The sequence below is a fragment of the Sorangium sp. So ce185 genome (assembly GCF_051526825.1).
GTDB classification, from domain to species: Bacteria; Myxococcota_A; Polyangia; order Polyangiales; family Polyangiaceae; genus Sorangium; species Sorangium cellulosum_D.
This window is the reverse complement of sequence record NZ_CP150316.1, coordinates 3,848,530-3,906,200: the sequence shown is the minus strand read 5'-3', so window position 1 is coordinate 3,906,200 and position 57,671 is coordinate 3,848,530. Positions and strand designations below refer to the sequence as shown.

Annotated in this window: 39 protein-coding genes (2 of these 39 only partly in view); 17 read left to right on the top strand and 22 right to left on the bottom strand. The window is 73.2% G+C overall.

Annotated features, from left to right (window positions below; all coding sequences use genetic code 11):
• From dnaK to WMF26_RS14500, 5 genes are all read right to left on the bottom strand, one after another.
• Positions 1–320: the beginning of a molecular chaperone DnaK gene (gene dnaK, locus WMF26_RS14520; protein ID WP_012235052.1), read on the bottom strand. 1,510 nt of this gene lie to the left of the window's left edge; the window shows 320 of its 1,830 coding nt (coding positions 1–320); its start codon is at positions 318–320; its stop codon lies beyond the left edge, outside the window.
• A gap of 168 nt (positions 321–488) precedes the next feature.
• A complete protein-coding gene (locus WMF26_RS14515) occupies positions 489–2,255 on the bottom strand; it encodes a J domain-containing protein (protein WP_438000817.1) in 1,767 nt (588 codons plus the stop codon).
• 83 nt (positions 2,256–2,338) lie between these two features.
• Entirely contained in the window at positions 2,339–2,941 is a 603-nt protein-coding gene (locus WMF26_RS14510; protein ID WP_438000816.1) for a hypothetical protein, read from the bottom strand.
• Positions 2,941–3,837, bottom strand: coding sequence for a hypothetical protein (locus WMF26_RS14505; RefSeq protein ID WP_438000815.1), 897 nt, complete (start codon positions 3,835–3,837; stop codon positions 2,941–2,943). Before WMF26_RS14505 ends, WMF26_RS14510 begins: the two co-directional genes overlap by 1 nt.
• On the bottom strand, positions 3,834–4,508 hold the full coding sequence (locus WMF26_RS14500; RefSeq protein WP_438000814.1) for an RNA polymerase sigma factor: 675 nt from the start codon (positions 4,506–4,508) through the stop codon (positions 3,834–3,836). Before WMF26_RS14500 ends, WMF26_RS14505 begins: the two co-directional genes overlap by 4 nt.
• Before the next feature lie 336 nt (positions 4,509–4,844).
• Here WMF26_RS14500 and WMF26_RS14495 point away from each other — a divergent pair, with 336 nt between their 5' ends.
• From WMF26_RS14495 to WMF26_RS14485, 3 genes are all read left to right on the top strand, one after another.
• On the top strand, positions 4,845–5,849 hold the full coding sequence (locus WMF26_RS14495; RefSeq protein ID WP_438000813.1) for a rhomboid family intramembrane serine protease: 1,005 nt from the start codon (positions 4,845–4,847) through the stop codon (positions 5,847–5,849).
• A 93-nt stretch (positions 5,850–5,942) separates the two neighbouring features.
• Positions 5,943–6,647 carry a PA14 domain-containing protein gene (locus tag WMF26_RS14490; protein WP_438000812.1) on the top strand — a complete coding sequence of 235 codons (705 nt, stop codon included), beginning with the start codon at positions 5,943–5,945 and terminating at the stop codon, positions 6,645–6,647.
• Between the two features lie 111 nt (positions 6,648–6,758).
• Positions 6,759–8,060 carry a GTP-binding protein gene (locus tag WMF26_RS14485; RefSeq protein WP_438000811.1) on the top strand — a complete coding sequence of 434 codons (1,302 nt, stop codon included), beginning with the start codon at positions 6,759–6,761 and terminating at the stop codon, positions 8,058–8,060.
• A 33-nt stretch (positions 8,061–8,093) separates the two neighbouring features.
• Here WMF26_RS14485 and rodA read toward each other — a convergent pair whose 3' ends face one another.
• The 8 genes from rodA to WMF26_RS14445 form a co-directional block, all read right to left on the bottom strand.
• Positions 8,094–9,230 carry a rod shape-determining protein RodA gene (rodA, locus tag WMF26_RS14480; RefSeq protein ID WP_061627670.1) on the bottom strand — a complete coding sequence of 379 codons (1,137 nt, stop codon included), beginning with the start codon at positions 9,228–9,230 and terminating at the stop codon, positions 8,094–8,096.
• The gene (mrdA, locus tag WMF26_RS14475) at positions 9,227–11,182 is read right to left on the bottom strand and encodes a penicillin-binding protein 2 (RefSeq protein WP_437337621.1); all 1,956 of its coding nucleotides are present in this window, start codon (positions 11,180–11,182) and stop codon (positions 9,227–9,229) included. The genes rodA and mrdA overlap by 4 nt, the downstream gene beginning before the upstream one ends.
• Positions 11,179–11,703, bottom strand: coding sequence for a hypothetical protein (locus WMF26_RS14470; protein ID WP_020734874.1), 525 nt, complete (start codon positions 11,701–11,703; stop codon positions 11,179–11,181). Before WMF26_RS14470 ends, mrdA begins: the two co-directional genes overlap by 4 nt.
• A gap of 4 nt (positions 11,704–11,707) precedes the next feature.
• The gene (mreC, locus tag WMF26_RS14465) at positions 11,708–12,565 is read right to left on the bottom strand and encodes a rod shape-determining protein MreC (RefSeq protein ID WP_148313566.1); all 858 of its coding nucleotides are present in this window, start codon (positions 12,563–12,565) and stop codon (positions 11,708–11,710) included.
• A gap of 140 nt (positions 12,566–12,705) precedes the next feature.
• Positions 12,706–13,740, bottom strand: a complete 1,035-nt coding sequence (locus WMF26_RS14460; RefSeq protein WP_020734872.1) for a rod shape-determining protein — start codon at positions 13,738–13,740, stop codon at positions 12,706–12,708.
• A gap of 119 nt (positions 13,741–13,859) precedes the next feature.
• A complete protein-coding gene (gene rpmG, locus WMF26_RS14455; protein WP_012235039.1) occupies positions 13,860–14,021 on the bottom strand; it encodes a 50S ribosomal protein L33 in 162 nt (53 codons plus the stop codon).
• A gap of 193 nt (positions 14,022–14,214) precedes the next feature.
• The gene (locus WMF26_RS14450; protein ID WP_438000810.1) at positions 14,215–15,141 is read right to left on the bottom strand and encodes an RNA recognition motif domain-containing protein; all 927 of its coding nucleotides are present in this window, start codon (positions 15,139–15,141) and stop codon (positions 14,215–14,217) included.
• A 532-nt stretch (positions 15,142–15,673) separates the two neighbouring features.
• Positions 15,674–16,642 carry a prolipoprotein diacylglyceryl transferase gene (locus tag WMF26_RS14445; RefSeq protein WP_438000809.1) on the bottom strand — a complete coding sequence of 323 codons (969 nt, stop codon included), beginning with the start codon at positions 16,640–16,642 and terminating at the stop codon, positions 15,674–15,676.
• Positions 16,643–16,958: 316 nt separating this feature from the next.
• On the opposite strand from WMF26_RS14445, the gene WMF26_RS14440 reads away from it, so the two are divergent.
• The 5 genes from WMF26_RS14440 (at position 16,959) to carB (ending at position 25,422) form a co-directional block, all read left to right on the top strand.
• On the top strand, positions 16,959–17,507 hold the full coding sequence (locus WMF26_RS14440) for a MogA/MoaB family molybdenum cofactor biosynthesis protein (protein WP_437337618.1): 549 nt from the start codon (positions 16,959–16,961) through the stop codon (positions 17,505–17,507).
• Positions 17,504–18,721 (top strand): molybdopterin molybdotransferase MoeA, encoded by a 1,218-nt coding sequence (locus WMF26_RS14435; protein ID WP_438000808.1) that lies wholly within the window; start codon positions 17,504–17,506, stop codon positions 18,719–18,721. Before WMF26_RS14440 ends, WMF26_RS14435 begins: the two co-directional genes overlap by 4 nt.
• Positions 18,722–18,906: 185 nt before the next feature.
• On the top strand, positions 18,907–20,625 hold the full coding sequence (locus WMF26_RS14430) for a carbamoyltransferase family protein (protein ID WP_437946772.1): 1,719 nt from the start codon (positions 18,907–18,909) through the stop codon (positions 20,623–20,625).
• Between the two features lie 354 nt (positions 20,626–20,979).
• Positions 20,980–22,146: a glutamine-hydrolyzing carbamoyl-phosphate synthase small subunit gene (carA, locus tag WMF26_RS14425; protein WP_437946771.1), complete on the top strand. Its 1,167-nt coding sequence runs from the start codon at positions 20,980–20,982 to the stop codon at positions 22,144–22,146.
• Between the two features lie 3 nt (positions 22,147–22,149).
• Positions 22,150–25,422 carry a carbamoyl-phosphate synthase (glutamine-hydrolyzing) large subunit gene (gene carB / locus WMF26_RS14420; RefSeq protein ID WP_438000807.1) on the top strand — a complete coding sequence of 1,091 codons (3,273 nt, stop codon included), beginning with the start codon at positions 22,150–22,152 and terminating at the stop codon, positions 25,420–25,422.
• Between the two features lie 144 nt (positions 25,423–25,566).
• On the opposite strand, the gene WMF26_RS14415 is transcribed toward carB, so the two are convergent.
• The 5 genes from WMF26_RS14415 to WMF26_RS14395 form a co-directional block, all read right to left on the bottom strand.
• On the bottom strand, positions 25,567–26,697 hold the full coding sequence (locus tag WMF26_RS14415) for a collagen-like protein (protein ID WP_438000806.1): 1,131 nt from the start codon (positions 26,695–26,697) through the stop codon (positions 25,567–25,569).
• Entirely contained in the window at positions 26,694–26,912 is a 219-nt protein-coding gene (locus WMF26_RS14410) for a hypothetical protein (RefSeq protein WP_438000805.1), read from the bottom strand. Before WMF26_RS14410 ends, WMF26_RS14415 begins: the two co-directional genes overlap by 4 nt.
• Positions 26,913–27,571: 659 nt before the next feature.
• A complete protein-coding gene (locus WMF26_RS14405; RefSeq protein ID WP_438000804.1) occupies positions 27,572–28,183 on the bottom strand; it encodes an HMA2 domain-containing protein in 612 nt (203 codons plus the stop codon).
• Entirely contained in the window at positions 28,180–28,464 is a 285-nt protein-coding gene (locus WMF26_RS14400) for a hypothetical protein (protein WP_437337611.1), read from the bottom strand. The genes WMF26_RS14405 and WMF26_RS14400 overlap by 4 nt, the downstream gene beginning before the upstream one ends.
• Complete coding sequence (locus WMF26_RS14395; RefSeq protein ID WP_438000803.1) at positions 28,461–31,694, bottom strand: cation-translocating P-type ATPase; 3,234 nt, start codon at positions 31,692–31,694, stop codon at positions 28,461–28,463. Before WMF26_RS14395 ends, WMF26_RS14400 begins: the two co-directional genes overlap by 4 nt.
• 265 nt (positions 31,695–31,959) lie before the next feature.
• Here WMF26_RS14395 and WMF26_RS14390 point away from each other — a divergent pair, with 265 nt between their 5' ends.
• Positions 31,960–32,724: a glucose 1-dehydrogenase gene (locus tag WMF26_RS14390; protein WP_437946765.1), complete on the top strand. Its 765-nt coding sequence runs from the start codon at positions 31,960–31,962 to the stop codon at positions 32,722–32,724.
• Positions 32,725–32,757: 33 nt separating this feature from the next.
• Here the strand turns inward: WMF26_RS14390 and WMF26_RS14385 are convergent, their stop codons facing one another.
• The 4 genes from WMF26_RS14385 to treY all read right to left on the bottom strand — a co-directional run bounded on the left by WMF26_RS14385 (position 32,758) and on the right by treY (position 42,044).
• Positions 32,758–35,853 carry a hybrid sensor histidine kinase/response regulator gene (locus tag WMF26_RS14385; protein ID WP_438000802.1) on the bottom strand — a complete coding sequence of 1,032 codons (3,096 nt, stop codon included), beginning with the start codon at positions 35,851–35,853 and terminating at the stop codon, positions 32,758–32,760.
• 359 nt (positions 35,854–36,212) lie between these two features.
• Positions 36,213–37,010: a tRNA (N6-threonylcarbamoyladenosine(37)-N6)-methyltransferase TrmO gene (gene tsaA / locus WMF26_RS14380; protein ID WP_061626095.1), complete on the bottom strand. Its 798-nt coding sequence runs from the start codon at positions 37,008–37,010 to the stop codon at positions 36,213–36,215.
• The gene (gene treZ, locus WMF26_RS14375) at positions 37,007–38,836 is read right to left on the bottom strand and encodes a malto-oligosyltrehalose trehalohydrolase (protein WP_438000801.1); all 1,830 of its coding nucleotides are present in this window, start codon (positions 38,834–38,836) and stop codon (positions 37,007–37,009) included. Before treZ ends, tsaA begins: the two co-directional genes overlap by 4 nt.
• Position 38,837: 1 nt before the next feature.
• On the bottom strand, positions 38,838–42,044 hold the full coding sequence (gene treY / locus WMF26_RS14370; RefSeq protein ID WP_438000800.1) for a malto-oligosyltrehalose synthase: 3,207 nt from the start codon (positions 42,042–42,044) through the stop codon (positions 38,838–38,840).
• Positions 42,045–42,475: 431 nt separating this feature from the next.
• Between treY and WMF26_RS14365 the strand changes: the two genes are divergently transcribed.
• From WMF26_RS14365 to WMF26_RS14330, 8 genes are all read left to right on the top strand, one after another.
• Positions 42,476–44,020: a RecQ family ATP-dependent DNA helicase gene (locus WMF26_RS14365; RefSeq protein WP_438000799.1), complete on the top strand. Its 1,545-nt coding sequence runs from the start codon at positions 42,476–42,478 to the stop codon at positions 44,018–44,020.
• Between the two features lie 380 nt (positions 44,021–44,400).
• Positions 44,401–45,462 carry a sigma 54-interacting transcriptional regulator gene (locus tag WMF26_RS14360; RefSeq protein WP_438000798.1) on the top strand — a complete coding sequence of 354 codons (1,062 nt, stop codon included), beginning with the start codon at positions 44,401–44,403 and terminating at the stop codon, positions 45,460–45,462.
• A 128-nt stretch (positions 45,463–45,590) separates the two neighbouring features.
• Positions 45,591–47,564: a carbamoyltransferase C-terminal domain-containing protein gene (locus WMF26_RS14355; protein ID WP_438000797.1), complete on the top strand. Its 1,974-nt coding sequence runs from the start codon at positions 45,591–45,593 to the stop codon at positions 47,562–47,564.
• Positions 47,565–47,639: 75 nt separating this feature from the next.
• Positions 47,640–48,902 carry an acyl-CoA dehydrogenase family protein gene (locus tag WMF26_RS14350; protein WP_438000796.1) on the top strand — a complete coding sequence of 421 codons (1,263 nt, stop codon included), beginning with the start codon at positions 47,640–47,642 and terminating at the stop codon, positions 48,900–48,902.
• Positions 48,896–50,899, top strand: a complete 2,004-nt coding sequence (locus tag WMF26_RS14345; RefSeq protein WP_438000795.1) for a carbamoyltransferase family protein — start codon at positions 48,896–48,898, stop codon at positions 50,897–50,899. Before WMF26_RS14350 ends, WMF26_RS14345 begins: the two co-directional genes overlap by 7 nt.
• Before the next feature lie 43 nt (positions 50,900–50,942).
• Entirely contained in the window at positions 50,943–51,908 is a 966-nt protein-coding gene (gene sbnA / locus WMF26_RS14340; protein WP_437946756.1) for a 2,3-diaminopropionate biosynthesis protein SbnA, read from the top strand.
• A 15-nt stretch (positions 51,909–51,923) separates the two neighbouring features.
• Positions 51,924–52,913 carry a 2,3-diaminopropionate biosynthesis protein SbnB gene (gene sbnB, locus WMF26_RS14335; protein WP_438000794.1) on the top strand — a complete coding sequence of 330 codons (990 nt, stop codon included), beginning with the start codon at positions 51,924–51,926 and terminating at the stop codon, positions 52,911–52,913.
• Between the two features lie 61 nt (positions 52,914–52,974).
• Positions 52,975–57,671, top strand: the beginning of a protein-coding gene (locus WMF26_RS14330; RefSeq protein WP_438000793.1) for an amino acid adenylation domain-containing protein. Its footprint extends 7,795 nt past the window's final position; only the first 4,697 of its 12,492 coding nucleotides appear in the window; it begins with the start codon at positions 52,975–52,977; its stop codon lies beyond the right edge, outside the window.

Sequence of the window (57,671 nt, the reverse complement as noted above, 5' to 3'; positions counted from 1 at the left end):
TCGCGCAGCTGGATGCGGACGTCGCCGTGCGGGCCCTCGACGATCTTGTACGAGGCTGTCAGGATCGCGTTCTTCACCTGCGGGGACGACCACTTCCGGCCGATCAGCCGCTTCGCGGCGTAGACCGTGTTCTCGGCGTTGGTGATCGCCTGCCGCTTCGCGATGTGCCCGCAGAGCCGCTTGCCGGCCTCGGTGATCGCGACCATGGACGGCGTCGTCTTGTACCCACCGCGATTCGGGATGACGGTCGGGACGCCCTCCTCGACGATGGCAACGCACGAGTTCGTGGTGCCAAGGTCAATGCCGATGACACGCTCCATCGATGCCGCTGCTCCTCTTGTGATCTTCGGCTTGTGATCTTCGGCCCGAACGGCCGCCGAGGTCACGATGCTAGACCGTTTCGCGGAGCCGAGCGGGCCAATCGTGCGCGGCCCGCTTCGGAAAGGCGCCGCCGCCGGCCCGACCCAGCCCGGCGGCGCCCGGCGGCGCTAGACTTGCTTCCCGTACCTCTTGGCCTGGTCGCGCGTCTGGGCGATGAGGCCCCGCAGCCTGGCGTCGTTCCCCGCGAGCTCGGCAGCCCGGTCGAACTCGCCGTTCGCGCTCTTCGCGAGCCCGGCGGCCGCGTACGAGAGCGCGAGCGTCAGCCGGTATTCCACCGACGAGGGCACGAGCTCCACCGCCCGCCGCGCGAACTCCACCGCCCGCCGCGTGTTCTCCCCGGCCTGGAGCGTCGCATAGGCGACCCGCTCGTGCGCGCTGGCGTCGTCGGGGCGACCGTTGCACACCTTCGCATAGCTCAGCGCCGCCTCGACCCAGCGCCCGTTCTGTGCCTCGTACTGGGCCTGCTTGAGGTAACCGTCGGCCAGCGTCACCGCCGCGAGGCGCTGGACGTCGGCCGACGCCTTCTGGAGCGCGGCGTCCTCTGGCGCGAGCGACGCGGCGATCCGGTACGCGTTGGCCGCGCTCGCGTAGTCGTTCCGCTCGAGCGCGGCCCGGGCCGCCTCGGAGTACCGCGCGATCTGGTTGCGGACGGCCTCGTTCCGGGCGGAATCGTAGCGCGCCTTGAGCGCATCGACGGCCCGCATCGACTCGGGCGAGCGGACGCCGCCCGGGGGCCTCGACACCGCCCCCGCGGCAGGCGCCGTGGCCACCGCCGCGGCGGGCGCCGAGGCCGCCGCCGCAGACGCCGCGGCGGGCGCGCCCGCCGGACCGCGCCGCAGGCCCCCGGTGAGCTTGCGCGCGAACATCTCGCGCCGATCCTTCGCGCTGGGCGCGGGCGCGACGGGCGTGGTCGCCGCCGCGCTCCGCGCCGGCGCGCCCCCGGGGTCCGGCGCGATCGCCGCCGCGCTCCGCGCCGGCGCGCCCGCGCGGTCCGGCGCGATCGCCTCGGGGGACGGCTGCGCCGGCGCCGCTGCCCGGGCGAACGCCGCGGCGGGGGCCTGCTCCGCGGGGGTGCGCTCGGAGGAGTAACGCCCGGGCGATCCGACCAGGTCGCGCGGTTCGGCGAACGCGGCGCGCACCGAGGCGTCGACGGCGGTGGTGATCGTGGCGATGTCGCGGGGCGTCTGCTCGATCAGCGCCGCCATCGCCCGGTTCTTGTGGGTCTGCTCGAGGTACGCGTCGTACTCGGCGCGCCGCTGCTTCGACGTCAGCGTGTCGTGCGCCAGCGTGATGCGCGTGAAGATGGCCTCGATCTTCTGCTTGTACGAGCCGAGCTGCTTGCGGAAGTAGGTGTCCGGATGGAACTCCGGCGCGAGCTGGTAATAGGCGCTCTTGATCTGCTTCTTGTCCGCCTGATCCGCGACGCCGAGCAGCGCGTAATGGCTGAGATCCTCGAGCCGATAGTAGAGGTCGAGGATCCGCCGCTTCCGCTCCGGGGCGAGCTCGACCGGCTCGTCGAGCTCGGCAGGATCGTAGAGCGGCGGGGAGTCCGCCTGCTGGAGCGCGTCGCGGCCGAGCGGGAACGGCTCGCCTCCGGACGCCATCGGCCGCTCCGTGTCCACCCCGCGCCGCGCACCGTCGGCCGCGCCCCGCTGCGGAGGCGGGCCCGACTCGCCGTCCAGGAGGATCGCGCCGAAATCGCGCAGGCGGCGCAGCGCATCGACGGTGTCGCCGTGCGACATGCCCGTGATCAGGGACAGATCCCGATCGGTCAGGACGCCGTCGATCCGCGACAGGAGGAACGCGTCCGCGGGTTTCAGCGGGAGCGATTTGACATCGTACCCGGGTTTCGGCCTTGGTACACGGAGCGTCATCGCGTCGGGCAGCGGCCCCCTCCGGTCGAGTCTAACGAGGAACGCTCGCCCGTCGCAATTGGAGACCACGGCGGTCGCGCGCTTCAGCGCGGGTTTTCCTGGGCGCCCTTCAGGGCCTCGGTGATAACGTGATCCTGGATCGAGATCGCCCGCTCCAGCAGGCCGACCGCCCGCGCGCGGGCCTGCGCCGCCGCCTCGCGCTCCCCCTTCTCGTCGAGCGCCTTCGCGCGGCGCTCCTCGACCACGCCCGCGACCTCGTAGAGGTGGCCCTCGTAATGAGAGGGCGCCGGCGCCAGCTTGAGGCCCGCGTCGACGTCGCGCGCCGCGCCGTCGAAGTCGCCGGCCTCGCTCCGGAGCTCCGCCAGCCGGGCGTAGGTGTCCGCGGTCACCTCGGCGACCTCCGGCGGCGCGCCGGGCGGCCGCGGCGCGGCGATGATCCCCTCGAGGGCGCGGATCGCGGCGGCGCGATCGCCCGCGCCGAGCGACACGTCGGCGGCGTGGTGCGCCGCGCGCGCCCTGGAGAGGAAGGCGAGGAGCGTGGGATCGACGATCTGCGCCGGGGCGCACGCGCACGCCGGATCGCCCGGGGCCGCGCCGGCACGCGCCGGGTCGTCGTCTCGGGCGCACCCGAGGTGCGCCGCCGTGAGGAGCCCCAGGCAGGCGGCGGCAAGGCGCGCGCTCCGCATCAGCGCACCCCCCACGCCGCATAGCGGTTCTGGCGCAGATCCGACGCGCGCGCGGCGGCGATGCGATCGATCCGCTCGGTCTGGCCGCCCTCCCTCGGGAACGGCGCGGCCGGATCGAAGAGCGCGGCGGTCGATCGCGCCTCGATGAGCGGGAGCCGAGGCGCGGCCGCCCCGACCGGCGCGGCCGCCGCCCCGGGCGCGCGCGCCACCGAGGCGCGCTCTTCCCGGAGCTGGCCGAAGATCAGCGCCGCGGCGGCAGCCGCCGCGGCGAGGGTCGAGAGCGCCGCCATCGTGACCGGCGCGATGCGCCGGGCGCGAGGCGCGGGCGCGGGCGCGGCGCGGAGGGCTGCCTCGACGAGCACGCGGTTCCGGAGCTCCGCGAGGGGCGCCGGGCGCCACGCGGCCCGGAGCGCGACGGCGAGCTCCGCGAGCTCGTCTTGCTCGCCGGGCGAGGCGAGCTCGCGGGAGCTGCCGCCCCGCTCGATGCCGGCGCCGCCGGCGGCGCCTGGATCGAGCGCCTCGCGCAGGCGCTCCGCGGCGCGCAGCTCGGCCTTGGTCGGCGGCGCGCCCTCGTCGCCGAGCGCGCGCGCGAGCAGCGCCTCGTGGTCCGCCCGGTCGAGCCCGACGGGCCGGGCCGCGGCCCGGAGGGCCGCCGCGAGCGGGACCTCGCCGCGATCGAGCGCCTCCGCGAGATCGCGCGCGGCGCGCAGCTCGTCCTCGGACGCGGGCGCGAGCGGCTCCGCCTCGGGCGCGAGCGGCTCCGCCTCGGGCGCGCGCGGCGCCGCCTCGGGCGCGACGAGCGCGAGCCGACGGCCGCGATCCGGGCCGCCGCGGCGCTCGGCGGGCCCGTCTCCGCTCGGCGGGGGGCGCGGATCCGAGGGCAGCCGCGGCTTCATCGCACCCCTTCCTTGAGCTCCGCGCGCGGCGCGGCAACCCCCGCGGCGAGCGCCTTCTTCAGCGCGGTCATGGCGCGGTGCAGGACGACGTCGAACGTCGCCACGCTGACGCCGAGCGCGAGGGCCACCTCGTCGCGGGGCCGCTCCTCGAGCACCCGGAGCCGGATCGCCTCGGCGTAGCGCGGGTTGAGGCGCCCGAGCGCGTCCTCGACCCGCGCCCGCGCGTCGGCGAGGTCGCGCTTCTCGCAGAGCTCGACCTCGCCGCGGGCGGTGAGATCCGTCTCGGCGGCGTCGATCTCGCGCTGCAGATCCTCCGGCTCGAAGAGCGCCTCGCGGCGGCGCGCGCGGAGCATGTCGAGCGCGATGCGCAGCGCGATCACGCGGAGCCACGGGTAGATGCCGCAGCTCTGCCACTGGAACTGGGAGAACCGCTCGACCACGCGCGCGTACGTCTCGGCCAGAGCGTCCTGCGCGGCCGCGTCGGAGCCGAGGCGGGGCAGCAGCACCGCGCGGTAGAGCGAGGGGCCGTACTTGCGGAGCAGCTGGCCGAGCGCGGCGCGATCGCCCTGCGCCGCGCGCTCGCACTGCAGGCGCTCCGCCTCGAGATCGGGCCTCGCTGCTGCCGCCGCGGTCACGACGGCGACGATACCCGGACGTGGAGCGGTCCGCACCGGTGTCCACCTTGCGCCCGCGGCGGGACGGAGCGCCCCCCGCCCGAGGAGGAGCGCGGGCGCGCCGCCGGGCCGGCTCCCCGCGCCGCCGCGCGGGCGCCACGCGGCGGCGGGGGCCGAGCGCGGGAGGGGTGCCGCATTCACACCTCGACAACGGCCCAAAGGCGTGGACCTTACGGCCCGAAGACTCCACATTGTGCCGGCCTCGGCACGGCGCGCCCGACCGTGCCGGCCTCGGCGCGGAGCGTCCGCCGTGAAAGGAGCCCTCGTGACCCTCGATACAACGTTCAGGTCTCGCGCACGCCTCCGGGTCGGGCGGCGGGTCGGGACCGGCCTGTGACGGCGGGGCCGTCCGGCGAGCGGCGGCGCTCGCTCCACTGCGCGCGCTGCGGCGCCCTCAACGGCAGCGACTTCAGCCGCTGCATCCGCTGCGGCGCGCCGCTGCTCGCGCCCGCCGTCCACGCCCCGCCGGCGCGGGGGCTCCTCGACGGGCGGGGCCTGCTGGCGACCAAGATCCTCGGCGCGCTCACGTCGTTCGTGTTCGTCGGGCAGCTCGTCGCCGCGCATTCCCGGGATCTCGGCCTGCTCTCGGCGTGGGACAGGTCGAACTACGTCCGCTTCGGCGCGCTCCTCATCGAGCCCGGCGCCCCGTTCGAGCCGTTCCGCCTGCTCTCCGCGGTGTTCGTCCACATGGGCGTCCTCCACTTCGGCATGAACATGATGACGCTCGTCATGCTCGCCCGCGCCGCGGAGCCCGCCGTCGGCTCGGCGCGGTTCGCGATCGCCTACGTGCTCACGGGCCTGGTCGGCTTCGCCGCGAGCGCAGCCTGGAACGTCTTCGTGCAGCCCGAGGTCGTGTGCACGGCGGGCGCGAGCGGCGCGGTGTTCGGCGTGATGGGGCTCCTGCTCGGCTGGCTGCTCCGCCGCCGCGACCCGCGCTGGAAGGACCTCGCGCTCCAGGCCGTGTTCTACATCGTCCTCTTCGGCTTCGTCGTGAACGCGTCGAACACGGGCATCCGCATCAACAACGCGGCGCACATCGGGGGCCTGGTCAGCGGCGCGCTGCTCGGGCTGAGCTACGCGGGCCCGGCGCGGCGGAGGCTCGAGGGCGTGATGAACGCCGGCGCGCTCGCCGGCGTGCTCGCCTGCCTCGCCGCGCTCGGGCTCGCCCAGCGCTCGCCGCTCTGGCGCGCCGCGGCGTCGATCGACGGGCTCTCGCGGCTCGAGGCGCCAGGGCGCGAGGAGCGCGACGCGCCCGGGGGGCCGCCGCGGGGAGCGCTCCGGGCCCCGCGACCGCAGCCCGCGGGGTCGCCCGCGCCGGGCGCCCCTGACGACGCGTGACGCTGATTGCCGCGCCCTGCCCGAACGTCTAAGCGCCATCGTCGCATTCACGTGGGGGCGGGCGCGACCGTCCGTTCCCTCTCAGGAGACGTCATGGTCCGAACCTCATCGCGCATCGCCTCGTGCGTGCTCGCCGCGTCCCTCCTCTGCGGCTGCCATGTCACCATCCAGAGCGGCAGCAAGCCGGCAGAGACGTCGCCGCCGCCCCCCCCTCCCCCCGCCAAGACGGCCTCCCGGTCGCGCAAGCCGGCCAAGCCCGATCCGGAGCCGGCGCGCCGCAAGACCGCGAAGTGGCGCCTGCCCACGCAGGGCGCCCCGCGCATCACCGCCCCGATCGCGTTCGGCAACGGCGAGGGCGGCGCCTTCCGGGGGCTCGCGTACGTGATCCCCGAGAAGAGCCAGAAGCTCCCGAGCTTCGACGGGCTCGTGCCGTTCGCGGTCCTGTACACCGACAAGTTCGAGGTGAAGTCGCAGGACTTCTCCGGCGGCTTCCCGGGCGCGCTCGCGCAGAACGAGTGGTTCGCGATCCGCTTCGAGGGCGAGTTCAAGGTGCCCGAGGAGGGCCTGTACCAGCTCCGGCTCACCTCGGACGACGGCGCCATCCTCTACATCGACGACAAGCGCGCGCTCGCCAACGACGGGGTCCACAGCGCGAAGACCGCGGACGGCGAGGCGCGGCTCGCCGAGGGGACGCACCGGCTGCGGCTCGACTACTTCCAGGCGCAGCGGGGCCAGGTCGCGCTCATGCTGCAGATCGGCCAGAAGGACAAGCTCGAGCCGCTCGTCGGGGTCCGATGACGCGGGGCCGCGCCGGCCGGCCAGCCGGGGCCCGGCCAGGGCCGCCCTGACGCGCGCCCGCGCACGCCCCGGCGCCCCCGATCCCCTTTTCGTGTATCGTCGCCGCCGCCCATGGCGTCGGTGAACCCACTGTCGCGCGAGCTGGTCTTCAAGATCGTCTATTACGGGCCCGGCCTGGGCGGCAAGACGACCACCCTGGAGTACCTGCACGCCACGGCGAAGCCCGAGTACCGCGGCAAGCTCGTCTCGCTCGCGACGCCGGTCGACCGGACGCTCTACTTCGACTTCCTGCCGGTCCGGCTCCCGCAGCTGCGCGGGATGAACGTGCGGCTCCAGCTCTTCACGGTGCCCGGGCAGGTCTACTTCAACGCGACCCGGAAGCTGGTGCTCACGGGCGCCGACGGCATCGTGTTCGTCAGCGACTCGCAGGCCGTCCGCGCCGACGCGAACGTGGAGAGCCTCGAGAACCTGCGCGAGAACCTGGCCGAGCAGGGGCGGGAGCTGCAGCATGTCCCGCTCGTCTTCCAGCACAACAAGCGCGATCTGCCGGACCTCCTCCCCCTGGAGGAGCTCGACGCGATGTTGAACCCGTTCCGCGCCGCCTCGCTGGCCACCTCGGCGAAGACGGGGCTCGGGCTCTACGAGGGGCTCGAGGAGATCAGCGCCACGGTGCTGCGCGCCTTCGAGAGCCGCCTGCCCGACGCGATGGGGAGCGGGCTCGGCGGGTTCGACGCGATCGAGGGCGGGCTCGTCACCGCCCTGCGCGACGCGTCGCCGCCGCCGTCGGCGCCGCTCGACGCGGTGATCTCGCGGCTCGCTCCGCCCAGCAGGCCGTGGTCGACGATGCCCCCGAACTCGACGATCGGCGACCCGAGCGAGGGCGAGGCCGCCCCCGGCGCGGCCGCCCCGCCGAGCGCCGGCGCCGCGCCGCGCAGCGCCGGCGTCAGGGATCCGGTGAGCCGCGGGATCCCGTCGTCGCTGCGGCTCGCCGCCCGGAGGCTCGCCGCGTCGGCGGAGGCCCCGGCGACGGCCCGCGCGGACGGGCCGTCCGCGGCGACGAGGCACCTCGCCCAGCCGGGCCTCTCGTTCGTCGCGCTGTGGCCGACCGCCGAGCGCGAGGCGGTCGCGGAGGTCGAGGCGGCGATCGCCGCCGAGCGGTACGCCGTGGCGCTCGAGCGCTGCGGGGCGCTCGTCGCGGGGATCCTCGCCAAGGCGGCGGAGCTCGCGGGCGCGACCGACGCGCCGCGCGACCCGGCGGCGGTGCCGGCGCTGCTCGGCCTCGACGGGCGCCGCTACCTCGGCTTCCGCGCCGCGCTGCGGAGGGCGCAGACCGGCGGTGAGGTCACCGAGCGCGACGCGCTCAAGGCGTTCGCGTTCGTGATCGAGGCGCGGCTCGCGGAGAGCGCGATCTGACGCGGCGGCGGCGCGCGGGCGGCCCCGCCGCCGTCACAGCCGATCGAGCGAGGCGACGCCGGAGTAGCGGCGCATCGACACGCTCATGAGCAGCGCGATCGCGACCATGACCGTGGTCACGCTCGAGCCGCCGTACGAGAACAGGGGCAGCGTGACGCCGACGACCGGCAGCACGCCCGACGTCATGCCGAGGTTGATCACCGCGTGCCAGAAGATGATCGCCGCGCAGCCGACGCCGAGCACCGCGCCGAACCGATCCTTCGCCATCGACGCGATGCGGATCCCCCACACGACCAGGAACGCGTAGAGGCACACGAGCACCACGCACCCGACGAACCCCCACTCCTCGGCGAAGACCGGGAACGGGAAGTCGGTGAACTGATCCGGCAGGAAGAGGAACTGGTTCTGGGTGCCCCGGAGGTACCCGTTGCCGAACAGCCCGCCGTTGCCGATCGCGACCCGCGAGTGGTGGGCGTGCCAGCCGCGGTGCAGGAGGTCCTCCTCGGGGTGGAGGAACACGAGGACGCGCGCGCGCTGGTAGTCGAGCAGCACGTACTCCCAGACGATCGGCACCGCCACGAGGATGGACACGACGAACAGCGCGGCGCTCCTCCACCGCACGCGCGTGACCGCCGCGATCGTCAGGAAGACGAACACGAGGATGAGCGCCGTCCCGAGATCGGGCTGCTTCAGCACGAGCAGCGCCGGGACCGCGGTCAGCGCCGCCGGGATCGCCAGATCGCGCAGGGTGCGGCCCTCGTTGCGCGGGTCGTCGTGCAGGAACTTCGCCAGCGCGATGACCAGGAACACCTTCATGAACTCGCTGGGCTGGAAGCGGAACGCGCCGAACTCGATCCACCGCGCGGAGCCGCGCACGTCGCGCGCGAGCACGAAGACGAGCGCCAGCGAGAAGACGCCGAACGTGTAGAGCACGTAGCCGAGGCGCTCCAGGTGCCGGTAGTCGATCGCGATCAGGACGCCGCCGATGATGCCGCCCATGAACAGCCAGTAGACCTGGCTGATGTAGAGCTCCGCGCGCGCCCCGGAGTAGACGCTCGTGGCGCTGTAGAGGTTGACGACGCCCAGCACCGCGATGGAGACCGCGGCGATGAACAGCGGCCAGTCGAAGTGGTCGCGATCGCGAGAGGAGAGAGAGTCGCCCCGGATCATGGCGTGCGCCCCGACGCGGCGGGCGCGCGGCCCGCGCTGCTCTTGCCCGCGCGCGGCCCCTCGTTCGGGCCGCCGCGCCGCTCCTTCGCGAGCTCCTGGTAGGCGCGGACGACCTCGAAGGCGACCGGCGCCGCGTGCTTGCCGCCGGTGCCGCCGTGCTCGACCAGCACGACCACGGCCACCTCGGGCGCGCGCGCCGGCGCGTAGCCGGCGAACCAGGCGTGCTCGCGGTTGAAATACCAGACCCGCTCGGCCTCGACGCCGCGCGTGAGCCGGTGCGAGACCTGCGCGGTCCCGGTCTTGCCCGCCATCTCGACGCCGGCGACGCGCGCCTTGAAGGCCGTACCGCCCTCCTCGTTCACGCCGGCGACCATCGCCCGGTGCACGAGGGTGAGGTTCTCCGGCCGGATGTCGATCTGGCGGCGCACGCGCGGCGTGAACTCCTGCACGACCGTGCCGGCGCTCGTCTCGACGGCCCGCACGATCTGCGGCTGGTAGAGCGTGCCGCCGTTCGCGAGCGCCGCGTACGCGAGCGCGAGCTGGAGCACGGTCACCGTCGTCGCGCCCTGGCCGATCGCCGCGTTCAGGCCGAAGCCGAGGCGGAACTGGCCCTTGTTCCGGAGCGTCATCCACGCCCGGGTCGGCATCCTGCCGCCCGCCTCGGCGTTGATGCCGAGCCCCGTCCGCGCGCCGAGCCCGTAGCGCTGGCCCATCTCGGCGATGACGTCCATGCCGACGCCGTACTCCGCCGCGAGCTTGTAGAAGTAGACGTTGCACGACTCGGCGATCGCCTTCTGCATCGCGACGGGCCCGTGCACGTGCGTGCACCGGAAGGTGCGCTTGCCGAACGTCAGCGCGCCCCGGCACCGCGTGGACTGCCGAGGATCGATGAGCCCCTTCTCGAGCGCCGCCAGCGCGGTGAACGGCTTGAAGGTGGAGCCGGGCGGGTACGCGCCGGAGAGCGTCTTGTCGAGAGCGGGCTTCAGCGGATCCGAGTAGAGCCGCCGGAAGGCGTCGCGGATGACCTGCTTGCCCGAGCCGCCCGAGAGCGCGTTCGGGTTGTAGCCGGGCTTCGAGTAGAGCCCGAGGATCCTCCCGGTGCGCACGTCGACGACCGCGACGCCGCCGGCGAGCTCCCCGCGCATCGCCTTGTCGATCGCCTTCTGGATGTCGGCGTCGAGCGTCAGCCGGAGGTCGCGCCCGGGGATCGGGTCGACCCGCCGCGGCTCCTCGATGATCCCGTCGCCGCCCGTCCGGCGCCGCCCCTTCGCGTCGACGAGCACCTTCTCCCAGCCGCGCGTGCCGCGGAGGTAGCTCTCCCAGGCGCGCTCGATCCCGGTGACGCCGATGCGGTCGCCCTCGATGTAGCCGACGCTCCGGAGCGACGCGAGCCGCTCGGCGTCCACCTCGGCCATGTAGCCGAGCACGTGCGAGCCGACCTCCTCGTAGGGGTAGTAGCGCACCGGGACCGGCACCACGTCGACCCCTGGCAGCTCGGCGTCGTGCGTGGCCAGCGTCGCCACGGCGTCGCGCGAGATGTCCTCCTTCAGCAGGATCTGCTGGTTCTTGCGCGGGCCGTCGTCGGCGCGGATCGAGGTGATGAGCGCCTCGAGCCGCGCCCGCTCCTCGATGCCGACGCCGAGGTACTCGACGAGCTTCGGCCAGGTCGTCTCCATGTCGAGGCGCCGCGGGACGACGTACACGTTGTACGAGGGCCGGCTCGCCGCGAGCACCTTGCCGTTCTTGTCGCGGATGATGCCGCGCGTGGTCGCGAGCGTCACCCGCCGCACGATGTTCTCGCGGGCGATCGCCTTGTTCTCGTCGGCCTCGAGGATCTGGAGGTAGAAGAGGCGGCTGACGAGCACCATGAAGCCGACGACCATGCCGAGCGCGATCCACCGGAAGCGCCGGCGGAACTCGCTCACGTCGGAGCGCTGGACGAGGAGGCTCACCGCGGGCTCTCCCCCGGCCGCGGGACGTTGATCGTCGCCTGGTGCACGCGCTCGGCCAGCCGGAAGACGAACGGCGCGAAGAGCGCGGTCGAGACCGCGTGCGGCGCGACGAGCAAGGCGAGCGCGCGGGGGCGCGCCGCGTCGCCCCCGAAGATGGCGGTGAGGATCACGATGAGCACCCCCTCGACGAGCCCGAAGACGAAGGCCAGCGCGATCTTCGTGAGCAGCGTCTGCGCGGCGAGCCGCACGCCGGCCGCCCGCGACACGACGAAGGTCGCCACGGTGATGAAGGTGAACAGGCCGACGGGCGCGCCGGTGAAGAGATCGAGCAGGTAGCCGAGCAAGAACGCGAGCGCCGCGCCGCGCGCGATCGAGTACTCGTGCACCCCCATGAACACGACGAGCGGCAGGAGCAGGCTCGGCGTGGAGCCCGGGATGTTCAGCTTGCCGATGAGCCGGAAGAGGTTCGACTGAACGATCAGCAGGGCGGCCCCCATCGCCAGGAACGCGGAGTTTCTCATCGCGTCACCTCCGCTGCGCCTGCGGCGGCGCCTCCTCCGGAGGCGTCGTCGTCACGATGAGCACCTCCTCCAGCCGGGAGAAATCGACGGCCGGGGCGACGTAGACCTGCTGGTAGATGCCGAAATCGCGGCGGATCACCTGCGTGACGGTCCCGACCGGGATCCCCTTCGGGAAGCGCCGGCCGACGCCGCTCGTCACGAGGAGATCGCCGACCTCGATCTCGTCGGTGCGCTGCACGTACTCCACGCTGCAGGAGTACTTGCTCTCGTCGCCCGTGCCGCGGACGAAGCCGCGCGCGCCGGTGCGCTCGACGACCACGTCGACGCCGCTGCCGCCGTCGACGACGAGCCGCACGTCGACGGTGTCGCCGGCGCTCTTCAGCGTCGTGCCGACCACGCCGTCCGCCGAGAGGACCGGCAGGTTCGAGCCGATGTCCCGCGCCTCGCGATCGAGCGTGACCCGCACCACGCGGAAGAAATCGTTGGTGCTCTTGCCGACGACCTGGGCGCTCACGACGTCGGTGCGGAGGCTCTGGCGCAGATCGAGCAGCCGGCGCAGGCGCCGGTTCTCCTCCTCGAGCGCCTCGAGCTTCCGCACCCGCTCGCGGAGGCGGGCGATCTGCGAGGCCTGCCTGGCGTTGTCCTCCTTGACGTCGACCAGGTAGATGTAGTCGCCCCAGAGGTTCGAGATGCCGCGCGCCAGGGTCGCGGCCGCGTACTGGATCGGCGCCGCGATGCTGATGATGATCCGGTCGGCCCCCGTGTTCTGCTTGGGGTCGCGCATGCTGGCGCGCAGGAACCAGAACGGCACCGCGAGCGCCAGCAGCACGATCACGAAGTCGCGGTAGCGTTTCAGGTTCACCGTGGCTCCCGGACCCAGGTAGTACGGGGCGCCCCGCGAGGCCACCCCTGTCGTCGCCGCGCGCGGCGCGCGCCGCCTCGGGGCGCGCGCCGCAAGAGAGCCCCGCCGGCAAGCTCACGGGCGGGGCGTGAGACCAACCTTCAGCTGATCGTGACCTCTTTCAAGAGCTCGAGGTGATCCAGCGCCTTGCCGCTGCCGAGCACCACGGCGCTGATGGGGTCGTCGCACACCATCACGGGCAGCCCCGTCTCCTCGCGGAGGAGCACGTCGAGGTTCTTGAGGAGCGAGCCGCCGCCGGTGAGCACGATGCCCTTGTCGACGATGTCGGCGGCGAGCTCCGGCGGCGTGCGCTCCAGCGCGATGAGCACGGCGTCCACGATGGCGTTCGTCGGCTCGCTCAGCGAGTCGCGGATCTCGTCGGAGTTGACGACGACCGTCTTGGGGATGCCCGCGACCATGTCGCGCCCCTTGACCTCCATCGTCAGCTGCTGCTCGAGCGGGTACGCGTTGCCGATCGTGATCTTGATGCGCTCCGCGGTCTGCTCGCCGATGGCCATGTTGTACTTGCGCTTCATGTAGGCCATGATCGACTCGTCCATCTTGTCGCCGCCGACGCGCACGCTCTGCGAGTAGACGATGCCGGCGAGGGAGATGACGGCGACCTCGGTCGTGCCGCCGCCGATGTCGACGACCATGTTGCCGCTCGGCTCGGTGATCGGAAGCCCGGCGCCGATCGCCGCCGCCATCGGCTCCTCGATCAGGAAGACCTCGCGCGCGCCGGCGCCCTCGGCGCTCTCCTTCACCGCGCGCTTCTCGACCTCGGTGATGCCGAACGGGACGCAGATGATGATGCGCGGCTTGACCAGCGTGCGGCGGTTGTGAGCGCGCGCGATGAAATACCGGAGCATCGCCTCGGTGATCTCGAAGTCGGCGATGACGCCGTCGCGCAGCGGCCTCACCGCCTGGATGTTGCCGGGGGTGCGCCCGAGCATCTCCTTCGCCTCGCGGCCGACGGCGAGCACCTTCTTGCCGCCGCGAGCATCGCGCTGGACGGCGACCACCGAGGGCTCGCAGGACACGATCCCCTTGCCCTTCACGTAGATGAGGGTGGTGGCGGTGCCGAGGTCGATCGCGAGATCGTTCGAGAACAGGCCGTAGAGCCAGTCGAAGATCATCGCTTCGCCCTAACAATGAACAAGGTTAAGCCGAGCACCGCGAGGGCGCAGAGCCTGACCCGAGGCCCGCGTGCGCGGGCCCCGGCGGCAACGGCCAGCTGCGCAGCGTGCAGCCTGGCCTAGCCCTTCGAGATCTTGCCTTCTTTGTGCTCGGTGTGCTTGCGCTCGGTCGGGCAGAACTTCTTGATGACGAACTTGTCCGTCATCGTCCGCTTGTTCTTCGTCGTGTGGTAGTTCGCGCGGCCGCAGTTGCCGCACGTCAGCTTGATGATGTCGCGCATCGGAGGTCTCCGAAGACAGGGCCGACCTGTGTCACAGGCGGCCCTGGTTGAACCTAGGCACGGGCAGCACGGGGGCGCTGACACCGCAACCGGCAGGGCACCAGGGGGGCGTGAGCGGGGTCAGCGACGCCCGACCGCCCGTCTGGAGGGCGCCTACCCTACGGGAAACGGTGCAGTTGTCAACCGGGAGAGCTCATTCGTCGTCCCAGTCGTCCCCACTGCGGCCGCGATCCCAGTTCTTGTTGTTGGCGCGACGGCCGCCGCCGCCGCCGCCACCACCGCCACCGCCGCCGGGAGGGCCGTCGCCGTCGTGACCGCCGCGCCGCCGGCGATCGTCGAACGTCTTGCGCGCGGGCGGCGGAGGCCCGCCGCCGAAGCCGCCACCGCCGCCGCCGCCGCCGGCGAAGCCGCCGCCGCCGCCGCCGCCGAAGCCGCCACCACCGCCGCCGAAGCCGCCGCCGCCGCCGCCGAAGCCGCCGGGGCGCTCCTCGCGCGCGGGCCGCTCGCCCTTCGGGTGAGCGAGGTTGACGACGAGCCGCCGGCCGCGGACGTCCACGCCGCGCAGCGCATCGATCGCAGCGCGCGCCGCCTCGGCGCTGGCCATCGTCACGAAGCCGAACCCGCGCTTGCGACCGTCGGGATCCATGGGCAGGTGGACCCGCACCACCGGCCCCGCGCCCGTCGAGCCGATCAGCCCCTCAACCTCCTCGACGCTCGCGTCATAGGGGAGGTTGCCGACGTAGAGGGTCCGATCGGGCGCCGCGGCCGGGCCGCCGCCCATGCCGCCTGGACCACCGCCTGGGCCACCACCGGGACCGCCGCCGGGGCCGCCCATCGGGCGCCCCCCCTCGCGGCGCGGCGGCTCGGCCTGGAAGGGGCGGACCGAGATGGACTTGCCGCCCTGAAAGGACCCGTCGAGCGACTCGCGCGCGGCGTTGGCTTCGCCGGTCGTCGAGAGCGTGACGAAGCCGAACCCGCGCGGACGACCTGTCGCGCGATCTTTCGGAAGACTGACCTCGACGACGTTGCCGCCGGTGGCCTCGAAGAGCTGCCGCAAAACGTCTTCGGTGATGGAGTCGGGCAAGCCCGCCACGAACAACTTACGCGAATCTTCAGCCATTGTAGAAAAACCTGGGGTTGGCCCCTGCGTTCCCTCTTATTTGGTCCACTCGCTCCGTGATCGATGTCGATGATGCGGAGCCTTTCGCGAGCGCGCCTCGATCGACCCCCCCTTTCGGCGGAAGGGGCAACCGAGCTCAATCGAGCGAAGGTCGGCGGGCCGACCCTCTGGTGCAAACTCCACCCCACGATATCTAGCGCCCCAGGCGCGTCAAGGGACCCGCCACGGGCGAGCGAGCCAAAAGAAGCCCGTACGGAGCCGTCCTGACCCCCCCGGCGCGAAAGGCGCAGCGCCGGCGGACCTGGAAGGCGGCGCCGCCCGCGCTGTGTCCGAGGCAGGCGGCGCCGGCCGAGGCAGGCGGCGCCGGACCGCCGTCAGGAAGCGCAGCGCCCGGGAGCCGTCGAGTCCGGCGCCGGCCGGATCGCGAGGGCGTCGCGCGGCGCGGATCTGTCCGACACGACCCGAAGGCGGTGCGCAAGCCCCCGGAAATCCCGGGGATCCACGCGGGCGCCGCGCCGGCCCGCCCGGAGGATTACCGGCCCGCCCGAGCGCGGGAGGGGCGGGGCTCCTCAGCTTCATCGCCCTCGTCGTCGTCTTCGTCGTCGGACGCATCGTCGTCCGCGACGCGCGGGGCGCCGTCGAGCGGGCCCACCCCGGCGCTCGACGGCTCGCCGCGCGCCGCCATGCGCAGGAAATAAAGGCCCAGCGCGAGCAGACCGAAGCAGGCCCACTGCGCGGGGGTGAGCCCGCCGTAGCGCGGATCGCCGCCGACGAGCGTCCCCTCCCGCTCGCGCAGGAAGTCGAGGCCGAACCGCACCGGCGCATACGCGGTGCACATGACCCCGGTATAGAACCCGAGCGGGCGATGAGGGTTCCGGCGCCAGAGCACCGCGAACGCGATCGCGAGCGGGATCGTGAGCACGCACTCGTAGAGGCCGAGATCGAACCGGCCGACGACGCCGTTCCCGAGCGGGTACTTGACCGCGAACCACGCGTCGGAGAGGCGGCCCGGATGATCGTGGACCGATGCACAGCCGGCGCGCCCGAAGACCCACGCGAGCGGAAACGCGCTGTTGACCACCTCGCAGTAGGGCAGGATCCTCTCGCGGCGGTAAAAGCGCCACGAGGCGGCGCCGATCAGCGCGCCGGTGAAGCCGCCGAAGCTCGACAGGCCGTCCCAGAGCGCGAAGAGGTAGAGCGGGTCACGGGCGACGCGCTGCGGGTGGTAGAAGATCGCGTCGAAGACGTGCCCGCCGATGAAGCCGGCCGCCACGACCCAGAAGATGAACTCGCTCATCTTCTTCTCGTCCAGCTTCCGCTCGCGCGCGTGCCGCGTGGCGACCACGGCGCCGATGTAGACGCCGAGCGCCACCAGCGTGCCGAAGGGCTTGATCGAGGGCGGCTTCGCCGGATCGATCAGCTGGCCCACGAGCGGGATGTGCTCCAGGAACGAGAGCGGGATCTCGGGGAGCTCGATGTAAGGGATCAGAGGGCCGGACACGCCGCTCCCCTAGCGCAGCGGCGATGCGAAAGCCATCCAACGTCAACGACATCACGATGGCGCCGGGCGACGTCGCGCGCGCCCGCGGCCTTCGTGGCCGATGCCCGATGGGACGGCGGCCGGCGGCGCGCCCTCCGCCGGACGCGGGCGGACACGAGGCGCGACGAGGGCGGACACGAGGCGCGGCGCGGGCAGGCACGAGGCCCGAGCGCCGCCCGAGCCCGGGCGGCCGCCGCGTTCGCGGGGAGCCCCGCGACGATCGCGCCGGCGTCACCAAGAGGTCGCCATTCGCCGGCGAGAGGCGTAGATCTGCCGCATGAGCCGCTCCCCCGTGCGCGTCGCCACGCTGACGCTCAGTGACACCCGCACCCTCGAGGACGACGAGGGCGGACATCTCCTCGGCGAGCTCCTCAAGAACGCCGGCTTCACCGTGACGTCACACGCCGTCGTGCGCGAGGAGCCCGAGCTCCTGCGCGCGGCGATCGAGCAGATCGCGGGCGCGGGCTCCGCCGACGCGATCGTCACGACGGGCGGGACCGGGATCGCGCCGCGCGACAGGACCGTCGAGGCGCTCGCGCCGCTCTTCGAGAAGACGCTCGACGGCTTCGGCGAGGCGTTCCGGCGGCTGAGCTGGGACGCCATCGGGCCGAACGCGATCCTCTCGCGCGCCGCCGCGGGCGTCGTGCGCGGGCTCGTGGTGATCGCGCTGCCCGGCAGCCCGAAGGCGGTGGAGCTCGCCGTCACGCGGCTCATCGGCCCCGTGCTCGCGCACGCGGTCGCGCTCGCGTCCGGCAAGGGCGGCCACCACCACCGGCACGCGCAGCCGGCGAAGGACGGCGCGCGCGACGAGGAGCAGCGCGGATGATCCCCTTCGAAGAAGCGCTCGCGCGGCTGCTCTCGGCCGCGGTCCCGGTCGGCCCGGAGCGGGTGTCGCTCGACGACGCGGCCGGGCGCGTGCTCGCCGAGGACATCGCGGCGGCCGACGCGATGCCCGCCTTCGATTACAGCGCGATGGACGGCTACGCGGTCGCCTCGGCCGAGCTCGCGGGCAGCGGGCCCTGGACGCTCCCCGTGCGCGGCGAGAGCGCGGCCGGCCGCCCGCTGCCGACGCTCACGCCGGGCACCGCGTGCCGGATCTTCACCGGCGCGCGGCTGCCGCCCGGCTCCGACGCGATCGTGCCGCAGGAGGACGCGGCGCGGAGCGGCGACGAGATCACCCTGCGAGAGGCGCCGCGCGCCGGCGCCTGGGTGCGGCGCCGGGGCGCGGATCTCGCGGCGGGCGCCGTCGCGCTGCGGAGGGGCGCGCGCCTCACGCCGGGGAAGGTGGCGCTCGCGGCGGCGCTCGATCGCCCGAGCGTCCTCGTCGCGCGCCGCCCCGTGGTCACGGTGCTGTGCTCCGGCGACGAGCTGCGCGGGCCCGGCTCGCCCGGCCCCGCCGGCACCGTCGCGGAGTCGAACAGCTACTTCATCGCCGCGACCGCGCGCGCCGCGGGCGCCGCGGTCCGCATCGCGCCGTTCGTCCCCGACGACGCGGCCCGCGCCGCCGAGGCCGTATCCACGGCGCTGCGCGGCTCGGATCTCGTGGTGACCGTCGGGGGCGTGAGCGTCGGCGACCATGACGTGGTCCGCCCCGCCCTCGAGGCCGCGGGCGTGACGCTCGACTTCTGGCGCGTCGCCATCAAGCCGGGCAAGCCGCTCGCCGTGGGGCGCGCCGAGCTCTCGCGCGGCGGCGCCGTGCACGTGATCGGGCTGCCGGGCAACCCGGCCTCTGCCTCGCTCACGTTCGTCCTCTTCGGCGTGCCGCTCCTGCGCGCGCTCCAAGGAGACGCCGCGCCGTTGCCGCCGCGCGTGATCGTCCGCGCGGCCGGCGCGCTGCGGCGCCAGACCGGGCGCGCCGAGTTCCTCCGCGCGCGCCTCGAGATCTCGAGCGGCGAGCTCGTCGCGCGCATCGCCTCGAACCAGGCCTCGGGCGCGGTCACGAGCTTCGCGGAGGCCGAGGCGCTCGTCCTCGTGGCGGCCGATCGGGAGCGCATCGACGAGGGCGATCGCCTCGAGGCCATCCGCCTCGCCGAGATCTGACGGCGCGCCCTCCTGCGAACGCGCCTTCGCATGGCGCGCGGCGGCCGTCTTTGCCCCGCGCGCCCGCGCGCCGGGCGCGCCTTGACCCCAGCGCGCCCGCGCGCCGGGCGCGCCTTGACCCCAGCGCGCCCGCGCGCCGGGCGCGCCTTGACCCTCGCGCAGGGGCGCCGGAAGATGGCCGAAACATGCTCATCCTCGGGATCAACGCCTATCACGGCGACGCGTCGGCCGCGCTGCTCGTCGACGGACAGCTCGTCGCCGCGGCGGAGGAGGAGCGGTTCAGCAGGATCAAGCACTGCGCTGGCTTCCCGCGGCTCGCGGTCGAGTACTGCCTCGGCGCCGCCGGCGCGCGCGTCGAGGACATCGATCACATCGCGATCGGGCGCGACACGCGGGCGCACCTCGGCGACAAGCTCCTCTACGCGCTGACCCGGCGCTCGCCAGCGGGGCTCCTCAAGGGCGCGCTCGGCGCGAGCGCCCCGAAGGTGCACCTCGGCGCCGCGCTCGGCGTCGACCCGAAGCGCATCCGCGCCGAGTCGCACAACGTCGAGCACCACCGCGCGCACCTCGCCTCCGCGTTCTTCCCCTCGGGCTTCGACGAGGCGGCGGTCGTCTCGATCGACGGCTTCGGCGACTTCGTGAGCACGATGTGGGCGCGCGGCCGCGGCAACAAGCTGGAGATCCTCCGGCGCGTCGCCTTCCCCCACTCGCTCGGGCTGTTCTACTCGGCCATGACGCAGTACCTCGGCTTCCCCAAGTTCGGCGACGAGTACAAGGTCATGGGGCTGTCTGCCTACGGCCAGCCGGAGCTGCTCGACAAGCTCCGCCAGGTGGTGCGCGTCAAGGACGGGGCGTTCGAGCTCGGGCTCGAGTACTTCCAGCACCACACGAAGGGCATCTCCATGACGTGGGAGGGCGAGCCCCGCTACGGCACCATCCACGCCGAGCGCCTCGTCGAGCTGCTCGGCCCCGCGCGCAGCCCGAAGAGCGGGATGGAGGACCGCTTCAAGGCGGTCGCCGCCTCGACGCAGGCGGCGTTCGAGGAGGTCTACTTCGAGCTGCTCGCGACCGCGAAGCACCTCACCGGCTCACCGCGCCTCGCCCTCGCGGGCGGCTGCGCGTACAACAGCGTGGCCGCAGGGAAGATCCGGCCGAAGGGGCTGTTCGAGGACGTCTTCGTCCAGCCCGCGGCCGGCGACGCGGGCACGGCGCTCGGGGCGGCGCTCTACGTCCACCACCACAAGCTCGGCAACCCGCGCGCCTTCCACCAGACCCACAGCTACTTCGGCCCCGCGTTCTCGCAGGAGGCGATCGACGAGCTGCTCCGGAAGGAGCAGGTCGCGTTCGAGACGCTCCCCGACGAGGACCTGATCCCGCGCGTCGCCAGGGCGATCAGCGAGGGCAAGGTGGTCGGCTGGTTCCAGGGGCGGATGGAGTACGGCCCCCGCGCGCTCGGCAACCGCAGCATCCTCTGCGACCCGCGGCGGCCGGACGTGAAGGACCTCATGAACGAGCGGATCAAGCGCCGCGAGATGTTCCGCCCGTTCGCGCCGGCGCTCCCGCTCGAGCGCGTCGGCGACTACTTCGAGCAGACCTCGCCGGACCCGTTCATGGTCATGGTCTACAAGGTCAAGCCGGAGCGCCGCGACGAGATCCCCGCCGTGACCCACGTCGACGGCACGGGCCGCCCCCAGACGGTCACCGCCAAGGACAACCCGCGCTACCACGCGCTCCTCCTCGAGTTCGGCCGGCTGACCGGCACCCCGGTCCTCCTGAACACCTCGTTCAACGCGAGCGAGCCGATCGTTTGCACCCCCAAGGAGGCGCTCGATTGCTTCCTCCGGACGAAGATGGACGCGCTCGTCCTCGAGCAGGCCTACGTCGAGCGCGCGCAGACCCCCTAGCCGGAGCTGCACAGCCCGGCGGCCCGTCAAAAGCGCGCGGGAAGCGGCCGAGAAATCTCAGGCGAAAGTTCCTGGTTGACGTGGAGCGAGGGGACGGCAAATGGGCGTCCCCGGCATGTGGAAGAACGGGACGGCGGGCGCGATGCCCACCTCGACGGAATGCCGGAGCAGGCGGCTCCAGCGACCGGAGGTGCTTGGAAGCCCAGCCTCGATCATGATGCCGGCCCGCCGCGCAACGCGCGCGCGGACCGGGTACCCCACGGGCCTACGGCGCAGCACGCGCTCGCGGCCCCTCCTGCGTAAGGGTCCGCGCCGCGGCGGCCCAGGCGGTCAAAGAGGATGGATGCGAATCGGATGAAGCTCGTACTCGAAGACGGCACGACCATGACGGGCCGGTGCTTCGGCGCCCCGCGCGCGGTGAGCGGCGAGGTCGTCTTCAACACCGGCATGACGGGGTACGTCGAGACGCTCACGGATCCCTCGTACAAAGGGCAGATCCTGACGATCACGTACCCGCTCGTGGGCAGCTACGGCGTGCCCGCGCCGCGGCAGGCAGGCAGCGTCGACGGGCCCTACGAGGCCGACCGCATCCAGGTGCAGGGGCTCGTCGTCCAGAACTACATCGAGCGCTACAGCCACCACGCCGCGGTCCGCTCGCTCGGCGCCTGGCTCGCGAGCGAGGGCATCCCGGCGATCACCGGGATCGACACGCGCACGCTGACGCGGCGGCTCCGGGAGGTCGGCACCATGAAGGGCTGGCTGTTCCCGGCCGAGATGGACCTGGATCGGGTGAAGCGCTCGGCCGAGGCCGTGGACATGCGCGAGGAAGTGTTCCGCCTCGTGTCGCCCCGCGAGCCGATCACGTACGAGGGCGGCCCCCTGAAGGTGCTCCTCATCGACGCGGGCGCGAAGGACAACATCGTCCGCTCGCTCCTCCGGCGCGGGGTCACCGTCGTCCGCGCGCCCTTCCACGCGCCCATCGCCGAGCTCGCCGAGGCCGCCGACGGCGTCCTCATCGGCAACGGCCCCGGCGACCCGAAGGACCTCGGCCAGCTGGTCGCCGCGGTGCGCGGCCTGCTCGGGACGTACACGAAGCCGATCTTCGGCATCTGTCTCGGCAACCAGATCCTCGCGCTCGCCGCCGGCGGCGACACCTACAAGCTGCCGTACGGCCACCGCGGCGTGAACCAGCCGGTGCAGGACCTCCTGAGCCGCCGCTGCTACGTCACGAGCCAGAACCACGGCTACGCGGTGAAGCACGAGTCGCTCCCCGCCGAGTGGGAGCCCTGGTTCGTCAACATCAACGACGGCACGAACGAGGGCATCCGCTCGCGGCTGCGCCCGTTCTTCAGCGTCCAGTTCCACCCCGAGGCGACGCCCGGGCCCGAGGACGCCGGCTACCTCTTCGACGACTTCCTGCGCCTCTGCGGCGCGATGAAGGGGTCCGCCGATTCGCGACTCAAATCCGCAGGGACCGCTGGCGCGGATCCCCGCCCCACCTCCACCGCAGGAAGGAGCTGAGCCATGTACGGCGCCTATCTCCCCAAGAAACCCCGGCGCGTGCTCGTGCTCGGCTCCGGCGCGCTCCAGATCGGTCAGGCCGGCGAGTTCGACTACTCGGGGTCGCAGGCGATCAAGGCCCTCAAGGAAGAGGGGATCGCCACCGTCCTCGTGAACCCCAACATCGCCACCATCCAGACGAGCGAGGGGCTCGCCGACCGCATCCATCTCTGCGCGGTCACCCCGGAGTTCGTCGAGCGGATCATCGTCAAGGAGGAGGTCGACGCGATCGCCCTCTCCTTCGGCGGGCAGACCGCGCTCAACTGTGGGCTCGAGCTCCACGACGCCGGGATCCTCGACAAGTACGGCGTGCGGGTGCTCGGCACGCCGATCAAGGCCATCCGCGACACCGAGGACCGGCGGCTCTTCATCGACCGCCTCGACGAGATCGGCGTGAAGACGGCCCGGAGCCGCGCCTGCCGCACGGCGGCCGAGGCCATGGCCGCGGCGCGCGAGATCGGGTTCCCCGTGATGCTCCGCGGCGGCTACGCGCTCGGCGGCAAGGGCAGCGGCATCGTCGAGAGCGAGCGCGACCTCGACGACGCCGTGCGGCGCGGCTTCGCCGGCGGCGTGCCCCAGGTGCTCGTCGAGGAGTGCCTCCGCGGCTGGAAGGAGATCGAGTACGAGGTCGTCCGCGACGGCCGCGACAACTGCATCACCGTCTGCAACATGGAGAACCTCGATCCGATGGGGATCCATACCGGGGAGTCGATCGTCGTCGCCCCGTCGCAGACGCTGAACGACGAGGAGTACCAGCTCCTCCGCTCGGTCGCGCTGAAGACGATCCGCCACCTCGGCATCGTGGGCGAGTGCAACATCCAGTACGCGCTCGACCCGAACAAGGTCGATTACCGGGTCATCGAGGTGAACGCGCGCCTCTCCCGGTCGAGCGCGCTCGCCAGCAAGGCGACGGGCTACCCGCTCGCGTACGTCGCGGCGAAGATCGCCGTCGGCTACACGATGCCGGAGATCGCCAACGCGATCACCCGCAGGACGACCGCGTTCTTCGAGCCGGCGCTCGACTACCTCGTCTGCAAGGTCCCGCGCTGGGACCTCGGCAAGTTCCGCGGCGCCTCGATGCGGATCGGCAGCGAGATGAAGAGCGTCGGCGAGGTCATGGCCATCGGCAGGACGTTCCCCGAGGTCATCCAGAAGGCGCTCCGGATGCTCGACATCGGGGTGAAGGGGCTCGACCCCGACGCGTTCACCTTCCAGGACCTGCCCGACGCGCTGAAGAACGCGACGCCGCTCCGGATCTTCGCCGTCGCCCGCGCGCTGCAGGAGGGGATGTCGGTCGACGCGATCCACGATCTCACCAAGATCGACCGGTGGTTCCTGCACCAGATCGAGCCGATCGTGCGGATGCACCGGGACCTCAAGACGCTCCGGGTGCCCGTCCCGGCGCAGGCCGACAAGCCCGCGGCGGCGCAGGAGCCCGCGCTCGACGAGGCGACGCTCCGGGAGGCCAAGCAGCTCGGCTTCAGCGACCGGATGATCGGCACGCTGACGGGCGCGCCGCGGGGCTCGCTCCGGGAGCTCAGGAAGCGGCACGGGATCGTGCCGCACCTCGCGCAGATCGACACGCTCGCGGCCGAGTTCCCCGCCGAGACGAACTACCTCTATTCGAGCTACCACGCGTCGGCCACGGACGTCGCGCCGTCCTGGCGGAAGAAGATCATGGTGCTCGGGTCCGGCGCCTACCGCATCGGATCGAGCGTCGAGTTCGACTGGTGCTGCGTCAACGCGATCCGCGCGGCCTCGGAGCTCGGCTACGAGACCATGATGCTGAACTACAACCCGGAGACGGTCAGCACCGACTACGACACGTGCGACAAGCTGGTCTTCGACGAGATCAGCCTCGAGACGGTGCTCGACATCTACGAGCGGGAGCAGCCGTACGGCATCGTCGTCAGCATGGGCGGGCAGGTCCCGAACAACCTGGCGCTCCGGCTGCACCAGGCCGGGGCGCGCATCCTCGGCACGAGCGCGGGGAGCATCGACACGGCCGAGGACCGGAAGAAGTTCAGCGATCTGCTCGACCGGCTGGAGATCGATCAGCCGCGCTGGGCGCACGTCGTCGACGCGGCCCAGGCGGGCGAGATCGTGAACAAGCTCGGCGGTTTCCCGGTCCTCGTGCGCCCGAGCTACGTGCTGAGCGGCGCGGCCATGAGCGTGGCGCACGAGCCCAACGAGCTCGATCGCATCCTCGCCCGGGCCAAGGCGGTGTCCCCGGCCTACCCCGTGGTCGTCTCGAAGTTCGAGACCCACGCCCGCGAGGTGGAGATCGACGCGGTCGCCGACCGGGGGGAGATCGTCCTCTGGGCGATCAGCGAGCACGTCGAGAACGCCGGCGTCCACAGCGGCGACGCGACGCTCGTCTTGCCCCCGCAGTCGCTCTACATCGCGACGATCCGCAGGATCAAGCAGATCGCCCAGCAGGTGGCGCGGTCGCTCTCGATCACCGGGCCGTTCAACATGCAGTTCCTGGCCAAGCACAACACGGTGAAGGTCATCGAGTGCAACCTGCGCGCGTCGCGGAGCTTCCCGTTCGTGTCCAAGGTGACGGGGAACAACTTCGTCCGGGAGGCGATGCGCCGGATGCTCGGCGTGTCGCAGCCGGTCGAGAACCGCGGGCTCGATCTCGATTACGTCGGCGTGAAGGCGCCGATGTTCTCGTTCTCGCGCCTCGTGGGGGCCGACCCGATGCTCGGCGTGGAGATGGCGAGCACCGGCGAGGTCGGCTGCTTCGGGGACGACGTGCACGAAGCGCTGCTGCACGCGCTGCTCGCGACCGGGTTCCGGTTCCCGAAGAAGGGCGTCCTCCTGTCGCTCGGGCCGCTCGAGGACAAGTACTGGTTCGCGGACGAGGCGCGCATCATCGCCGAGCACCTGAAGCTGCCCATCTACGCGACCCCGGGCACGGCGGAGGCGCTCCGGGCGCTCGGGCTCGAGTGCACGAGCCTCGCGAAGCAGCCGGACGAGGGAGAGACGGCGATGAGCGCGATCGAGCAGGGGAAGGTGGATCTCGTGATCAACATCCCCCGCGAGTACGACCAGCTCGGGCGTCCGGACGGGTACCTGATCCGGCGGCGGGCGGTCGACGCGAACATCCCGCTCATCACCGATCTCCAGCTCGCGCGGGCGGTCATCGAGGCGATGCGCGCGAAGCGGATCGAGGACCTGCGGACGCTCGCCTACGACGAGTACATCGCGCGGAGCCCGGTGGCGCTGCGCTGAGGTGCAGGCCCGCGCGCCCTCGAAGGGGGGCGCGCGGGCGCCCCGCCGAGCTCGCCTGAGCCATCGCTCCTTCCAGAGCTACGCGAGCCAGCTGCGTTGAGCGAGCTCATCGCTCGTACGGATTCGAGCGCGAGGCGCTCGCCCTCAGTCGTTCGTGACGATGAACCAGCCGTTCACCAGGCTGCCGGCGGTCGTCGAGCTCGCTCCAAGGATCGCGCTGCCCCCCTCATTGCGGAGGCACATGCCGACATTCCAGTTGCCCTCTGTCAACGAGGTCGTGCCAGAGACAGCGTAGGTGGCGCGCGTCGGCGTGAAATAGTGGCTCGCATAGGCGTTTCCGAAGAAGTTGACGAGATCGCCCCCGACACCCGCCTCGTCGACCGGCTGGTAACAGAGGCCGACCATAGCGAGGAGCGGAGCGCTGGACGGGCCTAGACCAAGGGCCGCAGAGGCCGATCCCGTCACGCGCTTTGTCCCGGTGATGCTCACCGACCCCGGAGGACCGACGAAGACGTACTCGGGGCTGTAGCCAGGAAACGTGGGGGCAATGTTGCCCGCAATCGCGATCGTCGCGAGCACCCCTGACGGACCGACCGGCCCCTGGAGACCCTCGGGCCCCGGTGGCCCAGGAGGACCCTGGGGCCCCTCAGGACCCCTCTCGCCAGGCAGACCCTGAGGCCCCTGAGGCCCCTCGGGCCCAGGAGCACCCGGAGGGCCCTCAGGACCCACCTCGCCAGGCAGCCCCTGAGGCCCCTCGGGCCCAGGAGGACCCTGCGGCCCCGCGACCCCAGTCGGGTTGCCGACCCAGTTGCCGTTCTCGTCGATGACGACCTTGTCGCCGATCTTCACCAGCTTCGGCGTGATCTCACCAACTGCGTTGTTCGCGACCATCGCGTACGGAACGCTCCCGATCGCCGTGCGAGGCTCCATCTCCGGATCGTTCGCGACCGTGATTCCAAGGTAACGGACCGAGCCGTTGAAGACCTTCGCGGCCTGCTCCTCCGTGAAGTCGAGCGCCGTGGAGAAATATCCGTCGTCGAACGAGATCGAGATCGTCTCGCTCCAGAGCGGCGCCTCGCCGTCCTCGGGCGCCTCGGCGGCGTACACCGCGAACGTCACCTGGAGCGCGTCGTTGACCGGCTCTCCGTTGGCCGTGAAGAGCCGACCCTGGTGGGTGATCTGCGTCGGCACAGCGGCAGACGCGCCGCGCACGAGGCCGACCGAGGCGGCGAGGAGGACACAAATCGCGAGGACACGCCGTCCCATCCCGTTCATGGCAAGCTCCCATTCGCCCCGACGAGCCCGCCCTGCATGCGGTAGCTCGGCGAGGTCGTCTTTCCCTGATTCTGCGTCGGCTGACCGAGCGTGAAGACCATGCGGTAGCTCGGGCTGCTCACGACCTCGCCCGCGCTGACCACATCGCTCGCAGCGACGCCCCGGTCGACAACCTCAGCCTTGCCCCCCTCACCGCCCCCGCCATTCGACGCCACCGAAGGGCCAGCCCCCGCACCGCCAGCACCCCCGGCCCCACCGCCGCCCGACCCAGGCCCGGTCACCGTCAGCTCTTCACTGCCGCAGCTGCAGCCAGGAAACACGGCAAGTGATGCAACAAACAGGCCAAGCCAGGTAGAAAATCGCGGTCGCGCCATCAACGTGTTCCCCTCTGCTTCTGGGGCTTACGATCTGGGACAACAAGGTACGCGCGGCGCAACCAAGGTTCAATCGAATCCCGAACCGTTGTGAAGCATCGCCGCTTTACGTCGCGGTCGACGGGAAGCGCAACGAGCACGACAGCGCGCCGGCACGCTCACGCCGCAAAAAGGTGTCCGCGCAGGTGCGTTACGAGAAACATCCGCTCTCCGGTGGAATGCTCTCGCTGCCTCTCTCCGCGCTTGCTCCTGCGCGCGGCGTGGAGCCGGTCCAGCCATGAGCGCCAGAGCCGCCTATCGGTGTTCATCGGCGCGTCCGCCGCCCTGTTGCTGAGCACGCCGATCGCCGTCGCGCTCGCCGAGGCGGTCAACGCGCGCATCGACCCGCGCTGGACTCGAGGGCTCGCCGTCGCCCTGCGCATTGTCATGGACGGCATCCACCTGCTCGGCGCGAGCCGCACGGCCGCGCGATGGCCCGCGCCACGCGGCGATCCCCCGCCCTACAGCGCGCGACCGGGCGGGCCCGCGCCGCCGTTCCCGTCGGCCGCGTCGGCCGGCGGCGCCCCGCCGGCGGCGGCGCGTAGCTCCTCCGCGACCGCCGCGGGGTTGAACGTCACGAACCAGCGGAGCGACCACCAGAGCAGGTTGAACCAGGCCGGCACCGGCAACCGGCGCGTCACGCCGACCTCGGCGATCCCGGCCGCCGCGAAGAAGACCGGCAAGAGCGTGCCGAGATCCGCGCGGTAATCCATCGCCTCGCGCACGTCCGCGTTGATCCCGGCGACGGCGTGCGCGACGGCGCGCGCGACGCGCGTCGGGCCAGGGTGGCCCTCGGGCCGCGGGGCGGCGATCAGGCGGCCGTCGTCGTCGCGCGCCTCGCCGACCAGCTCGGCGAGCCGGGCGCGCAGCCGCTCCGCGTCGAGGCCGCCCTCGAGGCGCTCGACGATCACCGAGCCCGTGACCGGTCGGACCGTCACGACCTCGCAGGCGGGATCGGCCGCGAGCTGCTCCGCGACCCGCTCGCACGCGCGACGATGGCCGGTCAGCGCCGGGGCGCGCAGGCGGACGCGCCGCTCCAGCACGTGGGCGACGAGCACCGGCGGCAGCCTCATGACGACGGCTCCCCGTGGAGCTCGGAGGCGCCGTTGCTCCGGCGCGCCGCGCGCGCGCCCCGCTCCGCGCCCCCGGCCGTGCGCCGCGCGCGCTCCGCGATCTCGGCCCAGAGATCCTCGGCGTGCTCCCGCTGGCGCTCGACCAGGGCGAGGCCCAGCCGGCCCAGGTGGAGCCCGAGCGCCGCGATCTCGACGACCACCGGCCGGAGGTGCTGCTTCTTGCCCATCAGGAGGACGGCGCTGCCGACCCCGAGGGCGAACGACGGTGGATGAAACCTCATGATGCCGTATCCCCCTTTCGCGAACCGGCGGCGCGCGCGCCGCGCGCGCCGTCGTCGATGCGCTCGACGTCGAGGAGGTCGACCGAGTCGACCGGGCGGACGATCGAGATCTCGCGGCCGGCGCCCGCGGCGCGCGCCGGAGACCCGCGGACCAGCGATGGCAGCGCGCCCGCGATCAGCGCGAGCGCGAGCTCGCCGGCGGCGAGGCGCGGCGCCCCGAGCAGGCGGCCGAGAGAGCGCGAGCCGAGCGCGAGCGCCTGGAGCGCGGAGGTCGCGGCGAGCGCGCGCGCGACGTGCGGGTTGTCCCGGCGCGCGAGCGGGCCCGGAGCGCCCTCCGGGGCGCCGGCGCGGCAGGCGAGGATGTGGAGCAGCTGCGCGGTCACGAGCGCGGTGAACGCCCTCGACCCCGCGGTCGCGCGGCCGCCGATCGCGTACGCCGCGAGCGAGGCCCCGGACATCGTGGCCGCGTCGAGCCCCAGCGCGCGGAGGTCGCGGCGGCCGAGCAGCGGCGCGGCCGGATCGCGCGGGGGGCGCCGCATGACGCCGGGCTCGGCCGGCTCCAGCGCGAGCGCGAGCGCGGGCGCGATGTCGGTGAGCAGGTTGATCCAGAGGAGCTGAAGCGGCGTGAGCGGCGAGGCGCCGACCAGGGCGCCGGCCAGCATCGCGAGCACCTCGCTCGCGTTCGTGGCGACGAAGTACGCGATCGCGCGGCGGACGTTGTCATGCAGCCGGCGGCCCTCGCGGACCGCCTCGGCGAGGCTCGGCAGGTCGTCCTCGGCGAGGACCACGTCGGCCACCGCCCGCGCGATGTCCGTGCCGCGCTTGCCCATGGCCACGCCGACGTCCGCGGCCTTGAGCGCGGGGCCGTCGTTCACGCCGTCGCCCGTCATGGCGACGATCGCGCCGCGCTGCTGGAGCGCCCGCACGATGTCGAGCTTGGCCTCGGGCGTGACCCGGCTGTGCACGGCGTCGGCGGGGATGCCGAGCTCGGCGCCGATCGCGCGCGCGGTCCGCTCCTGATCGCCCGTGAGCATCAGGGTGCGGATGCCCGCGCCGGAGAGGGTCGCGAGCGCCTCCCGCGCGCCCTCGCGCGCCGGGTCGCGGAGCCCGACGAGGCCGGCGAGCTCGAGCGGGGCGTCGTCGTCCGGCCGGCCGTCCCGCCGCCACGCGAGGGCGAGCACGCGCAGGCCGCGCGAGGCCATCGCGTCGTTCTGCCGGAGCACCTCGTCGCGGCCCGCGCCGGGCGGGGCGTCGCAGCGCGCGACCACCTGCTCGGGCGCGCCCTTCACGAGCTCGATGTGCCCGAGCTCCGGGTGATCGTGGACCGTCACCATGAACGAGCGCTCGGCCGAGCGGCGCTCCTCGCTCACGCGCCGCGCCGCGAGGCGCCGCGCCGACACGGGGTAGCCGGCTGCGAGCGCGAACTCGACGAGCGCGCGCTCCGTGCCGCTGCCCTGGACGACCTTGCCGACGTCGCTCAGCTCGACGTCGGCGTTGAGCGCGGCGATGCGCGCGAGCGCGTGCACGCGCGGGGCGCTCACGGCGACCTCGCGCCCGTCCTCGCCGACGAGCGCGATCTCGCGCGGCGGCCCGGCGCCGTCGCGATCGCCGCCGCCGCGCTCGCCGCGCGCGGCGCGGGCGACCCGCAGGACGCCCTCGCCGGGGAGGAAGATCTCCGCGACCCGCATGCGGTTCTCGGTGAGCGTGCCGGTCTTGTCGGCGCAGACGACGCTCACCGCGCCGAGCGTCTCGGCCGCGGCGAGGCGGCGGATGACGATGCCGCGGCCGCGCAGGCGGCGGCTCGCCAGCGCGAGCGCGGTGGTGCCCACGGCAGGGAACCCCTCGGGGATGGCGGCGACGCCGAGGGCGACGGCGCTCCGCGCGAGCTCGCGGAGCGGCCGCCGCCGCGCGAGGCCGACGGTCACCACCGCCGACGAGCTCGCGAGCGCGAAGGCCGCGAGGCGCCGGCCGATCCAGGCGAGCTCCCGCTCGATCGGCGGGGTGCGCTCGCCCTCGCGGGAGAGCGCGCGCTGGATGTCCCCGAGCGCGGTCCGGCCGCCCGTCGCGACGACCACCGCCGCGCCCTCGCCAGAGGCGACCGTGGTGCCCGCGTACACCATGCCGCGGCGCTCGGCGAGCGGCGCGCTGGCGTCGACCTTCGCGGCGCCCTTCTCGGCGGGCTCGCTCTCGCCGGTCAGCGTGCTCTCGTCGACGGCGAGGTCGCGCGCCGCGACGACGCGCGCGTCCGCGACGACCGGCTCGCCCGCGCGGAGCGCCAGCACGTCGCCCGGCACGATCTCCGAGGCGGCGAGCCGCTGCTCGCGCCCGTCGCGCACGGCGCGCGCCCACCCGACCCGGAGAGCGCCCCAGGCGTGCAGGAGCTCCTCGGCGCGCGACTCGGTGTACGTGCCGATCGCCGCGTTCGCGCCGACGACGAGGAGGACGGCGCCCGCGTCGACCGTATCGCCGAGCGCGAGCGACAGGCCCGCCGCGCCGAGGAGCAGCGCGGTGGGCACGGTGAAGAGCTGCTCGGCGAGGATCTCGAGCGACGAGCGGGTCGCGACGCCCGCCAGCTCGTTGGGGCCGACCTCGCGGAGGCGGCGCAGCGCCTCGGCGGCGCCGAGCCCCGCGGCCGGGTCGACCCCGAGCGCGCGGGCGACCTCGCGCGCGTCCTCCGCGTGGGCCCGGTCGACGGCGGCGGCGCCCTCGCCCCGCGCGGCCGGCGCGCGCTCGCCCCGCGCGGTCCACGCCGCCCCGCCGCCGCGCTCGCCCCGCGCGGCCCACGCCGCCCCGACGCCGCGCTCGCGCTCGGCCGCGCCCTCGCGGCGCAGGCGGCGGCGCGCGCCGCGGACGAGCGCGCCCACGCCCTCGGCCAGGGCCAGCGCGGCGCGCCGCGCGGACGGCGGCGGCGGGGCGCCGGGGACGGCGTAGGCGGCGAGCACGACGGCGGCCAGGTGAGCCGCGTCCTCCCGCACGCGCACGAGCACCCGCCCGGTCCTCGCGCTCGCCCGCGCGGACGCGACGCCGGGGACCGCGGCGAGGTCGCGCTCGATGCGCGCGGCGCGCGCACCGTCGCCGAACAGGCCGGCCACCTCCGCGCGCAGCCGCGCGATCCCGGCGCGCCCGTGCAGATCGCGCCCAGGCGAGCGGCGGAGCCGCCGCGCGCTGCCGCCGCCGCGGCTCTTCCCCGCGCCGGCGAGACCGATCCAGCCCGTCCCCGAACGCCCCATGATCCTCCGCGCTGGGCTCTGGGCCTCTTCAAAGGTCGAGCCAGCGCCGGTGTGCGGGCGGGCCACATCGCTCGGCCGGGCCGGCGCGGCGGCGCGCGGCTCGCGCGCGGGGCGCACCGGCGCTCCCCCGCGCGCGGCGCGATCCCGCGCTCGACCCGCGCCGGCGCGCACCCGAGCACGGCGCGGAGCCGGGCGAGGCGCCGCCGAGGTGGTCGGCTTGTTGCGGTCAGGGCGCGAGGTTAGCGTGCGAACTAAGGAGGGCCCCATGACTGCACGCTTGCTTGAGGACAAGATCATCGCCATCACGGGCGCGAGCTCGGGGATCGGACAGGCGTCCGCGTTCGTGTTCGCGGGTCACGGAGCGCGGCTCGTCCTCGCCGACATCGACGAGGATCACGGCGAGGCGACGGCGCGGAGGATCCAGGAGCGCGGCGGCGACGCCGTCTTCGTCCGGGCCGACGTGACGCGGGCGAGCGACGCCGAGGCGATCGTGGCGCGCGCGGTCGAGCGCCACGGCCGCCTCGACGGGGCCTTCAACAACGCGGGCATCGACGGGGCGATCGCGGCCACGGCCGACTGCACCGAGGAGAACTGGGATCGCACCCTCGCCGTGAACCTCAAGGGCCCGTTCCTCTGCATGAAATACGAGCTCGCCCAGATGCTGAAGCAGGGAGGCGGCGCCATCGTGAACAACGCGTCGGTCGCGGGCCTGGCCGGCGTCGGGTCGCTCCCGGCCTACGTGGCCTCCAAGCACGGCCTGGTCGGGCTGACCAAGACCACCGCGCTCGAGTACGCGAAGCGCGGCATCCGCGTGAACTCGGTGTGCCCGGGGCCCATCCGGACGCCCATGTACGACAGCGCGATCAAGAACAACCTGGTCGACGAGAAGGCCCTGCTCGCCCTGGAGCCGATGGATCGCCTGGGATCGCCCGACGAGGTGGCCGAGGCGGCCGCGTTCCTCCTCTCCGACCGCGCGACGTACATCAACGGGCACGCGATGGCCGTGGACGGCGGGTGGACCGCCTGGTGATCGATCGTCGAGGCGGCCCGCGCCCGCCTCCGCTCACCCCCGCGCCGCGATCGAGGCGAGGACGGTCTGCAGCGCGCTCGGCTCGATCGGCTTGACGAGGTGCATCGCGAAGCCGGCCTCCTGGGCCCGGCGCCGATCTTCCTCCCGGCCGTAGCCGGTCAGCGCGATCATGAGCGAGGGCGAGGTGCCCGGGCTCCCCTTCAGGGCGCGCGCCACGCCGTACCCATCCATCCCGCCGGGGAGGCCGATGTCGCACAGGACGACCTCCGGCAGGAACGCGCGGGCCGCGTCGACGCCCGCGGGCCCGGACAGGGCCACCTCGACCCGGTGGCCCTCCATGGCGAGCAGCGCTTGCAGGGTCTCCGCGGCGTCGACGTTGTCCTCGATGATCAGGATGCGCAGCGATCGCGCCGCGAGGTCCGAGCCCGGCGCGGCGCTCTCGGCCGACGGCGCGACCTCGCGCGAGAGCGGCAGGCGGAGGACCACCTCCGTCCCGCGGCCGATGCCCGCGCTCTCGGCCGAGACCGCGCCGCCGTGCAGCTCGACGAGCCCCTTGACCAGCGCGAGGCCCAGGCCGAGCCCGCCCCGGCTGCGGTCCAGGCTGCAGTCGGCCTGGCTGAACGGCTCGAACGCGCGCGCCAGCATCGCCGCCTCCATGCCGATGCCCGTGTCGCGGACGCGGATCGCGGCCGAGCTCTCCGGCGCCGCCGACAGGGCGACCGTCACCCGTCCGCCGGCCGGGGTGAACTTGCTCGCGTTGTGCAGCACGTTGCCGATGGCCTGCGACAGGCGGGTCCGGTCGCCGTGGACCCACAGCGGCTCGGCCGGGATCTCCAGCGCGAGCGCGAGGCCGCTCGCCTCCAGCGTGCTGCGGTAGTCCTCGGCGGTCTGCCGGAGCAGCAGCGCGAGGTCGCAGCGCTGCTTGCGCAGCTCGATCCGGCCGCGGGCCACGCGCGAGACGTCGAGGAGATCGTCCACCAGCCGGGCCATGTGCGAGACCTGCCGCTCGAGCACGCCGCACGCCCACGCCGTCGACGGCTGCTGGGGCCCGGACCGCCGCAGGAGCTCGGCGGCGTTGCGCAGGGGCCCGAGCGGGTTGCGCAGCTCGTGGGCGAGCATCGCCAGGAACTCGTTCTTGCGCTGGTCCGCTTCCCTCAGCGTGGCCTCGGCGCACTTCCGATCGTGGATGTCCGTGCAGGTGCCATACCACTTCACGATCTCGCCCGACGGCCCATGCACCGGCACCGCGCGGCCGAGGTACCAGCGGTGCTCGCGGGCAGCGAGGACCCAGAAGCGGTATTCGATGTCGAACGGCTCGCCGGACAGGACCGAGCGGCGCCAGCTGTCCGTGCACCTCCGGCGATCGTCCGGGTGCACGAAGGAGACCCAGATGTCGCCGGTCACCTCGCCCTCGCTCAGGCCGCAGATCTCGTACCACCTGCGGTTGTAGTAATCGACGCTGCCGTCCGGGCGCGCCGTCCAGGCGATCTGCGGCATGGCGTCGGCGAGCGTCCGGAACTTCGCCTCGCTCTTCCGGACCATGTCGTCGACCTGCTTCCTCTCGGTGATGTCGTGGGCGATGCTGATGACGAGCCGCCTGCCCGCCGCGTCCTTGCCCAGCGGCGCCCCGCGGAAGAGCCACGTGCGCTGCTCGCCGCGCGCCGTGGTGACCGCGGCCTCGAGCTCGCCCGTGGAGGCGCCGTCCAGCGCGTGCAGGGCCTTGATCCTGGCGCGGACGACGTCCTTCTGGGCCGGGTGCGCCCGGTCGAGCCACGCGTCGATGGTGGGGATCTCCTCGCTGGCGTAGCCGGTGATGTCGGTCCACGCGGGGTTGACGCCGACGACCCGGCCGTCGTCGGCGTGAATCATGATGGGGAACGGGATCGCCATCACGGCGCGACGGAATCGCTCCTCGCTCTCCTGGAGCAGGAGCTCGGCCTGCTTGCGCTCGGTGATGTCGATGACCGAGCCGACGTAGCCGAGGAACTCGCCGTCCGGGCCGAGCCGCGGCGAGCCCGACGCGATGCACCAGCGGTACTCGCCGTCGCGCCGGAGCAGGCGGTAATCCACCCGGAAGGGCTCGCGCCGCGCCTCGGCCCGCCGGAAGATCTCGAACGTGGCCGGGCGATCCTCGGGGTGGATCGCGTCGAGCCAGCCGAAGCCGAGGTAGGCCGAGTCGTCCTGGCCCGAGAACTCGGTCCACCACCGGTTGCCGTACGTGGCGCGGCCGTCGGAGCCCGTCATCCAGATCATCACGGGCGACTGATCGGCCATGTTGCGGAAGCGCTCCTCGCTCTCCCGGAGGGCCAGCTCCGAGAGCTTCCGGGGGGTGATGTCCCCGACCACGCCCACGAGCCGACGCGGGCGCGCGTCGCGATCCCGCTGCACCAGCGCGCGGCTGTGCACCCAGCGCACCTGCCCGTCGGGATGGAGGATGCGGAACTCGGCGGAGCAGTCCGCCTCGCCGCGCATCGCGCTGTCGAAGCGCGCCCAGACCTCGTCCCGGTCGTCGGGGTGCAGGAGCCGCTCGAAATCGTCGAGGGTGCCGCCGAACTGCGCCGCGTCGATGCCCGCGCACTCACACGCCTTTTCCGACCAGAAGAGGCCCCCGCTCGGCACATCCAGCTCCCAGACGCCGAGCTGGCCGCCCTCGAGGGCCAGCCGCAGTCGCTCCTCGCTCTCGCGCAGGCGCTCCTCGCCGGCCTGAGCCAGGAGGGTCGACCCGGGATGCAGCTCGGCCTCGCTCTGCCCGCGCGGCGCCCCCTCTCCTCGCGCCCGCTCGTCGATGTCGGCCGCCGTGCCGAGCCAGCGGCCCGCCCGGCCGCCCGCATCCTCGAGGACGGGCTCGGCTCGGCCGCGGAACCAGCGGTAGGCGCCGTCATGCCGCCGCACACGGAACTCCAGCTCGAGGGCCGCGCCCCGCTCGACGGCCGCCCGCCACGCCGCGGAGCAGCGCACCGCATCCTCCGGATGGATGACGGCGGCCAGGCCCAGGCGCGTCACCTGGTCCGCGGCCGGGCCGGTGTACTCGCGAAAGCGGCCGTTGACGTAATCGCACGAGCCGTCGCTGCCCGCGACCCAGACCAGCTGTGGGATGCTCTCGGCGAGCAGACGGAAGTGCAGATCCATCCCGCGCGGCTCGGCCCCCCGCGGCTCAGCCCTCCGCGGCTCAGCCCTGCGCCCCTGCTTCGTGGAGATCACACTCATTCGATTCGCGTCGCGCGATTCCACCGGGCATTGCCGGCGAAACGCCGTGGACGCTTTGTCTGCGCTCAGCTCGTTCCGCAAGGGCCGGAGACGCACCGCTGATGCGGAGTTCCCGGCATGCCATCCGGAGAGCCGGAGAGAGCGCAACGCAAAGGCGCAAAGCGCAAAAAGAACAAATATGATGTATTTTTGAGTCTTTGCGCCTTTGCGTCTTTGCGTTGAACTCTCTCTTCGCTCGCGAGGCAGATCCCTGGCGGGATCTCTGATCCTCACGCGCGGTGCTAGCCGCGTCCGAACCGCTCCACGAACTGCCGGTGCGCGGCGAGCTCGGGCGCGTCTCCGCTCCAGAGCTCCTTCTCGCGGTAGCCGGTCGCCACGGACAGCACCTCGATCCGCCTCCCCTCGGCCCTGAACCGCACCCGCCACGAGGTCACCGCGAGCCGCATCGCGTCCCCGTCGGCGCGGATCCTCCGGTAAGGGTGCGGCTGCGGGCCGAGCGCGAGCGCGCGGTCCACCCGCTCCCGCAGCGCGACCCCGTGCGTCGCGTCGAGCCAGGCGGCCTGCTCGGCCGCCCGCTCGCTCCAGACCACCTCGAACCCCGGCTCCGGATCCGCCGGCGCCTCGCCCGGCGCGAGCGGCGCGACCCAGCCGGTGCGCGCGTGCGGGTAGGCGTCGGCGTAGGGCACGTACGGCTTCAGATCGAGCACCGGGGTGCCGTCGATCATGTCCACGCCGCTCACGCGCAAGGTGAGGCCGTCCACCCCGAGGAGCTTGACCACGCTGAGGCCGATCGGGTTCGGGCGGTGCGGCGAGCGCGTCGACAGCACGCCGCGCCGCTTGCCGGCGCTCCGCGGCGGCAGGACCTTCGGGCGCCAGCCCTCGTTGAGGTGGAACCAGAAGACCACCCAGAGGTAGTCCCACCCCTCGATGTCGCAGAGCGCGTGCTCCAGGCCGCGGCCGGGCACGAGCTCGATCGTGCCCTCCGCCCCGGCCGCGGCGTGCGGCTGCCGCGGCGCGCTCACGCGGTCGGGGAACGGGGTGCGCACCACGCCGATGGGCGTGAACGTGACGGGCGTCACCGGAGCGGCACCTCGACGAGCAGGACCGCCGGGCCCTCGAACGCCGCCCGGCCGCGCTCGAGCGGCGCCCGCTGCGCCGCGCCGCCGAACCGCGGCTCCTCGCTGAACGCGAGCACCCGCGCCTCCGGGCGGCCGAGGTCCACGTCGAGCGCGCCGCGGAGCGCGACGAGCGCGACCACGGCGGTCTCGCCGCCGCGGCGCTCGATCCGGACCGCGTCCGGGGAGAGCGCCTCGGCCGAGAACGCGTCGCGCGCGCGGCTCCGCAGCGCGGGGTGCGACGCGCGCAGGCCGAGGAGCTCGCGGTACCAGGCGAGCACGCCGGCGTGCTCCGGCCGCTGCCGCTCGTTCCAGTCGAGCTTCGAGCGCTGGAACGTGCGCGGATCCTGCGGATCCGGCACCTCCGCGCCGCCGAACGACGTGAAGTACTGGAACTCGCGCCGGCGGCCCTCGGTGACGAGCCGGCCGAGCTCGGCGTTGTGATCGGTGAAGTACTGGAACGGCGTCCGCGCGTTCCACTCCTGGCCCATGAACAGGAGCGGCGTGTACGGCGTGAGCAGGAGCAGCGCCGACATCGTCCGGAAGGCCGCCGGGCTCACCTTGTCCCCGAGCCGGTCGCCGACCGCGCGGTTGCCGATCTGATCGTGGTTCTGGATGCAGTGCACGAACCGCGGCGGCGGCACCGGCGCGGCGGGCGTCCCGCGCGGCTTGCCCGAGTGCTTCGAGACCTGCCCCTCGTAGAGCCACCCCTTGCGGATCGTCGCGGCGATGTCCTCGGCCGTGCCCCGGTGGTCCTCGAAGTAGCCGTCGCGATCGCCGGCGAAGAGCACGCGGAGCTCGTGGTGGAAGTCGTCGGCCCACACGCCGTCGAGGCCGTAACCGCCCTGCTCGACGGGGGTCACGAGGCGCGTGTCGTTGGTGCTGTCCTCGGCGATCACGACGACGCGCCGCCCCGCGCCGGCCGCCCGCGCGCGCTCGGCGATCTCCCGGAGGATGTGGGGCTCGGTGTCGTCCAGGATCGCGTGCGTCGCGTCGAGGCGGAGGCCGTCGATGTGGAAGTCGCGGATCCACATCTCGGCGTTCGCGATGGCGAGCGCGCGCACCTGCTCGGCGCCCTCGCCGTCGTAGTTCACCGCGTCGCCCCAGGGCGTCTTGTGGCGATCGGTGAAGTAGCGCTTCGCGTAGGCGCGGAGGTAGTTCCCGTCGGGGCCGAAGTGGTTGTAGACGCAGTCGAGGATCACCCCGAGCCCCGCGGCGTGGGCCGCGTCGACGAGGCGGCGGAGGCCCTCCGGGCCGCCGTAGGCCGCTGCCGGGGCGAAGAGATCGACCCCGTCGTACCCCCACCCGCGCTCGCCCGGGAAGCTCGCGACAGGCATGAGCTCGATGGCGGTGATCCCGAGCGCCCGCAGGTCGGCGAGCCGCCCGATGAGCGCGTCGAACGTGCCCTCCGGCGTCGCCGTGCCGACGTGCACCTCGTAGAGGACGAGATCCTCGAGCGCGACGCCCTTCCACCCCGCGTCGGTCCACACGAACGAGGGGTCGTCGACCGCCGACGGGCCGTGCACGCCGAACGGCTGCGCGCGGGAGTAGGGGTCCGGGAACGGCCCCTCCCCGTCGATGCGCACCTTGTAGAGCGCGCCCGCCCCGAGGCCCGGCGCCGTCGCCTCGAAGTAGCCGCCGCCGGTGGGGGCCGCGGGCAGCGCGCCCGTGATCTCCTCGCCGTCCTTGCCGTAGGTGACGATCTCGATCCGATCGTGGTCGGGCGCCCAGACCCGGAAGCGGACCGCGCCGCCCTCGAGCCATGCGCCCATCGTGCGAATCGCCTTCATGTCACTGACCTCGCTGCGTCGCCCGCACGAGCAGGGCGACGGGAAAATCGGAAAGCACGCGGTCGAGCGGGAGCGCCGCGCCGTCCTTTGGCTCGGACGTCGCGACGGCATCGCGCGGCAAGGAAGCGGAAGGCGACGCCTCGATCTCGGCGCCGGTGAAGAGATCCGTGTAGAGGCCGGGCTCCACGTCGACGAAGGTCCCCGCCCACACCTTCCCCGTCGGCGGGGCAGAGGCGCCGCCGAGCAGCCGCGCGCTGAACCGGGGCGCGATCACGACGGCCGAGCGCCCGTCCTTCGGGTCGCGGCGCGCGAAGGCGACGACGTGCGTCTCGCGCTCGCCGATCACGGCGCGCGGGGCGTAGGCCCCGTCGGCCCCGAAGAGCGCCGGGTGCCGCCGGCGCAGCTCGAGCGCCACGTGCGTGACGAAGAGCTTGATGCGGCCGTCGCGCGCCTCGGCGCAGAGCTCGCGCGCGAGCGCGAGGTCGCCGCCGTTCCACCGCGCGCGGATCTCCGCGAGCGCCTCCTCGCGCGACGCGTAGTCGACCGCGCGCCGGTTGTCGGGGTCGACCAGGCTGAAGTCCCACACCTCGTTGCCCTGGTAGATGTCCGGCACGCCCGGCGACGTGAGCTTCAGGAGCGTCTGCGAGAGCGAGCCCCACATGCCGTGGTAGGCGACCACGCGCGCGAGCGGCAGGAGCGCGCCCAGGACGTCCGCGGACGCGATCGCCTTGCGCACGAACGCCTCGACGGCGGCGTCGTACTCGGGCTGCGCGTCGATCCAGGACGTGTTGACCTTCGCCTCCTTCGTGGCCTTGCGCATGTAGTCCACGAGGCGACCCGCGTAGGCCGAGAGCGCGTCGCCCTCGGGCGCCCGCGGGCCGCTGGAGGCGCCGAGGAGCGGCTCGATCGGCAGGCTCCCGAGGAGCGTCTGGTAGAAGAGGTACTCCTCGTTGCTGTCCGGCGCGAGGCGGCCCTCGATCTCGGCCTTGAGCGGCGCGGCCGCGGCGGCGGCGCGCTGGAGCGCCTCCTCCCAGGCGGACGGGATCTCCGAGAGCGCGCTGATGCGCGCGCGGACGTCCTCGCTACGCTTCGTGTCGTGCGTCGACGTCGCGAGCATCGAGTACGGCCACGTCTTCTGCCGCTGCACGTTGGCGCGGTGGAACGCGAGCACGCTCGCGCCGTAGCGCTCGGGCTCGCCGCCGACCTCGTTGAGCGACACGAGCCGGTTGTAGATGTAGAACGACGTGTCCTCCAGCCCCTTGGCCATCACCGGCCCGGTGAGCTGCTGGAACTTCATCACGAACTCGCAGAAGTGGCGCCGGTCCTCCTCGCGGAAGAGATCCGGATCGAGCATCAGGACCGAGCGCACGAACGTGAAGATCGTGGCCTCCATCGTCGGGTTGCGCCGGCGCGCGAGGGCGATCGCGCGGCCGATCGCGACCCGGTCGTGGTCCGAGATCGTCGGCGTCCGCTCGTTGACGTACGTGCGGTAGACCGGGAAGCACGCGATCACCTCGCGCAGGGCGTCGTTGAGCGAGCCCAGGGTGAAGTCGCGGAAGCGGCGGTCGCGCTCGGTGAGCCGGTTCAGCGCGTGCGTGAGCACGTTGAGCTCGCTCGCCAGCGCCGTCCGCAGGATCACCTTCTTCTTCTCGTAGACGAGCGTGTCGAACTCCAGCTGATCGCCGATGAACCGCTCGTAGATCGCGGTCATCGACGCCTCGCTCGAGGAGTCGACGAAGAGCTCGCCCACCGCCGCGGTGAAGTCGTAGCCGCTCGTCCCGTGGATGGGCCACGCCTCGGGCAGCGTCTCGCCGCGGGCGAGGATCTTCTCGACGACGACGTACATCGGCCGCTCGATCGACGAGCCTTGCGCGCCGTGCGCCCCCCCGGCGCCCACGCGCTCCTCGATGGCCGCGCGGATCGCCGGCTCCAGCCTGGCGAAGCGGGCGGCGGCGGGCGGCCTCCGGCGCGCGTCGTCGAGGCTCCGCGGCTCGGGCTCGCCCGCTGCCTCGGCGAGGAAGCGGCGGCGGCAGCGCTCGACTAGGTAGCCCCGCTGCAGGTCCTCGAAGTAGCCGATCGGATCCCACAGGCCGTCGGGGTGATCGATGCGCAGGCCGGTGACCTGGCCGCGCTCGCAGAGCTCGAAGACGAGCCGGTGCGCCTCGGTGAAGACCGGCCGGTGCTCCATCTTGATCGCCGCGAGCTCGTTGATGTCGAAGAACCGGCGGTAGTTGATCTCCTCGGCGGCGGTGCGCCAGAAGCTCAGCCGGTAGGCCTGCTCCTCGAGCATCGCCTCGAGCGCGTCGAAGCTCCGCGGATCGCCCGCCTTGCCGTTGATGCGCTCGACGCCCTCCGCCACCGCCGCCGCGACGTCGGGCGAGTCCGCGACGAGCGTCGCGAGCCGCCGCTTGAGGACCTCCTTCTCGCGCCGCCGCTCGATCACCTTGGCCCGCTGCGTCTCCGTCCGCGGCGGCAGGTTGCGGAGCCCGGTCAGGATGCTCTGGAGCTCGAGGAGCGCGTCGTGCTCCTCGCCGAGCGCGGCGGTCAGGCCGGGCACGAGCGGCCCGATGACCATCCCGAACGTCCGCGGGTTCACCGGGAAGACGTGATCGAAGTACCGGAGGACGAACGCGCCGCTCTCGAACTCGATCTTGAGCTCGCCGCGCTCGAGCACGCGCCCGTAGTGGTCGCCGAGCACGGGGAGCAGCACCTTGTGCTTGAGCTCCGTCTTGAGCGGCGCCCAGTCGATGTCGAAGAACGGCGCGTAGAGCGAGCTCGGGCCGTTCTCGAGGACGTCGTTCCACCAGGCGTTGTCGGAGGTGCCGACGCCCATGTGGTTGGGCACGAAGTCGAGCAGGAGGCCCATGCCGTGCGCCGCGAGCTCGCCCGTGAGCCGGTCGAGGTCGTCGCGGCCGCCGATCGCGGGGTTCAGCGCGTTGTGATCGACCAGGTCGTAGCCGTGCAGGCTCTCCGGGCGCGCCTTGAAGAAGGGCGACGAGTAGAGATCGCTGACGCCGAGCGCGTCGAGGTAGGCGACCACGCGCCGCGCCTGCTCGAAGGTGAAGTCCTTGTTGAGCTGGACGCGGTACGTGGCGCGCGGCAGCCGCGGCGCCACGCCGTCGCACGCCGCCTCGACAAGCCGCGCCGCCTCTCGCGCCGCGCTGTCTGCCTGGCTGCTCATCTTCTGATCGTCCGACGCTTCCGTCATTCGTCGTGTGCCTCCGGCGCAGAATCTACTTCGAACAAGGCTTCGTGCAGGGTGCGATCTGTCAGGGTCGCGGCGCGATCCCGCGGCTCCGGATCGCCGATGAAGGAAGAACCTGAGGCAACTAGGGAATGGCAGCAGAGCGCGCCCGTGGTCGCCCGGACCTGCGCTGAGCCCAAGCGCCATTCGCCGGCGCGCCGTCGCGGCGCCCGTGCGGCGCGGCCGTCCTCGAGCTCGATTCGCGTCCGCTCCTCTTCGTCATGACAGGCCTTCATTCCGGTGTGCCGGCGCGGAGCGCTCCAGCCGATGTGTGGCTTTTCGTCTCAGTGACGTTTTGCCCCAAGGGCCGCCCTCACTGGCCATCGCCGCGCCGAGCGGCAATCGAAGGCGCGCGAGCATGGCGCGCCCTTCGCGAGCGCGCCATGCTCGCGCGAATGGAACAACGGCGTGGCGCGCCGAGCTGGCAAGAGATCCGGCACATGGCGCGCGAGCGGTTCGGCGTGAAGACCTTCCGGCCGGGCCAGCGTGAGCTCATCGAGGCGGTGCTCGCCGGGCGAGACGCCCTGGGGCTCCTGCCGACGGGGGCGGGCAAATCGCTCTGCTATCAGCTGCCAGCGCTCCTCCTGCCGCGCCCGGCCGTGGTCGTCTCGCCGCTCATCTCGCTGATGCAGGATCAGCAGGAGAAGCTGGCGCAGGCGGACATCCCTACTGCAAAGCTCAACTCCACGCTGACCACGGCCGAGGAGCGGGAGGCGGCCCAGGGGATCCAGAGCGGCGAGCTCCCGCTCGTCTACGTGACGCCGGAGCGGCTCGAGAACCCGGAGTACATCGACCTGCTCCGGCGCTCGGGCGTGTCGCTCTTCGTGGTCGACGAGGCGCACTGCGTCTCGCAGTGGGGCCACGACTTCCGGCCTGCGTACCTCGGGCTCCGCGACGCGATCGCCGCGCTCGGGCGGCCGCCGGTGCTGGCCCTCACGGCGACGGCGACGCCCGAGGTGGCGAGCGACATCGTGGAGCAGCTCGGCATGCGGGCCGCGGCGGTCGTGAACACCGGCATCGACCGCCCGCAGCTGTCGCTCGAGGTGATCCGCACGCCGAACGAGGAGAAGAAGCGCGAGCGGCTCCTGCGCGTCCTCGAGGAGGAGCGCGGCGTCGGGATCGCGTACACGGCGACGGTCCGGACCGCGAACGATCTCCACCGGTGGCTCGCGGATCAGGGGATCTCGGTGGGCCGCTACCACGGGCAGATGCGCCCGAGGGAGCGGGAGGAGGCCCAGCAGCGGTTCATGGGCGACGAGTACCGCCTCATCGTCGCCACGAAGGCGTTCGGCCTCGGCATCGACAAGCCCGATATCCGCTACGTCGTCCACTACCACTTCCCCGACTCGCTGGAGAGCTATTACCAGGAGGCCGGGCGCGCCGGGCGCGACGGCCGCCCGGCCCGCGGCGTCCTGCTGTACCGCGTGGAGGACCGGCGCATTCAGGCGTTCTTCCTCGGGGGCAAGTACCCGCGCCCCGACGAGAGCTACCGAATCTACGAGACCCTGGGCCGCCTCGAGGCGCAGCGGGCCGAGGGCAAGCGGCGGGCGGGGGTGCCGGTGAAGGCGCTGGCGGAGGTCGCGGACCTGCCCGAGCGCAAGGTGAAGGTCGTGGTGGCGCTGCTCGAGGCCGCCGGCATCGTCGACCGGAGCCGCGGCGTGCGCCGGCTGCGCGACTTCGCCGACGAGGCGGAGCTCGACGCGTTCCTCAAGGCCTATGAAGAGCGCCGCGCGGGCGACCGCGAGCGGCTCGAGGCGGTGATGCGCTACGCCGAGAGCCCGTCGTGCCGGATGGCGGCCCTGAAGGCCTATTTCGAGGAGCCCGGCGAGGCCGCGGCCGGAGAGGGCGCGCCCGACTGCGGCCGCTGCGACAACTGCCGGCACACGGACGACTCGAACCGCGCCGTGGTCGACCGCCTGACGGCCGCCGCCGCGCCCTGAGCCCTCCGCCGCCGCGGCGCCGCGGGGGGTCCTCGCGGCGCCGCGCGCGGGGCCTCCTCCCCGCTCGGGTCTCCTCTCTCGGGCCTCCTCCCCTCCGGGCCTCCTCCCTTCCGGGCCTCCTCCCCGCTCGGGCCTCCTCCCCGCTCGGGCCTCCTCCCCTCTCCCCTCCTCCAGATGCGATGACGCGCCGCTCGGCGCCCCGGCGCCGGCGCCCGCGACTTCCGTGTCGAGAAGTTTCCTGGTTCGGTGCCCGGCCGCGCTCCCTCGCCCGGTGAGAGGCCGAGGGCGCTAGGCGAGCTGCGATATGTTTGCAATGGCCCCGCCCGTGCGGGCGGCGCCAGACAAGCAGCGTTCGTCCTACAGGATCAGGAGATGCATTGATGACCAGCTCTTGGAGATTCGTCGCGCACTCAGACGCGCGGAGCAGGGCCCTTCAGTACGCGAAGCAGGCCGCGTCCGCAGACTGCTCGGTCCTCATCGTCGGGCCGACCGGAGCGGGGAAGGACATCCTCGCGCGCGACATCCACCAGCACAGCAGGCGCTCGAAGCACCGGCTCATCACGGTCAACTGCGCAGCGCTGACGCAGACGCTCTTCGAGAGCGAGCTGTTCGGCCACGTGCGCGGCGCCTACACGGGGGCGACGGCCTCGAAGCGCGGCGTCGTGGAGCTCGCCTCCGGGGGCAGCCTGTTCCTCGACGAGATCGGCGAGCTGCCGACGGAGGCGCAGGCGAAGCTCCTCCGCTTCCTCGCGGACGGCTCGTTCTGGCCGGTGGGCGGCTGCGAGGAGAAGAGCGTGGACGTCCGCATCTTCGCCGCCACGAACCGCGATCTCGCCGCCGGGCTCGACACGACGTTCCGGTCCGACCTGTTCTTCCGGCTCAGCGTGTTCACGATCGTCGTGCCGCCGCCGAGCAGGGACGATCTGCGCGGCCTCACGCGGGTGCTCGCCGGGGAGATGAGCGAACGCTACCGCGCGGCCGCCTCGGCGCGCGAGGTGAGCGCCCTCGGCGAGCTCGCGAGCAGCGGTGTTTACAGGGGCAATGTCCGCGAGCTCCGCAACGCCGTCGAGCGGTATTTCCTCGTGCGAGACCCGGAGCGGACCGTCGAGGAGAACTGGCGGGCCGCGTGCGCGCTCGACCTCCTGGCCCAGCAGGGCGAGCTCGCGGACGACGCCGCTACGGCCCCGCAGATTCAACCGCAGGAGATCGAGAAGCTCGACGATCTCCTGTTCTTGAAGTGCGCGAGGGAGACGAGGAGCGCGCGCGAGCTGTCGCGGAGGATGAACCGCTCTTTACCTTACGTTTACAGCCGCCTGGCAAAGCTCGGCATCAAGCCGAAGGACCTCCAGAGCGCCGACAGCCTCGAGCGCACCTCGGAGAAGATCCGCGCCTCGCTCGCCCCCTATCGCTCCACGTTTCTCCGGCTTCTTAAAGAGTTCTAACAAAACGATCGCGCCCGCCCGAGGCCATCCGCCGGAATGTCCGCACGGCTCGCTGGTACAGCGTTTGCCGTAGGGACGAAATCGACGAACAGGACGGCGAACGTCCCAACCGAAGGATGGAGGAGCGCATGCTGACTCTGGGCCTCGCCGGAGGCTTGGATCCCGTCTACGACTGCCGTTACGACGCGCCGCAATACTTCACGTACGACGCGGCGGCCGTGCTGGTCGAGGACGGGCAGGTGGTGGCCGCGATCGAGGAAGAGCGGCTGAACCGCGTCCGCCGGACGAACAAGTTCCCGTTCGACGCGCTGCGGGCCTGCCTGCGGCAGCGGGGCGTCTCCCTCCAGGACGTGGACCGGATCGCGTATTACTCGAGCGAGGAGACGGCCAATTTCCTCGTCGGGCGCCTGCGCGCGGCGTTCCCCGAGCTCGCCGGCGTCCCCGACGCGCGCGGCCTGCTCCAGGCGGCCATCCAGCGAGAGATGAAGTGCGCGATCGATCCGGAGCGGATCGTCTTCGTGCCGCACCGGCTGACGCACGCGGTGAGCGCGGCGGCGATGTCGGGCTTCGAGCGGTCGCTCGTCTACGTCATCGACAACGAGGGCGGGGTCTTCACCGGGACATCGACGCGCGGCGCCCGGTCGTGCCTCACGGAGCTCGCGGCCTTCTCGCCGCAGAAGTCGCTCGGCGAGCTGTGCCACCGCACGATCCGAGCGCTCGGGTACAGCCCGTTCGAGGAGGCCGAGGCGATGGAGCTCGCCCCGCACGGCGACCCGGCCGTGCACCGCGCCGCGATGCGCGACGTGTACAGGCTCCTGCCGGACGGCGATTACGACCTCGCGTTCCAGCGCCTCGCCGCCGTGGTCTCGAAGGCGCCGGGCAGGCTGCGCGGCGAGCCGGTCGAGCAGGCGCACAAGGACGTGATCGCCGCGCTCGAAGAGGCGCTCTCCGAGATCGTGCTCCACGTGCTGCGGCACCACCGGACCGCGAGCGGCGTCCGGCGGCTGTGCCTGGCCGGTGGGGGCGCGCAGATCTGCGCCGTCAACTCCCGCGTCCTCGCGAGCGGCCTGTTCGACGAGGTGTTCGTCCAGCCCGCCGCGCACGACGCCGGCTGCGCCCTCGGGGCCGCGCTCTACGCGGCCGACGCGCCGCCGCGCCGCGCCGCGCTCGATCACGTGGCCTGGGGGACGGACCTCGGCACCGCCGACGCGCTGCTCCCCGCGCTGCGCCGCTGGGGCGCCTTCGTGACGGCGGAGCGCAGCGCCGCACCGGCCCGCGAGGCCGCCGCGCTCATCGACGGCGGCGCCGCCGTCGGGTGGGCGAACGGCCGCTCGGAGATGGGGCTCGTGGCGCTCGGGCGCCGGGTGATCGTCGCGGATCCGCGGGACGAGCGGCGGCGGGCGGCGCTGAACGCGATGAAGCGGCGCGCGCCGCACCGGCCGATCTCGGTCGCGATGCTCGCCGAGGACGCGGCCGAGTGCCTGATGCTGCCGTGCCCGGCGGAGCAGCTCTGTTGGAAGAGCTTCGCCCTCCGCGTCCGGCACGAGCGCAAGGCGGCGCTCGCCGCGGCGCTGCACGAAGGCGGCACGGTCCGCGCGCGGGTGGTCCTCGAGGAGGCGGATCCCCGGCTGTTCGCGCTGCTCGGCGCGTTCAAGGAGCGCTCCGGGGTCGGCGCGCTGCTCGTGACGTCGCTCGACGACGGCGCGGAGCCGCCGGCCGAGACGGTCGACGACGTCGTCGCGCTGCTCCTCACGAGCGGCCTCGAGGCCGCCTTCGTGGACGACGTGCTCGTCCGCAAGAAGAGCGCGTCGGTCGAGGACAGGCTCGGCATGGCCGTGTCGCTCCCGCGCTCGACCCAGGTGGTCCGCACGCGCGGGTGGCACGACGGCGCGCGCCCGGGCGACGCGTGGGAGCTGCGGACGAGCTACGACCGCGGGCTCCGCCGCAAGATCTCGCGATCCGCGTACGACGTGCTGGCGAAGGCCGACGGGACCCGGCCCGTCGCGGCGCTGCCGGGCGGCGCGGGGGCCGAGGTCGCGGGCGAGCTCTGGGCCCTCTGGACGGAGCGACTCATCCGGCTCGCGCCGGCCGAGCGCGGGTGAGGCGCGCGTGTGAGGCGCGCGCCGGACGGGCCGGGATCGCGGGGTTGAAACAGCACGGATGCAAGGAGAAGAGCGGTGAGCTCGAATGACATGATCATGGGCGCCGGGCGCCGGGCGCGCCCGCGGATCGACCTCGCGCGGCAAACGGAGCTCGCGGAGGACGCGCTGAAGAAGGCGCTCGCCGACAGGGATCTCCCGGCCTTTTATCGGGTGTTCCGGTCGACGGATCTGCCGTTCTTGGGGCTCGTCTACGAGGGGGACGCGGCGGGCCTGTTCCGCGCGTGCGCGCACGTGCTGCACCGGCTCGGGGGCGTCTCCCCGGCGGTCGCGCTCGCGGTGGAGAACCACTTTTACGTGAGCTCCGCGATAGCCACCTTCCCCATCGGCGACGACGAGCGGCTCGACGCGCGGCGGCGCGCGCTGCTCGCCGAGATCGTCGAGCAGCGCCGGCTCGTCGCCAACACGAACTCGCGGGTGCACGGAGACCGCGTGGGCGCGGTGGGGACGCGGGCCCGGAAGGTCGACGGCGGATACGTGGTGAGCGGCGCCGCGTCGTACACGTCGCTCGCGACCGAGGGGGATCTCCTCATCTTCACGACCGCGCTCGAGGAGGGCTTCCCCGCGGTCCTGATGACGCGGCCGCGCGGCAACGCGGCGGTGGAGATCGGCCCTTACCTGTTCCCGGACGCGATGATCGACTCCGACACGCGCCGGATCGTCTTCCACGACCTCTTCGTGCCCGAGGAGGATTTCCTGCTCGGCGGCCAGACACCGGAGGTGATTCAGCTCCTCCTGTTCGAGATGGTCTGGCACCAGGCGCTGATTCCATCGCTCTACCTCGGCGCCGCGGCCCGGGCGATCGAGGAGTCGCGCCGGTTCCTCCGGACGGTCCGCGCCCGGGAGGGCGCGCCGCTCGCCGAGCTGGACGGCATGGTCGTCGACGTCGGGCGCCTCGTGATCCGCTACCGCGCCGCGTGCGCGGCGGTCCGCGAGGCGGGCGAGGCGATGGGCGCGATCCGCGGCGCGCGGGACCGCGCCGAGCGGCTCCCGGGGCTCTACGAGCTCGCCGGGGCGGCGAAGTACGTCGGGACGAGGTGCGCCGAGGAGATCGTCGCGGCGGCGCGCGGCATCGTCGGCGCGCGCGCGTACGCCGGGGACAGCGTCCTCGAGCGGCTGAGCAAGGAGGTCGTCTTCGGCCCGCTCGGACCGGAGGTGAACGCCGTCATCGAGCGCGCCCACGGGCGGCGCGCGCTCGGCGAGGGCGAGTTCGACGGCGCGGCGTCGTCGCCGTGGCTCGATGGCGCGATGAGCGCGAGCGGCAAGGAGGAGACATGCTGACGCTGGGGCTCTCAGGCGGGCTGAGCTTCGCCCACGAGGAGATGTACGACATCCCGCAGAGCTTCACGCACGACGGCGCGGCCGTGCTGGTGGAGGGCGGAGAGGTCGTCGCGGGGATCGAGGAGGAGCGGCTCAACCGCATCAAGCACTCCAACAAGTTCCCGATGGAGGCGATCCGCTTCTGCCTCGCCCGGCGCGGCGTCGACATCGAGCGGGTGGACCGGATCGCGTTCTACGCGAGCGAGGAGTACTGCAACGCGCTCCTCGCGCGGGTGCGCCTCCTGACCGGCGGCGCGCTGCCGCGCATCGACGCGCGCACGCTGCTCGCGGCGAAGCTCGGCCAGGGCTTCGGGCGCCCGATCGACCGGGACAAGATCGTCTTCGTCCCGCACCACCAGGCGCACGCGGCGAGCACCTACCTCCTGTCGGGCTTCGACGACAGCCTGATCGTGGCGATCGACGGATCGGGAGACTTCCTGTCCGGGCTCGTGGCCGTGGGCTCGGGCGACCGGATCGACGTCCTGTCGACGATGCCAGAGTCGAAGTCGCTCGGGAACTTCTACGTCGCGGTCATCAACCTCCTCGGCTACGGCGTCTTCGACGAGTACAAGGTGATGGGCCTCGCGCCGTACGGCGATCCCGCGCGGTACCGCGCGCAGATGAGCGCGCTCTACGCGCTCTTGCCGGACGGCGATTACGAGGTGTACCGCGACCGCGTGGGCGCGCTCGCGCAGGTGATCGAGGTGCGCCAGAAGGGCGGCCCGTTCACGCAGCAGCACCGCGACGTCGCGGCGTCGCTCCAGGAGGCGCTGGAGGCGATCGCGCTGCACGTGCTCCGCCACCAGCGCGAGGCGACGGGCAAGACGCGGCTGTGCCTGGCCGGCGGCGTCGCGCACAACTGCACGATGAACGGGAAGATCCTCTATTCGGGCCTGTTCGAGCGCGTCTTCGTGCAGCCGGCGGCGCACGACGCGGGCTGCGCGCTCGGGGCCGCGCTGCACACGAACCTCGCCGCGGGGGCCCTCACGTCGCGGCGGCGGCTCGAGCACGTGTTCTGGGGCAGCGACGTCGGCGAAGAGGCGGAGATCGGCCGCGAGCTCGCCGGCTGGTCCCGCTTCGTCCGGAGCGAGCGCGCCGCGGATCTGCCGGGGCGCGTCGCCGACGTCATCGCCGGCGGGGCCGCCGTGGGCTGGGCGCAGGGCGGGTCCGAGTTCGGGCCCCGGGCGCTCGGACACCGCAGCATCCTGGCCGACCCGAGGCCGGCCGCGAACAAGGACCTCGTGAACGCGATGGTCAAGAAGCGCGAGGCCTACCGCCCGTTCGCGCCCGCCGTGCTGGCGGAGGACGCGCGCGAGTTCTTCGAGCTCCCGGCCGGAGAGGGAGAGTTCCCCTTCATGATCTTCGTGCTCAAGGTCCGGGAGGACAAGCGGAGCGTCCTCGGGGCGACGACGCACGTGGACGGCACGGCGCGCGTCCAGACGGTGTCGCAGCGGTCGAACCCGCGCTTTTACGGCCTCCTCAAGGCGTTCAAGGACCGGACCGGCGTGCCGGTGCTGCTCAACACCTCGTTCAACAACAACGTGGAGCCGATCGTCGACTCCGCGCACGACGTGGTGACGAGCTTCTTGACGACCGGGCTCCATTACCTCGCGATCGGCGACTACTTCGTCGAGAAGCGGCCGTGGACGTGGGAGGACCTCGCGACGCTCGCGCTCGAGATCCCGAGGCACGTCCGCGTCGACCAGATCCACAGGTTCGTCGCGATGGATCGCGCGACCTCGGTCTTCGAGCTGCGGAACACGTACGACGCCGGCGCGCGGGCGAGCGTGTCGCCCGACGTGGGCGAGGCGCTGATGCGCGCGGACGGCGCGCGCTCGATCGGCGAGCTGCTCGCGGAGGCCGGCGCCGGCGAGCCCGCGCGCATGCAGAAGGCGGTCCTGGAGATCGAGGGGCTCTGGTCGCAGCGGCTCGTGTCGCTGCGCCCGAGAGAGGCCTAGTTCGTGGGTGCCTGTCCAGCGCCTTGAGGGTGGTAAAGCCTGCATGCTTCATCAAGAACAACTCCTCTCGCGGGCGGCCACGCTCGTCAGCATGCTCCGCGAGACGCCGGTCGTGCGGCTCGACCACGAGCGCCTCGAGCTCTTCGTAAAGCTCGAGTACTGCAGCGCGGTCGGGAGCATCAAGGACCGCCCCGCGCTCTGGATCCTGAAGTCGGCGATCGAGCGCGGCGAGATCGACCCGCGGACGACGGTGGTGGAGTCGTCGTCCGGCAACTTCGCCATCGCGCTCGCCGCGTACGCGCAGCTCCTCGGGCTCGACTACATCCCCGTGATCGATCCCCACATCTCCGCGGTGAACGAGCACGTGCTCCGCTCGCTCTGCGCGCGGGTCGTGAAGGTCGAGGAGCGGGACGACACGGGGGGTTTCCTCAAGACGCGGCTCGCCCGCGTGCAGTCGCTCTGCGCCTCGCTCCCGCGGGCCTACTGGCCCAACCAGTACAAGAACCCCGACGGGATGATGGCCCATTTCCACACGACGGGCCGGGAGATCTGCGAGGCGTTCACGGAGCTCGATTTCGTGTTCGTCGCCGTGAGCTCGGCGGGGACGGTCGCCGGGCTGTCGCGGCGCCTGAAGGAGCACTTCCGCGGGGTGAAGATCGTCGCGGTGGACGCCGAGGGGTCGGTGATCTTCGGCGGCCCGCCGCGGCCGCGCCGCATCCCGGGGATCGGCGCGGGGGTCGTGCCCGACCTCCTGCGAGAGGCGCTGATCGACGACGTCGTGATCGTCCCAGAGGTGGAGTCGATCGCCGCGTGCCGGACGATGCTCGACCGCCACCGGCTGCTCGTCGGCGGCTCGACGGGGACGGTCTACGCGGCGATCCAGCGCTATTTCGGCCGGGCGACCGGCCTCACGAGGCCGAGGGTCCTGTTCCTCTGCGCGGACCGCGGCGTGCCTTATCTCGACACCGTTTACAACCCTGCGTGGGCGTCGCGATACGCCGAGGGATGATCGATGCGCTTTGGTGTGGTCTCTGGCAATGTCATCCGTCGCCTCATCGAGGAGAGCCCCGAGGAGTGCGTCGAGGCGGTCGAGGGCGCGTACCTCGCCGGCCACCGCGGTGAGGTGGTCTGTCCGAACAGCTATTTCCTCCGCTTCCCCGACCGGCCGGACGCGCGGATCATCGCGCTCCCGGCCCACCTCGGCGGCGGAGAGCCCGTGTCGGGGATCAAGTGGATCGCCAGCTATCCGGCGAACGTCCGGCAGGGCATCCCCCGGGCGTCGGCGGTGATCGTCCTGAACCGCGCGGACAACGGGTATCCGTTCGCGTGCCTCGAGGGCTCGATCATCTCGGCGGCGCGCACCGCGGCGTCCGCGGTCTCCGCGGCGGCGGCGCTGTCCGGGGGGCGGCGCGCGCGCTCGCTCGGCATCGTCGGGACCGGGCTCATCGCCCGGTACGTGGTCTCGTTCCTGTCGCGCCTCGGCTGGGAGATCCCCGAGGTGCTCCTGTTCGACACGAACCCCGCCGAGCCCGAGCGGTTCCGCGCGGCCGCCTTCGGGCCGGACGAGCGCCGCGAGATCCGCGTCGCGAAGGACCTGGAGACCGTGGTGCGGCGGAGCGATCTGCTCGTCTTCACGACCTCGGCGGCGACGCCGCACGTCCACGACGCGGGCTGGTTCTCCCACAACCCGGTCGTGCTGCACCTGTCGCTGCGCGACCTGTCGCCGAGCATCGTCCGCTCCTCGTTCAACGTTGTCGACAGCGTCGAGCACGTGCTGAGCGCCGGCACCTCGCTCCACCTGGCAGAGCAGGAGTCCGGCCGGCGCGACTTCGTCACGGGGACGATCGCCGAGGTGCTCCTCGGGCGGTGCGCGGCGCCGCGGACGAGGCCGATCGTGTTCTCGCCGTTCGGGATGGGGATCCTCGATCTCGCGGTGGCGCGGTGGGCCTACGCCCGCGCCGAGGCCGCGGGCGACGTGACGTGGATCGACGACTTCTTCGACATGACGCGCTGACGCCGGGCGGGCTTCGCAGAGGGCGAGAGAGCGCGGGAGCTTTTCGATGAGCGGTGTTTTGGTGGGTGATCTGGATCGCTGCGCGACCCTGGTGGATCTCCTTCGGTTGCGCGCCGAGGCCCAGGGCGATGCCCTGGTCTTCCGGTTCCTGACGACCGGAGACGTGGACGGCGGCGCCGAGGCGTGGACGTACCGCGATCTCCACGTCCGCGCGATGGGCATCGCGGCGTCGCTCCAGGCGGCCGGGGGCGCCGGAGAGCGCGCGCTGCTCCTCTACGCGCCGGGGCTCGACTTCATCGCGGCGTTCATGGGTTGCGTCTACGCCGGCGTCATCGCGGTCCCCACGTACCCGCCGAACCCCGCGCAGATGGATCGCACCCTGCCGCGGCTCCGCGCGATCGCCCGCGACGCGGGCGCGAGGTTCGTCCTCTCGACCGCGATGATCGCCTCCATGGCGGAGGCCCTCGGGCAGCAGGCGCCGGAGCTCGGGGCGCTCCGCTGGATCGCCACCGACGCGCTCGAGCCCGGCGCGGCCTCGGCGTGGCGGCCGCCGGCGATCTCCGGGGAGACGCTCGCGTTCCTCCAGTACACGTCCGGCTCCACCGGGCACCCGAAGGGCGTGATGGTGAGCCACGCGAACGTGATGGCCAACGAGCGCGCCATCCTCGCCGGCTTCGAGCACGACGCGGGCTCGTCGGGCGTCGGGTGGCTGCCGCTCTTCCACGACATGGGGCTGATCGGCAAGGTGCTGCAGCCGATCTTCGTCGGCTTCCCGTGCACGCTGATGTCGCCGCTCGCGTTCCTGGAGCGGCCGATGCGGTGGCTCAAGGCGATCTCGCGCTTCCGCGCCACGACGAGCGGCGGGCCGAACTTCGCCTACGACCTCTGCGCGCGCAAGGCGACGCCCGAGGACCTGGCGGCGCTCGACCTCCGCTCCTGGTCGGTGGCGTTCAACGGCGCGGAGCCGGTCCGCGCCGAGACCCTGGACCGGTTCGCGGCCACGTTCGCGCCGTGCGGCTTCCGCCGGGAGGCGTTCTACCCGTGCTACGGGCTCGCCGAGGCGACGCTGTTCGTCTCCGGGGGCCTCCGCGCCGCGCCGCCCGCGTGTGTGAGCGTCGACGCCGGCGCGCTCGCGCGCGGGGTCTCGCTCGAGGTGGACCCGGCGTCCCCGGGCGCGGGCGCGGGCGCGCGGCGGCTCGTGTCGTCGGGGGCGCCCCGGGCGCGCGTGGCCGTCGTGTCGCCGGAGGGCGGCGAGCGCCTCGCGGACGGGCACATCGGCGAGATCTGGGTCGCCGGCCCGAGCGTCGCCGGCGGGTACTGGGGCCGCGCCGAGGAGACGGCGCGCACGTTCGGCGCGCGCCTCGCGGGCGACGACGCCACGCCGTACCTGCGCACCGGGGATCTCGGGTTCCTCGCGGGCGGAGAGCTGTTCGTCACCGGGCGCATCAAGGACCTCATCGTCATCCGCGGGCGGAACCTGTACCCCGACGACATCGAGCGCACGGTGGAGGCGGCGCACCCGCGCGTTCGCCCCGGCTGCTGCGCGGCGTTCTCGATCGAGGTCGGCGGGGAAGAGCGGCTCGGGATCGCGGCCGAGATCGACGCGCGCGGCGGGGGCGAGCCGCCGCCGGACGCGGTGGAGGCGGTGCGGTCCGCCGTCGCCAGGGAGCACGACGTGCAGCCGCACGCGGTGCTGCTGCTCCGGCCGCGCACGATCCCGAAGACGTCGAGCGGCAAGATCCAGCGGCACGCGTGCGCCCAGGGGTTCCGCGACGGGACGCTCGAGGCGCTGGTCGCGTCGCTGTCCCCGGAGGCGCCGGCCGGCGCGGCGGCGGAGCCGGCGCGGCCGGCGGCCGATCCGGCGCGGATGCTGCGGCTCGCGCTGCGCGCGGTGCCCGCCGCGGGGAGGGCGGCCCTGCTCGTCGAGGCGGCGCGCGAGGAGCTCGCCCGGCTCGCGCGGGTGGACGGCGGGAGCATCGCGCCGACCTCGAAGCTCATGGCGCTCGGGCTCGACTCGCTGGCGAGCATCGAGCTGCAGGCGCGCTTCGAGGAGCTGCTCGGCGTCCCGGTGCCGGCGCAGCTGCTCTGGCAGGCGTCCACGGTCGAGGAGCTCGCGGCGGCGCTCGCGGGGGCGCTCGAGGCGCCGGCGCGGGCCGAGTCGCCCGCCGCGCCGCCCGCGGCGGCGGGGGAGCCGGTCGAGCTCTCGTCCCACCAGCTCCGCCTCTGGTTCTTCTGCAAATTCGCGCCGGAGAGCCCGCTCTATCACGTGGTGTTCGGCGCGCGGATCGTCGGCGCGCTCGACGAGGCGAAGCTCGAGGAGAGCCTCGCGGCCGTGGTCCGCCGGCATCCGGCGCTGCGCACCGTGTTCCGCGAGATCGGCGGGGAGCCGCGGCAGATCGTGCTCCCCGAGGTGGCGGTGCCCCTCGCCCGCGCGCGCGTCGAGGCGGCGGGGGCCGACGAGCGCGAGGAGCGCCTGCGCGCGCTGGCCGCCGAATGGGGGCAGCGGCCGTTCGCGCTCGAGGAGGGGCCGCTGACGCGGGTGTGCCTGGTCTCGCTCGGCGAGCGCCACCACGTGCTGCTCTTCGCGCAGCACCACCTCGTGACCGACGGCCGATCGATCGAGGTGCTCGTGCGCGACCTCGCGGCGGAGTACACCCCGCGCGCGGCCGGCCGCGCCGGAGCGGCGCTGGGGCCGGCCCCCGGGTACGACGGCTACGCGCGCGCGCAGCGGGCCGCGCTCGCGCGCATGGACGCGGAGCGGGCGCACTGGAAGGCGAAGCTCGAGGGGCTGCCGCGGCTCGACCTCGGCGCCGAGCGACGGCGCCCGGCGGCGTCGCCCTTCGCCGGCGGGACGGTCCGGTTCGCGCTGTCCGCGCCGCACGTCGAGGCGGCGCTCGCCGCCGCGCGGGCGGAGAACGCGACGCTCTTCGTCGCCCTCGCCGCCGTGTACGCGGCGCTGCTCCACCGCACGACCGGGCAGGAGGACTTCGGGATCGGCGTCGTCGTCGCCAACCGGAGCCGCCCCGAGCACCAGGAGATCGTCGGCTTCTTCGCGAACACGGTCGTCCTGCGCGTCGATCTCTCCGGCAGGCCGACGTACCGCGAGCTCGTCCGCCGCGTGCGCCGGACCATGGCCGAGGCGATGGAGCACGCCGAGCTGCCGTTCGACGAGGTCGCGCGCGCCGCCGGCGCCGGGCGCCCGGGCGAGCGGGACGCGCTGGTCCAGGCGAGCTTCGTGCTGGAGAGCGTCTCGGAGCCGCCCGCGGGCGCCGAGGGGGCGCTGTGGCGTCCCGTGCTCTGGTCCCCGGACGGGGCCGTGGAGGGCACCGCGAAGTTCGACCTGGGGCTCAGCGTGGCCCGCTTCGATGGCGAGCGCGGCGAGCTCAGGGCCGCGCTCGAGTACCGCGAGGACCGCTTCGCGCGCGACGAGATCGAGCGCATGGCCGGCCACCTGGAGGTGCTCCTCCGCTCCGCCGCCGAGGATCCGGACCGGCCGATCGACGAGCTCGCGCTGCTCCCGCCGGACGAGGAGCGGTACCTGATCGCGGGCTGCAACGACACCGCGGCGCCCGTCCCGGAAGGCGCCTGCTTCCACGACCTCTTCCGGCAGCAGGCCGCCCGCACGCCCGACCGGATCGCCGCCGCCTGCGGCGACCTCCGGCTCTCCTACGCGGAGCTCGACCGCCTCTCCGATCAGGTCGCGCGCGCGCTCGCGGCGCGCGGCGTCGGCCCGGATCGCCTTGTCGCCCTGCTGACGCGCCGCGATCTCGATTTCCTGGTGCTCGCGCTCGGGGCCTTCAAGGCGGCGGGCGCGTACGTGCCGCTCGACCCGGCGCACCCGGCGCGGCGCAACGCCGACATCCTCACGCGCGCGGGCGGCCCTCTCCTCCTCGTGGGCGACGCGATCCCGGGCGCGCTGCGGGACGAGATCGTCGCCGCGTGCGCCGCCGCGCCCGAGGCGCTCTCGGCGGGCGAGCTGCTCGCCGAAGGCGCGGCCGCGCCCGACGAAGCGCCGGCCCGCGCGCGGCCGGAGCACCTCGCCTACGTCATCTTCACGTCGGGATCGACCGGCGCGCCCAAGGGCGCGATGGTCGAGCACCGGGGGATGCTGAACCACCTCTTCGCGAAGGTGCGCTCCCTCGGGCTCGGGCCGTCGGACGTCGTCGCGCAGACCGCGCCGGTCAGCTTCGACATCTCGGTGTGGCAGCTGCTCTGCGCCCTGCTCGCGGGCGGGACGTGCCGGCTCGTGCCCGACGAGATCGCGACCGACCCGGCGCGGCTCCTCGAGGCCGTGGGCGACCTCGGCATCACCGTCCTGGAGATCGTCCCGTCGCTCCTGCGCGGGGCGCTCGACGAGCTGGAGTCGCGCCCGAGCTTCCGGCCGCGCCTCGAGGGCCTGCGGTGGCTCGTCCTCACCGGCGAGGCGCTCCCGCCCGATCTCGCGCGGCGGTGGCTCGCGCTCTTCCCGCAGATCCCGCTGATGAACGCCTACGGCCCGACGGAGTGCTCGGACGACGTCGCCCAGCACGTCCTCGCCGAGCCCCCGCCCGAGGACGCGGCGTACGTGCCGATCGGCCTCCCGATCCAGAACACGCAGCTCTACGTGCTCGATCGGCGGCGGCGGCCCGTGCCGCTCGGCGTCGCCGGCGAGCTCTACGTCGGCGGCGACGGCGTCGGCCGGGGCTACCTCCACGACCCCGAGCGCACCGCGGCGGCGTTCCTGCCGGATCCGTTCGCGCCCGGCGCGGGCGCGCGCCT

What these genes read in the sequence shown, in the direction of transcription:
- WMF26_RS14460 (WP_020734872.1), bottom strand. Translation starts at nt 13,740, where the DNA reads ATGATCTTCGACTGGCTCTACGGCCTGTTCTCGAACGATCTCGCGATC.
- WMF26_RS14430 (WP_437946772.1), top strand. Translation starts at nt 18,907, where the DNA reads ATGCTCATCCTCGGGATCAACGCCTATCACGGCGACGCGTCGGCCGCG.
- WMF26_RS14440 (WP_437337618.1), top strand. Translation starts at nt 16,959, where the DNA reads ATGAGCCGCTCCCCCGTGCGCGTCGCCACGCTGACGCTCAGTGACACC.
- treY (WP_438000800.1), bottom strand. Translation starts at nt 42,044, where the DNA reads ATGACGGAAGCGTCGGACGATCAGAAGATGAGCAGCCAGGCAGACAGC.
- sbnA (WP_437946756.1), top strand. Translation starts at nt 50,943, where the DNA reads ATGCTTCATCAAGAACAACTCCTCTCGCGGGCGGCCACGCTCGTCAGC.
- WMF26_RS14490 (WP_438000812.1), top strand. Translation starts at nt 5,943, where the DNA reads ATGGTCCGAACCTCATCGCGCATCGCCTCGTGCGTGCTCGCCGCGTCC.
- WMF26_RS14415 (WP_438000806.1), bottom strand. Translation starts at nt 26,697, where the DNA reads ATGAACGGGATGGGACGGCGTGTCCTCGCGATTTGTGTCCTCCTCGCC.
- WMF26_RS14385 (WP_438000802.1), bottom strand. Translation starts at nt 35,853, where the DNA reads ATGGATCTGCACTTCCGTCTGCTCGCCGAGAGCATCCCACAGCTGGTC.
- WMF26_RS14365 (WP_438000799.1), top strand. Translation starts at nt 42,476, where the DNA reads ATGGAACAACGGCGTGGCGCGCCGAGCTGGCAAGAGATCCGGCACATG.
- WMF26_RS14405 (WP_438000804.1), bottom strand. Translation starts at nt 28,183, where the DNA reads ATGAGGCTGCCGCCGGTGCTCGTCGCCCACGTGCTGGAGCGGCGCGTC.
- WMF26_RS14515 (WP_438000817.1), bottom strand. Translation starts at nt 2,255, where the DNA reads ATGACGCTCCGTGTACCAAGGCCGAAACCCGGGTACGATGTCAAATCG.
- WMF26_RS14450 (WP_438000810.1), bottom strand. Translation starts at nt 15,141, where the DNA reads ATGGCTGAAGATTCGCGTAAGTTGTTCGTGGCGGGCTTGCCCGACTCC.
- treZ (WP_438000801.1), bottom strand. Translation starts at nt 38,836, where the DNA reads ATGAAGGCGATTCGCACGATGGGCGCATGGCTCGAGGGCGGCGCGGTC.
- WMF26_RS14470 (WP_020734874.1), bottom strand. Translation starts at nt 11,703, where the DNA reads ATGAGAAACTCCGCGTTCCTGGCGATGGGGGCCGCCCTGCTGATCGTT.
- WMF26_RS14400 (WP_437337611.1), bottom strand. Translation starts at nt 28,464, where the DNA reads ATGAGGTTTCATCCACCGTCGTTCGCCCTCGGGGTCGGCAGCGCCGTC.
- WMF26_RS14435 (WP_438000808.1), top strand. Translation starts at nt 17,504, where the DNA reads ATGATCCCCTTCGAAGAAGCGCTCGCGCGGCTGCTCTCGGCCGCGGTC.
- WMF26_RS14395 (WP_438000803.1), bottom strand. Translation starts at nt 31,694, where the DNA reads ATGGGGCGTTCGGGGACGGGCTGGATCGGTCTCGCCGGCGCGGGGAAG.
- carA (WP_437946771.1), top strand. Translation starts at nt 20,980, where the DNA reads ATGAAGCTCGTACTCGAAGACGGCACGACCATGACGGGCCGGTGCTTC.
- WMF26_RS14355 (WP_438000797.1), top strand. Translation starts at nt 45,591, where the DNA reads ATGCTGACTCTGGGCCTCGCCGGAGGCTTGGATCCCGTCTACGACTGC.
- rpmG (WP_012235039.1), bottom strand. Translation starts at nt 14,021, where the DNA reads ATGCGCGACATCATCAAGCTGACGTGCGGCAACTGCGGCCGCGCGAAC.
- WMF26_RS14510 (WP_438000816.1), bottom strand. Translation starts at nt 2,941, where the DNA reads ATGCGGAGCGCGCGCCTTGCCGCCGCCTGCCTGGGGCTCCTCACGGCG.
- WMF26_RS14390 (WP_437946765.1), top strand. Translation starts at nt 31,960, where the DNA reads ATGACTGCACGCTTGCTTGAGGACAAGATCATCGCCATCACGGGCGCG.
- WMF26_RS14485 (WP_438000811.1), top strand. Translation starts at nt 6,759, where the DNA reads ATGGCGTCGGTGAACCCACTGTCGCGCGAGCTGGTCTTCAAGATCGTC.
- WMF26_RS14505 (WP_438000815.1), bottom strand. Translation starts at nt 3,837, where the DNA reads ATGAAGCCGCGGCTGCCCTCGGATCCGCGCCCCCCGCCGAGCGGAGAC.
- carB (WP_438000807.1), top strand. Translation starts at nt 22,150, where the DNA reads ATGTACGGCGCCTATCTCCCCAAGAAACCCCGGCGCGTGCTCGTGCTC.
- WMF26_RS14360 (WP_438000798.1), top strand. Translation starts at nt 44,401, where the DNA reads ATGACCAGCTCTTGGAGATTCGTCGCGCACTCAGACGCGCGGAGCAGG.
- rodA (WP_061627670.1), bottom strand. Translation starts at nt 9,230, where the DNA reads ATGATCCGGGGCGACTCTCTCTCCTCTCGCGATCGCGACCACTTCGAC.
- WMF26_RS14345 (WP_438000795.1), top strand. Translation starts at nt 48,896, where the DNA reads ATGCTGACGCTGGGGCTCTCAGGCGGGCTGAGCTTCGCCCACGAGGAG.